The sequence below is a fragment of the Rummeliibacillus sp. TYF-LIM-RU47 genome (assembly GCF_008638315.1).
Classification (GTDB): Bacteria; Bacillota; Bacilli; order Bacillales_A; family Planococcaceae; genus Rummeliibacillus; species Rummeliibacillus stabekisii.
Window position 1 is genome coordinate 802,437 of the sequence record NZ_VVIR01000001.1, and the last position, 57,671, is coordinate 860,107.

Genomic DNA, 57,671 nt, shown 5'->3' on the forward strand with positions numbered 1-57,671 from the left:
CTTGTGCTATACTTATTAGATAGAATGCAAAGAAGGATGTGACGGGCCTTGGTTCGAAGTATGACTGGTTTTGGCAGGGGTGTCACAACAACGGAACAATTGCAGTTGACCGTGGAAATCCGCTCGGTAAATCATCGTTTCTTGGAAATTTCAACGAGATTTCCAAAAGAGTGGACGGAAGCAGAAGTATTTGCAAAGAAGCTACTCTCTACAAAAGTAGCAAGAGGAAAACTCGATGTATCCGTAAATGTGAAAGAAATGGAACCACTTGGTCAATCAATACATATTAATTGGCCATTAGTCAATGCATATATTGAGGCGCAAGAGGAGCTTAGCAGCAAGCTTCCGCTTACAAAGCAGTGGTCTATGGCTGAGATATTAGGCTTAGAAGAAGTCGTCACGGTAAAAACAAAGGAACTGTCTAAAGAAGAGGTCTTAGCAGCCATCGAGCTTGCAACTGAGGAAGCTGCTTCTGTTCTAGTTGGAATGAGGCAAAGAGAAGGTTTAGAATTATTAGAAGCAGTTCGACGTTTAAAAGCAAAGCTAGAAGCGCAGATTACGATTATACAGAAAGGATCTGCGATGGCTGTGGAAAAGTATCGTTCTAAACTCTTGGCTCGTATTCAAGAAATTTGCCAAGCTGACCATGTTGAAGAGCGTGTTCTGATGGAAGTGGCTGTATTTGCAGAAAAAGCGGATATAGCTGAAGAAATTGACCGTTTAAGTAGCCATTTAAAACAGGTGGATGAAACCTTAAGAGATGAAGCTGCAATTGGCCGAAAATTAGACTTCTTAATGCAAGAGATGAACCGGGAGATTAATACGATTGGTGCTAAAAACCAATCAGCTGAAGTAGCAAGCGCGGTTGTTGAAGCTAAGTCAATTCTTGAGAAAATGCGTGAGCAGGTTCAAAATATTGAATAGTGGCTTGGATTATTGTATGATTATTTTTTTGAAACATGAGGGAGAGTTATGAGAAAAGAACGTGGATTACTAATTGTCTTATCAGGTCCATCGGGCGTAGGCAAAGGCACTGTTCGTAAAGAACTGTTTTCACAGCCGGATACTAATTATGAATACTCGATTTCTATGACTACGCGCAAACCGCGCGAGGGTGAAGTCGATGGTGTGGATTATTTCTTTAAGAGCAAAGAAGAATTTGAAACATTAATTGAACAAGGCAGACTGCTTGAATTCGCCAATTATGTGGGGAATTATTACGGCACGCCAATTGATTATGTAAATGCTACACTTGATGCGGGCCGCGATGTGTTTCTTGAGATTGAAGTACAAGGAGCAGCGCAAATACGCGAAAAAGTGCCGGATGGCTTATTTATTTTCCTTGCGCCACCAAGCCTTTCAGAGTTGCAGGACCGCTTAGTCGGCCGTGGCACAGAAACGGAAGAAGTGATTGCAACACGCATAGCCGCTGCAAATAAAGAATTAGAAATGATGAATTTGTATGATTATGTTGTGGAAAATGATGAAGTACAATTAGCTTGTGACCGTATCAATGCGATTGTACTAGCAGAGCATTGCCGACGCGAGCGTGTGGAAAAACAATACCTAGCTATGTTGAGAGGAGAATAAACGATGTTATACCCATCTGTTGACGTTTTAAAAACGAAAATTGATTCTAAATATTCACTTGTAAGTCTTGCCGCTAAAAGAGCGCGCTCTATGCAGGAAGGAAGCCCAAATTTACTAATGAGATATGTTTCTCACAAAAATGTTGGGAAAGCGCTTGAAGAAGTAGCTGCAGGCGTCTTAACAAAAGAGGAACAAGACGAAACAAAAATTTACGAAGACGAAGTATAAGCATCTATTCGGGCATCCTATGTAATTAGGATGATTGGATACATAAAATTTGTATTCCGAAACATTTTCCCGACAACCGAATGATATAGGTTGAAAATATGGCTTCTTTAATTCATACGATCTATTAACAGCCGCAGCTCCCAGGGAAAACTTTCTTTGGGGGCTTGTGTTTTGAAAGGAAGAGAAAAATGCTTTCAAATAAAAAAATCTTACTTTGTGTTACTGGCGGCATTGCCGTTTATAAAGCTGTTGCTCTTGTTAGTAAATTAACCCAGAAGGGTGCACATGTAAAAGTCATCATGACAGAATCTGCTACACGATTTGTAACGCCACTCAGCTTTCAAGTAATGTCTAAACATGATGTTTATACGGATACGTTTGATGAAAAGGATTCAAATGTGATAGCCCATATTGATTTAGCAGATTGGGCAGATCTGATCATCGTAGCGCCGGCTACAGCCAACACTATTGGTAAACTGGCAAATGGTATAGCGGATGATATGGTGACAACAACATTACTTGCAGCAACAGGGCAAGTGTGGATAGCCCCTGCTATGAATGTACATATGTATGATCATCCAGCTGTAAAGCGCAATGTAGAAACACTTACACAGGATGGTTACCAATGGATTGAACCGGATGAAGGTTATCTTGCATGTGGCTATGTTGGAAAAGGACGATTAGAAGAACCAGAGAAAATTGTTGCACTGGTAGAAAGTTATTTCATGCCAAAACACTTGCCTTTAAAAGGAAAGAAAGTGGTAGTGTCTGCAGGCCCTACACGAGAAAGAATTGACCCTGTTCGTTTTCTGACGAATTTTTCAAGCGGGAAAATGGGATATGCAATGGCGGCGGCTGCAGCGAAATTGGGAGCACAAACGATCTTGGTTTCTGGTCCTGTTTCAATAGATCCTCCAAAGGGAGTTCAAGTAGTACCAGTAGAAAGCGCTGAAGAAATGCTGCAAGCCATCCTAAAAGAGTATGATACAGCGGATATTGTTGTTAAAACTGCAGCTGTGGCAGACTATCGACCGAAAGAAACTTTTTCCCGCAAGATGAAAAAGCAGCCAGGCGATTCAAAGATAGAATTAGAACGGACAACCGATATTCTTTTGACATTAGGTGAACGAAAACAGCACCAATTATTGATTGGTTTTGCAGCTGAAACGAATGATGTCATCAATTATGCTAAAGGTAAATTAGAAAAAAAGAACGCCGATTATATTGTAGCCAATGATGTATCAAAAACAGACCGCGGATTTGGGACAGATCGAAATACAGTTACGCTTGTCGGAAATAATGACTATCAAGTAAACTTCTCACAACTTCCGAAAGAAGAGCTTGCTTTAAAATTGTTTGAAACTATATTAAAAAGGCAAGGATTGTGGAATTAAAAATTACTCAAGCTTGATAGCTGTAAAATAACCATAACCGCTAATTTCAACAATAGAAAGGTAGTGGTAATAATGATATTACCCTAACATGATTGCGCAAGTAATAGTGGATGTGTCCGCATATCCTGTCGACCGGCCTTTTGATTACAAAGTGCCTGAAGAATTACAAGAGCTAGTCGAGGTTGGCTGCCGTGTAAAAGTACCATTTGGCAAAAGAAATGTTCTGGGATTTATTACAGCTTTACAAAGTGAAAGTGATGTACCAAAGGACAAGCTTAAACCCATTGCCGAACTGTTAGATATCGAGCCCATTTTAACGAATGAAATGCTAGAGCTGGCTAAATGGATGACAGACCATACGCTGTGTTATGAAATTGATGCTCTGCAAGTTATGCTCCCATCCGCATTGCGTGCGAAATATGAAAAAACAATCCTTCTAAAAGTAGATCCTACTTATCTGCCAGAGGAACTGCAGCAGCTATTCGGAAATAAAACGGTCATTCCTTATAAAAAAGTAGAAAGTGCCAATCTATTAAGAGTGCTTAAGTCTTGTATGAAGAATGGGTATGTAGAGCAAAAAACAGTTGTCAAACAACAAGGCAATGTGAAAGAAGTCCGCAAAGTCAAAATAGCAAGCAATTATGAGAGATTGCAAGAGATCTCTGAAAGTATCCCTCTACGAGCTAAAAAACAGCGGCAAGTCGTAGAATGGATGGCTTTGCATGTGGGAGAGGAATTTACTCCTAATGAAATATGTGAAACGGTGAGCGTGACGCCACAGGTTGTAAATGCGGTTATTGAAAAAGGAGCGGCCACATATTTCCAAGAGGAAGTGTATCGTGATCCATTTTCAAAAGAAGTGAAGGGTTCAATTCCTCTAGCCTTAACAGATGAACAAGAAGTAGCCTTGAAAGAAATTTTACATTCTGTAAAATCACGTCAAGCAACAACCTATTTATTGCATGGCATCACAGGAAGCGGCAAGACGGAAGTATATCTGCAGGCGATTCAGGAAGCGATTAATAGGGGACAAGAAGCCATTGTATTGGTACCTGAAATATCCTTGACACCACAGATGACAGAACGCTTCAGGGCTCGCTTTGGCGATTTGGTTGCAGTAATGCACAGCGGATTGTCAAAGGGTGAAAAATATGATGAATGGCGAAAAATTGGGCGTGGAGAAGTTAAAGTAGCAGTTGGAGCAAGGTCAGCTGTTTTCGCACCTTTTACAAATTTAGGCCTGATTATTCTAGATGAAGAACATGAATCAACGTATAAACAAGAAGACACGCCTCGTTATCATGCAAGAGATATAGCAATTTGGCGCAGTGAGTATCATCATTGCCCGGTTATTTTAGGAAGTGCTACCCCTTCCCTTGAATCGTTTGCACGTGCAAAGAAAAATGTCTATACATTATTAACGCTAGAAAAAAGAGCGAAACAGCAATCTCTTCCGAAAGTGGAAGTGGTTGATATGCGAGAAGAGCTCCATAATGGCAACCGGTCTATGTTTTCAGGTGCATTAATGGAAGCAATAGAAGATCGATTAAAGAAAAAAGAACAAATGGTATTGTTTCTGAATCGTAGAGGTTTTTCTTCTTTTGTGCTTTGCCGAGATTGTGGAACAGTCGTCCAATGCAAAAATTGCGATATTTCCATGACATATCACCGGTCTTCTGAAAAGCTTAAGTGTCATTACTGTGGTTATGAAGAACATGTTCCAACAGAATGTCCAGAATGCCATAGCGAACATATTCGATTCTTTGGCACAGGTACACAAAAGATAGAAGCAGAAATTTATAAACTATTTCCTGAAGCTCGTGTTCTTCGAATGGATGTCGATACAACAAGGCAAAAGGGCGCACATGAGAAGATATTAGAAGACTTCGGGAACTTAAAAGCAGACATTTTGCTTGGTACGCAAATGATTGCTAAAGGATTGGATTTTCCAAAAATCACCCTCGTCGGCGTATTAAGTGCTGATACCTCATTGAATTTACCGGACTTTCGAGCGGCAGAGCGGACTTTTCAATTGCTTACACAAGTAAGCGGACGAGCAGGCCGGCATGATTTGCCTGGTGAAGTCATTGTCCAAACATACAGTCCGGAGCATTACGCAGTCCAGCTGTCGAAAGAGCAACAGTATGCTCCATTCTATGACCAAGAAATGATGATGCGTCATCAATTCGCTTATCCTCCTTATTATTTTGTAGCGCTTATCCAAGTTACACATGAAGATGTACTCTTGGCAGCAGAATATGCAGGAAAGGCAATGGATTTTTTAAAGCTAAAGCTATCCAGTCAAGTCGGGCTAATTGGGCCTACACCTGCCTCTATAAGCCGCGTTCAAAATCGATATCGCTATCAATGTTTGATAAAATATAAAAAAGAACCAAACCTAACCGAAACGTTAAAACAACTGATACGGATTTATCGGACGGACTGGATTAAGAAAGGCATCCAGCTAACAGTTGATTTAGATCCTTCAGTTATTTAATAGATAGAACGGAGAAAAGAATATGGCCTTATTAGAGATAGTTAAAAACCCAGCAGAAATTTTAAAGAAAAAAGCAGCAGAAGTTACGCAATTTGATAATAACCTAGCGCAGCTTTTAGATGATATGTATGAAACAATGGTAGAAAATGATGGAGTTGGAATTGCAGCACCTCAAGTGAACAAAAGTATTCAAGCGGCTGTTGTCGAACTTGGAGAAGAACGGGATGTTCTCGAATTGATTAATCCGGTTATTGTTGCAAGATCAGAAGATACGGAGACGGATATTGAAGGATGCTTAAGTTTCCCTGATGTATACGGCGATGTGGAACGTCCGGTATACGTAAAAGTAGAGGCGCAAGACCGAAATGGAGACTTATATGAACTAGAAGCACATGATTATGATGCTCGCGTCATCCAACATGAGGTAGACCATTTAAACGGCATTTTATTTGATCAAAAAATAACTAAAACGTATACGCTTGAAGAAATCGAAGAGATGTACGCAGACGAGGAGGAAGAAGAGTGACATCGATTGTATTTATGGGAACGCCAGACTTCTCTGTTCCGATTTTGCGTATGATTCAGGAAGAAGGCTATAGCATTCAAGCTGTCGTAACACAGCCAGATCGCCCAGTCGGACGCAAACGGGTCCTAACGCCTCCACCTGTAAAAAAAGCGGCTGTGGAACTTGGGTTGCCAGTCATCCAGCCTGAACGTTTAAAAGGTTCAGAAGAACTAAAGCAGATTATTGACCTACAGCCTGATTTAATTGTCACAGCAGCATTCGGGCAGCTTTTGCCTAAAGAATTGCTTGAGACGCCAAGACTTGGCTGCATTAATGTCCATGCATCACTATTGCCGAAGTATCGCGGCGGTGCACCAATCCATCAAGCGGTAATAGATGGTGAAAAAGAGACAGGCGTTACCATTATGTATATGGCAGAAAAACTAGATGCCGGCGATATTATTGCAAAGCAAGCTATGCCAATAGAAGAAGACGATACAACCGGTACACTCTTCGATAAATTAAGCATTATCGGCCGTGATTTATTAAAAGATACATTGCCTTCTATCATAGAAGGGACGAATGAGCGCATTCCACAGGACGAATCGAAAGTGTCATTTGCTCGTAATATTTCTCGTGAACAAGAACGTATTGATTGGTCACAAAACAGTACAGCGATTTATAACCAAATACGGGGTCTGCATCCTTGGCCGATTGCCTATACAACCCTTGATAATCAAAACGTTAAAATTTGGTGGGCTAAAAAATCAACTGCTACGCATACTGAAAAACCAGGCACTGTCATTGCGATTGGCAAAAAGTCTTTTACGGTTGCTACAGGAGAGGGACAAGCCATTGACATATTGGACTTGCAGCCTGCGGGTAAAAAACAGATGGAAGCCGTTAATTACTTAAATGGTGTTGGTTCAAAATTGCAGATTGGGGATCTTTTTGAATGAGTAAGAGTAAGAAAAAAAGTAGTAATAATGCTATTTGGGACGGTAACGTCCGCGATGCCGCCCTTTCTATTTTGTTGGCTGTAGACCAGCAGCAAGCTTATAGCAACTTGCTGCTACACCAAACAATTGAAAAATACAAAATTGATGCTAAAGACCGCGGGCTCCTGACAGAAATAACGTATGGCACACTCCAACATAAGATGACGCTTGATTACTATTTGGAGCCATATGTAAGAGGAAAGCTAGATAATTGGGTACGGTGGTTATTGCGCTTATCTCTCTATCAAATTGTATATTTAACAAAAATACCTGATCATGCAGCTGTCAACGAAGCAGTGGAAATCGCCAAGAGGCGTGCACGGCATGGAGGTGTCAGCGCAACAGTAAATGGCATTTTGCGTTCTATACTAAGAGAAGGATACCGTGATACGACACTCATAGAGGATGATGTTTTGAGATTGTCGATTGAATCCAGCCATCCTGAATGGCTTGTTCGCCGTTATATTCAAGATTATGGATTAGAAAAAGCAGGTGAAATGCTGTTTGAAAATAATATGCCACCACACCAAACGGTTCGTGTAAACACGGCGAAAGCGACTGTAGAAGAAGCACTTCGCAGTTTGTGGGATGATGGCTTTTCAGTCAAACGGAGTGAAGCAATACCTGAATGCCTTCATATTTTAGAAGGACAAGCAGCTCGCTCGAACGCCTTCAAAGAGGGCTTAATTACGATTCAAGATGAAAGCTCTATGTTGCCTGCATATGCGCTCGATGTTACGCCAGGCATGAAAGTATTAGACATGTGCGCAGCACCAGGTGGAAAAACAACACATATAGCTGAAAAAATGAGCAATCAAGGCAAGCTTATAGCAACAGATTTACATGCACATAAAATTCGTTTGATCGATCAAAATGCAACGCGTTTAGGCTTATCCATTATTGAACCAGCAGTATTGGATGGCAGGAAAGCTGCAGAACAATTTGGTGAAGAGTCATTCGATCGCATTTTAGTAGATGCACCATGCAGTGGTCTTGGCGTCATACGCCGGAAACCGGATATAAAATATACAAAAAATGAGAGCGACCATGAGTCTTTGCAAAAAATTCAGCTGGAATTATTAAATACAGCCTATATTTTATTAAAAAAACAAGGCAAAATGGTTTACAGTACTTGTACAATTGATAAAATGGAGAACGACGAGACGGTTGCTGCATTTTTAAAAGCGCACCCAGATATGGAGCTAGCGCCAATTGAAAATGCACCTGATGCGTTTCCGCCATTGAAAGAGGAAGGCATGATACAGGTCTTTCCACAAGATTTAGGCAGCGATGGTTTTTTTGTCGCGGCTTTTAGAAAAAAAGGAGGATCCACAAACTAATGGATCATGAAATAAAAACAGCAAGAGTAAAAAAAGAAAAACCACAGCTACGCGAATCAATATATTCTCTATTACCAGACGAATTACAAGACTGGCTGAAAGAAAACGGTGAAAAGCCTTTTAGAGCAGCCCAAATTTTTGAATGGCTCTATGTGAAGCGCGTAAAAAGTTTTGATGAGATGACTAATCTTTCAAAAGGCTTGCGTGATAAATTGCAGCAAGCATTTGCTTTTAGTACGTTAAATACACTAATCAAGCAAGAATCCAAAGACGGCACTATTAAATTCCTTTTCCAATTGCAAGATGGATATTCCATCGAAACTGTATTAATGGCGCATGATTACGGGAATTCAGTATGTGTAACAACCCAAGTAGGCTGCAGAATTGGCTGCTCTTTCTGTGCTTCTACATTGGGAGGATTAAAACGCCATTTATTACCTGGTGAAATTGTAGAACAAGTAGTAAAGGTACAACAAGCATTGGATGAAAAGGACCAGCGTGTTAGCTCAGTAGTCATCATGGGTATCGGTGAACCATTTGATAACTACGATGCTATGATGCAATTCTTAAAAGTGATCAACCATGAAAAAGCATTAAATATTGGCGCAAGACATATCACAGTATCAACAAGCGGCATTATTCCGAAAATCTACAAATTTGCAGACGAACAATTGCAAATTAACTTTGCACTATCATTGCATGCGCCTAACCAAGAGTTGCGTCAGCAATTAATGCCAATTGCAAAAGCATATAAATTGCCTGAATTAATGGAGGCAGTACGTTATTATACTGAAAAAACGGGTCGTCGAATTAGTTTTGAATATGGCCTTTTTGGTAGCGTCAACGATACTGTTGCACATGCGGAAGAATTAGCAAAACTAATAAAAGGTATTAAATGCCACGTGAATTTAATCCCTGTCAATTATGTACCAGAACGCGATTATGTCAGAACACCGCGCAATAAGATCTTTGATTTTGAAAAAACATTAAAAAATCATGGTATTAACGCAACAATCCGCCGCGAACAAGGGTCGGATATTGATGCGGCTTGTGGCCAATTGCGGGCGAAGGAGAGAAAAGAAGAAACAACCCACTAATGAGGTGATCTGTAGTGAGATATACAATCGTCAGTGATATAGGAAGAAAACGAGCTTTAAATGAAGATTGTGCTGCATTCATCTCCCGCGCCGACTCATACCAGCTAGCTATTGTAGCGGATGGTATGGGTGGGCATAATGCAGGGGATGTTGCTAGCAAAATGGCTGTTAAACAATTAGAAGAGTACTTTATAGAAGCAGATGGCGCAAGTTTTGAAACTACTTTAAAAACAGAAGATTGGTTAAAAGAAACAGTTAAAAGCATCAATAGCTCGCTTTATAAGTACTCTTTAACACACGAAGGCTGCCAGGGAATGGGGACCACATTAATTGCTGTTGTCTTTAAAGATACAAATGCTGTTATTTCCCATGTTGGAGACAGCCGTGTGTATTTAATATCATCTGAGGAAGTCCGCTTAATCACAAAGGACCATTCTTACGTCAACATACTTGTTGATAATGGGGAAATTAGTGAAGAAGAAGCTAAGAGCCATCCGAAGAAAAACTATATTTTGAAATCATTAGGAACAGAATCTACTATTGAACCTGATAGTTATCAAGTTGAGATGATAGATGATACCTATATGCTGATTTGTTCGGATGGCTTAAGCAATAAACTAACAAATGAAGAGATGCAAACCATTGTGATGAATACATCAACTTTAGAAGAAAAAGGCGACGAACTCGTCCAATTAGCAAATGATTTGGGCGGAGAAGATAATATTACACTAATCCTTTTATCGCAAAGCCATGAGGAGGTGTAAGCATGCTAGCTGGAAAAAGAATTAGCGGCCGCTATAAAATTTTAGAAGTAATAGGCGGCGGAGGCATGTCGAATGTCTACTTGGCTCATGATATGATTCTTGACCGAGATGTTGCTATTAAAATATTGCATTATAATTTTAATGATGAACAAGAAATGCAAAGACGGTTTCAAAGAGAGGCGCTCTCTGCTACTAGCCTTACTCATCCGAACATTGTAAGCATTTATGATGTTGGCGAGGACGGCAATATGCACTATCTGGTAATGGAATATGTGAAGGGGCAAACACTGAAACAATACATACAAAAATATGCCCCGTTAGCTGCAGCGAAAAGCGTCCAAATCATGAAACAATTAACTTCAGCAATTGCTCATGCCCATCAAAACCAAATTATCCACCGAGATATCAAACCACAAAATATTTTGATGGATGAAGAAGGTAATGTGAAGATTACAGACTTTGGTATTGCGATGGCTTTAGAAGATACTTCTTTTACACGTACCAATTCAGTTTTAGGAACTGTTCATTATTTATCACCAGAGCAGGCAAGAGGTGGTACAGCTACTAAGAAATCGGACATCTATTCTTTAGGAATCCTGTTATATGAATTATTGACAGGTCAATTGCCATTTTCCGGAGAATCAGCGGTCTCAATTGCTTTAAAACATTTGCAAACCGAAACACCATCTGTACGGGCAATTGTGCCAGGGATCCCTCAAAGTTTAGAAAACGTGGTACTAAAAGCAACTGCCAAAGACCCTGTGCACCGTTACCAATCAGTGTGGGAGATGGCGGAAGATTTAGAAACAGTCCTTTCTGATGAAAGAAGCCATGAAGCGAAATTTCAGACTCCAATTGATCATGATATGACAAAAGTTATTCCAATCATTAAAGAACCTGTTGAAGAAAAAGATTTGCAAAAAACAATGGCAATGCCTATCAGAGACAAGGCGATAGAAGAACCAGAACAACCAATTAAAAAGAAGCAGAAAAAGAAGAAAAGAAAATGGTTGATTCTCAGCGGGTTGCTCATTGCACTTGTGCTTATTCTACTGTCGTTATTGTTTGTCTTTCCGGATTTGTTCAATGAAAAAAGGTATCCAATTCCTGACGTTTCCAAACAACAGACAGATGAGGCAATTGCCAATTTGAAAAATGCAGGTTTCGAAATCGGTGAAAAAACAAAACAAAATTCGGACGATGTGACACGAAACCATATTATTATGACCTCCCCAGGTCCAGATAATGAAAGAGCAAAGGGAACGAAAATTGATCTTGTCATTAGTAAAGGGCCCAAAAAAGTGGAGATCTCAAATTATACGGGAAAAGACATTGACCAAGTGAAGGACCTTCTGGAAAGACAAGGTTTTAAAGATGTTGAGGTTGAGGAAGACTATTCAGACGAAACGGAAGGTATCATTATCAAGCAATCGATTGATGAAGGCAAGAAAGTGGTGCCAGGTGATACGTCCATTAAACTGATTGTCAGCAAAGGGCAGGAACAAGAACATGTTTCAAATCTCGTCGGCTATGACGAAGAAGCTCTTAATACCTATGCTAAAAGCTCTGGATTCCACATTCATATTGGCAGCGAAAAATACTCAGATGATGTTCCTAAGGGTCAAGTAATATCACAATCTCCTTCAGCAGGTGAAGCGTTAGCTGTCGGTAGTACGATTGAAGTAGTTTTATCTAAAGGACCTGAAGAAAAGCCTGTAAAAACATATGTAAAAACAGTGAACATCCCTTATGAAAAAGAGAGTGAAGGCGAGCCGCAACAAGTACGTATTTATATTCAAGATAAATCGCATAAAATAGATGATGTTTACCAAGAATTTCAATTGTTCTCCTCCCAGGAAAAACGATTGCAATTTGAAGTTGAAAAAGGCCAGCAAGCACGATACAGAATCATACGGGATGATAAAGTAATTATAGATGAAACGGTTTCTTATGATGATTTGTCATAATATTGGATAGCATAAATGAGATGAATTAGGAGGTATGGTATGCCAAATGGCCAAATACGAAAAGCATTAAGTGGTTTTTATTATGTGAAGGATGGAGAGAAGCAAATTCAATGCCGCGGACGAGGCGTTTTCCGCAATAAAGGGATTACGCCGCTTGTGGGTGATCACGTTGAATATGAGGTAGAGGGCAACAATGATGGCACAATTACAGCAATTGATTCCCGGAAAAATGAGCTCGTCCGTCCGCCGATTGCGAATATAGATCAGGCTATTCTCGTTTTCTCAACGACAGAACCGGCATTTAATTCGCTTCTGCTCGACCGTTTCTTAGTTGTGTTGGAATCGTTCCACATCCATCCAATTATCTGTTTAACTAAGACGGATTTGTTATCGATAGAAGAAAAAGAAAACATAGCATCATATGAGCAGGATTACAAAAATATAGGTTACACCATCTTGGAAACCTATAAAGAAGATCCAGAATTACTAAGTAAAATGGCTCCATTGCTGCAAGGAAAAACCACAGTTTTAGCTGGACAATCTGGTGTTGGAAAATCAACCCTGCTTAATTCTATTATGCCAGCACTTGGCCTAAAGACAGGCATTATTTCAGAAGCCCTTGGCCGAGGAAAACATACAACACGGCATGTAGAATTAATTGAGATTGCGGGAGGCCTTATCGCAGATACTCCCGGATTTAGCTCCTTTGATTTTGATGAGATTGAAAAGGAAGAATTAACTCGTTGTTTTCCTGAATTGGATGAACTATCAGAACGATGCAAGTTTCGTGGGTGCCTGCATTTAAAAGAGCCAAAATGTGCTGTGAAAGAGGCGTATGAATCTGGCAGTATTAAAAGTTATCGCTATGAACACTATTTGCAATTTTTACAAGAAATAATGGACAGAAAGCCGAGGTACTAGTAATGATTAAAATCGCACCATCTATTTTAGCAGCTGATTTTTCAAAATTGGCTGAAGAAGTAAAAGCCGTAGAAGAAGCAGGAGCTAAATTAATTCATATCGATGTTATGGATGGCCATTTTGTTCCTAATATCACGATGGGTCCCATTGTAGTTGACGCGTTGCGCCCTGTAACAAATCTGCCATTAGATGTTCACTTAATGATTGAAAATCCTGATCAGTATATAGAAGAGTTCGTGAATGCCGGTGCGGACTATATTACTGTACATGTGGAAGCGTGCAGACATTTACATCGCACGATTCAGCTAATCCGCTCACTCGGTGCAAAACCAGGTGTTGTATTAAACCCTCATACACCAGTTGAAACCATTCAACATGTCTTAGAAGACATAGACTTAGTACTGCTCATGACAGTAAATCCAGGTTTTGGGGGACAAAAATTTATCCATTCTGTCGTTCCGAAGATTGAAACATTAGCAGGTATGATTAAAGAAAAGAACTTGAATGTGGAAATTGAAATTGACGGTGGTATTAATGCAGAAACGATTAAACCTTGCGCTCAAGCAGGCGCCAGCATTTTTGTTGCTGGTTCAGCCATATACGGACAAGAAGACCGTAAGGCTGCATTGCAAAGCATTTTAACAGCAGGAGAAGAAGCGATCAAATGACAACAGTCGTTATTTGTGCTGGCGGACCGAAGGAGGAAATCGTTACAGGCGATTTCCTCCTTTCGTTTAAAAATGCGGTATTTATCGGAGCCGATCATGGAACCATAACATTGATGGATCATGGGATTATGCCAGACCTGGCTATAGGTGATTTTGATTCGCTTACAGAGAGTGAATGGTCTAGGATACAAGAACGCGTATCAGGCATTGAACATCATCCACCGCAGAAAAATGAAACGGATACGGAGCTTGCCGTTATCAGAGCTTTGGCATACAAGCCGGAAAAAGTTATATTAATTGGAGCAACAGGCGGAAGATTAGATCATTTTGAGGCAAATATGCGAATGATCTATCGGTTACAAGAAATGCATCCATCTATTGAATTTAAAATTATAAATAAAATGAATTCTTTGCAATTTTTTCAGCCTGGCGAACATAAGATAGTAGCAGATTCCTATTTCAAGTATATATCCTTTTTCGCGTATGGTAGCAATGTCTTAAATGTTACTTTGAAAAACATGCTGTACGAAACAACGGATGAAATCATTGATTTAGGGACGACTCGTTTTACGAGTAACGAAATAGTGGGTGAATATGCGTCTATTTCTTTCACACATGGCATATGTTTAATGATAAGAAGTACAGATGATAAGGAGTGACCAGTTGAAAGTATACACATTTCAATTACCAAAAGTAGTGAGCAACTTTGCACGTTTTTGTTTGCAAATGGTATCTAATGATTCGGCAGGGCCTAAAAAAACAGCAACAGCCTCAAAAAAGAAAAAAGGGAAAGAAAAAACGCCAAGTTGAGAAAATCAACTTGGCGTTTTAATGTTAAAATTAAACGCGTTCAACTTTACCTGATTTAAGTGCACGAGCAGAAACCCATACACGTTTCGGTTTACCGTCTACTAAGATACGAACTTTTTGTAGGTTAGCTCCCCAAGTACGTTTGTTAGCGTTCATTGCGTGAGAACGATTGTTACCAGATACTGCTTTACGTCCAGTAATCACACATTTTTTTGGCATATTAATTCCCTCCTCATAAAGAAGTTGAAAAATTTATGATTTCACTTCGGTATTTCACATACTTTAATAATTTAACACACACTTTTCGCCATTGCAACTGATTTTGACCCTCTTTCAAGAAAAAAGCCTTTACACTTAAAATCATTTAAACATTCTAGTGAAAAATATTGAAAATAACAAAAACGCTTTTACCTGTTGCTCATTTCTACCTGTCTGTAGTTAAATGTAGTTTTATAGTACAAATGCAAAAAACTATTGTATAATGTGCAAAGAGTCTAGATAATGTTGTCCTTTGCAAAGAATTGATAGTACAATAAGAGATAGTCGAAAAATCAGGAGGAGTTATTATGTCAGTAGAATTGAAAAATGAATTCGGTCGAATTGATATCTCTAATGATGTAGTTGCACAGATTGCAGGGGGTGCAGCAATTGAATGTTACGGCATTGTCGGCATGGCTAGTAAACATCAAATACGCGATGGTTTAACAGATATACTTCGCAAAGAAAATTTTGCAAAAGGCGTGATCGTTCGCCAAGATGGCGAAGATATACATATAGACATGTATGTCATTATCAGTTATGGAACAAAAATTTCTGAGGTTGCATATCAAGTCCAATCCAAAGTAAAATATACACTCGATCAAACACTGGGAATGAGTGTTCATTCTGTAAATATTTTCGTGCAAGGTGTTCGTGTGGCGAACGTGTAAGAGGAGGAACTAAAAACTTATGAAGTCATTAGACGGGATCAAATTTGCGGAAATGGTGGAGGCAGGCTCCCGCCATTTATCTCAAAATGCAGAGTATGTTGATTCGCTAAATGTATTTCCTGTGCCAGATGGCGATACAGGAACAAATATGAATTTATCGATGACATCTGGCGCCAAAGAAACGGCTGCTCATAAAACAGAAAGCATCGGTAATACAGCACAAGCCTTATCTAAAGGGTTATTGATGGGTGCACGCGGTAATTCCGGCGTTATACTTTCTCAATTATTCCGCGGTTTTGGAAAAGCAGTAGAAAAAGAAGATACATTGGATTCCATAAAATTTGCACAAGCGCTAAAGCATGGTGTTGACACAGCTTATAAAGCAGTTATGAAACCTGTGGAAGGCACTATTTTGACTGTTGCGCGCGTCGCTGCTGAAAAAGCTGTAGAAGTCGCTGAACATGAACAAGACATTCGTGTAGTGATGGAAGAAACGTTAACAGCGGCAAAGGAAGCGCTTGCCCAAACCCCTGAAATGCTACCTGTTCTAAAAGAAGTAGGCGTAGTGGATAGTGGTGGACAAGGTTTAGTCTTTGTTTATGAAGGATTTACAGCGGTATTAAAGGGTGAGGAAATTCCTACTGCTACCGTTGTGGAATCACTTGATGATTTAGTCAATGCAGAGCATCACAAGGCGCAAGATTTCATGGACACTTCAGAGATTGTATATGGCTATTGCACAGAGTTCATGGTGCGGTTTGAAGAAGGAAAGAAACCATTTGATGAGGAATCATTCCGAAATGATATGAGCAAATTCGGTGATTCATTACTTGTTATTTCAGATGATGAAGTCGTAAAAATCCATGTGCATTCCGAAACGCCAGGAGAAGTAATATCCTATGGCCATCAATATGGAAGCTTGGTCAAAATAAAAGTAGATAATATGCGTCTACAACATACAGCTATTGTTGGTGAAGACCATCCACAGGGAGATACAAAAAAAGCTGCAGAAAAAGAAGTGAAGAAGCATCCTTATGCGATTGTTACAGTGGCAATGGGTGAAGGTGTGGCAAGACTTCTTGAAAGTATTGGAGCTTCCTATGTCATAGAAGGCGGACAAACAATGAACCCTTCTACAGAAGATATCGTAAATGCTGTTAAAAAAGTTGGCGCTGAAAAAGTGTTAATTTTGCCGAATAACAAAAATATTGTCATGGCAGCAGAACAAGCTGCAGAGCTATTAGACATTGAGGCAGCAGTTGTGCCGACTAAGACAATTCCACAAGGTTTGGCGGCGGTTCTTGCTTTCAACCCTGATCAAACAGTTGAAGAAAATAAAAAACATATGGCAAATGCAAGTACGAATGTTAAGTCTGGACAAATCACTTTTGCTGTTCGCGATACGACAATTGATGGCATTGAAATCCATAAAGATGATTTTATGGCCATTAATGAAGGCAGCATTATTCAAGCAACCCCTTCTTTGAAAGTAGCATCAGAGCTTCTGCTTAGCGATATGATTGATGAGGAATCTGAAATCGTAACCGTGCTTTATGGCGAAGACATTAAAAAAGAAACAGCAGACGAATTAGTACATTTCATTGAAGAAAAATATCCTGATGTAGAAGTAGAAGTTCATAACGGCAAACAGCCGCTATATCCTTATATCTTCTCAGTAGAATAAGAAAATAGGACGAAGAACAGCTAAGATGATCGCTTAGCTGTTTTTCTTATGGTGAAACAAAAAAGTTTGGTTAAACGCTAGTATTCGTGTAAAATTGAGATAAAGTTAAACTTAACGCACTAGGGGTTATATGTCTCTTTATGCGAGATTAGTAGTAACAAGGAATCTTACGGACAACTATTCATTTAAGCTTAGATGGGAAGGTATCGTCCGGTAATAATATTGGATAAAACATTCATAAAAATTGGGGAGAAATGATATGAAATATACATCTGTGTTCGATATTATCGGTCCTGTTATGATTGGACCATCATCATCTCATACTGCTGGCGCTGCTCGCATCGGCCGTGTTGCTAGAGATTTATTTGGACGCCTTCCAAAATGGGCAAAGATTCATTTATATGGCTCATTTGCGGAGACATATAAAGGACATGGAACAGACGTAGCAATCATTGGTGGATTGCTAGATTACGAGACATACGACGAACGCATTAAAACAGCATTCCAAGACGCAAAGAATGCCGGTTTGGAATTTGAATTTATACCTGAAACAGATCATACCGAACATCCAAATACAGCCCGGATTGTAATTGGAGATGACGAAACAGAAATGTCAATCGTCGGTATTTCAATCGGTGGAGGTACAATTGAGATAACAGAACTGAATGGATTTCCGCTTCGATTGTCTGGAGGCATGCCTGCTATTTTAGTTGTTCATAATGACCGTGCAGGCTGTATTGCAAATGTGGCGAAATGCCTTGCAGAATATGATATTAATATTGGCCATATGGAAGTATCTCGTAAGGAGAGAGGAAATATGGCGTTAATGGTCATTGAAATTGATCAAAATATTGACCAATCTATAATGGAAGAAATCGAACTTCTACCAAATATCACCAAGGTGACACGCATAAAAAAATAGGAGGAAAAAAAGATGGAAGTCTTATTTCATAATGTAAGAGAATTAGTTGAACGCGCTGAAAATGAAAATAAGCTTATTTCAGAGATCATGATAGAACAAGAGATGTTAATGTCTGAAAGAAGCAGAGAAGAAATTATTGCCCAAATGGAAAATAATTTAAAAGTAATGGAAGAAGCACTTGAGAAGGGTTTAAAAGGCGTAAAGTCTGTTACAGGCTTGACAGGTGGGGATGCCGTTCTTATGCAAAATTATATTCAATCAGGCAAAGGTCTATCAGGGGATATCTTGCTAGATGCTGTTAGCAAAGCTGTAGCGACAAATGAAGTTAATGCGGCAATGGGGACAATATGCGCTACACCAACAGCGGGATCTGCGGGCGTAGTTCCAGGTACACTTTTTGCTGTGAAGAATAAATTAAATCCAACAAAAGAACAAATGGTACGCTATTTGTTCACATCAGGTGCATTTGGTTTTGTGGTTGCCAATAATGCTTCTATTTCTGGTGCAGCGGGCGGTTGCCAAGCAGAAGTTGGCTCAGCTGCAGCTATGGCAGCAGCTGCGATTGTTGAAATGGCTGGTGGTACACCTGCACAAAGTTCGCATGCTTTCGCTATTTCCTTGAAAAATATGCTCGGCCTTGTTTGTGACCCTGTTGCAGGGCTTGTAGAAGTACCGTGCGTGAAGCGTAATGCCATGGGTGCAGCCAATGCGATGGTTGCTGCAGATATGGCTCTAGCTGGCATTACTAGCCGCATTCCAACTGATGAAGTCATTGGTGCCATGTATCGTATTGGTCAAACAATGCCTACTGCACTAAAAGAAACTGCGCAAGGCGGTTTAGCTGCTACACCGACCGGCAAAGCGCTACAAGCAAAAATTTTCGGTGGAGCTGTTTTAGAACGTGGCTAATCTGTTCAGCCCTGTAACAGAGCTGAAAGGTGTGGGTAAGGCTTCTGCTGAAGCATTGCAGGCAATGGGCATTGAAACAGTCGAGAATCTCATTTGGACATTTCCATACCGTCATGAAGACTTTCGCTTAAAAGATATAGCAGAAACGCCTCACAATGAGCGCGTTACTGTAGAAGGGCGCATTGAAAGCGAACCAGCTATACTTTATCTAGGGAAAAATAAGTCTAGAATGCAGCTGCAAGCTTTAGTTGGGCGCCACCTAATTAAACTAGTATTTTTTAACCAAAATTACTTGCGGACTAAATTGTCGCCTGGCATGATTGTGACAGTTACAGGGAAATGGGATCGTGGAAGACAAGTCATCAATGTGAGCAACATTACATTTGGCCCGAAAACAGATCAAGCGGATTTCGAACCTGTTTACAGTTTGAAAGGAAAGCTGTCTCAGAAAAAGTTCAGACAATTTATGAGGCAAGCTTTGGATGATGCCAAAGCGGATCTTCCGGAAACATTACCTGAAAGCATACGTAAGGAGTATAAATTGCTAGATTTGCCGGATGCTTTGGAAGGTGTGCATTTTCCGCAAGATGCTGCTCATGCAAAACAAGCTAGGCGAAGATTTGTTTATGAAGAACTGTTACTTTTCCAAATGAAAATTCAAGCACTCAGAAAAACAAGAAAGCAACAAGAACATGGCATAGAGATCCATTATGATTTAAAAAAAGTACGTCAATTCATCCAATCGCTGCCTTACGAACTGACTCAGGCGCAAAAAAAAGTGGTGAACGAAATCTCTCGTGATTTGTTGATTCCTGAACGTATGAATAGGCTCCTTCAAGGAGATGTTGGGTCTGGGAAAACAGTCGTTTCAGCTATTGCACTTTATTCTGCTGTCACAGCAGGCTTTCAGGGTGCCCTAATGGCGCCCACAGAAATTTTAGCTGAACAGCATGCTGCTTCACTTGATGAATGGCTAAGGCCGTTCGGAGTAGAAGTTGCTCTCTTGTCAGGCTCCATCAAGCAAAAAGCAAGGAAAGAGCTATTACAGAGATTAAAACAAGGCGAAGTTGATATATTAATAGGAACCCATGCGCTTATCCAGCCAGATGTAATGTTCCAACGATTAGGCTTAGTCATTACAGATGAACAGCACAGATTTGGTGTGGAACAAAGAAGGATATTGCGTGAAAAAGGGGAAAATCCTGACGTTCTTTTCATGACAGCAACACCCATTCCTCGTACCCTTTCAATCACAGCATTTGGAGAGATGGATGTATCCATTATCGATGAAATGCCTGCTGGTAGAAAAAAGATTGAAACCAGTTGGGTAAAGCATGAACAATTTGGGCAGGTCCTCCTACAAATGGAGCAAGAGCTCTCTCAAGGCCGTCAAGCATACGTGATTTGCCCGCTCATTGAAGAATCCGACAAACTAGATGTTCAAAATGCAGTTGATGTGTATCAACAATTAATCACTTTATTTAATGGTAAATATAAGGTTGGCTTGATGCATGGCAGATTGCCTGCTCAAGAAAAAGATGCTGTCATGCGAGCGTATAGTGACGGAGAACTGGATGTATTGGTGTCAACGACAGTTGTAGAGGTTGGAGTCAATGTCCCGAACGCCACTTTTATGGTGATTTATGATGCAGAGCGCTTTGGTTTAGCTCAGCTTCATCAATTGAGGGGGCGTGTCGGACGAAGTGATTTTCAGTCTTATTGCGTATTAATTGCCGATCCTAAAAGTGAGGAAGGAAAAGTTCGAATGCATTCAATGACAGAAACGAACGATGGCTTCCAATTGGCAGAAAAAGATTTAGAACTACGTGGTCCTGGCGATTTCTTTGGAAAAAAACAAAGCGGTTTGCCAGAATTTAAGATGGCGGATTTAGTCCACGACTACAGAGCATTAGAGACTGCACGGCAAGACGCAATACAACTAATTAATTCTACTGATTTTTGGCAAGATGATGAATATAGTCCATTGAGAGAGCGTCTACAGGGGTCTGGAGCACTCGATGGCGAGAGAATTGATTAAAAGGATGCAAGGTGGAGTGAAAACAACACTTGCATTCTTTTTTTTATATTTATATACTGATATTAGTACCAAGTGCTAATATTAAGGGGCGACGAAGAATAATATGAAGTACTCCAAGAAAGAACGACAATTATTATTGCAGCAAACCATAACAGACAACCCTTTCATCACAGATGAACAGCTAGCCTCAAAGTTTCATGTAAGCGTTCAAACAATAAGATTGGATCGTATGGAGTTGTCTATCCCTGAATTGCGCGAACGGATTAAAGATGTCGCAGCAAACAATTTTGAAAGTGAAGTAAAGTCCCTGCCGATCGATGAAGTTGTCGGCGACATCATTGATATTGAATTAGATGAAAAAGCCCTATCGATTTTTGATGTGGGTGAAGAACACGTATTTCAACGGAACCGCATTGCGAGGGGGCATCATTTATTTGCGCAAGCCAATTCATTGGCTGTTGCCGTAATTGATGATGATTTAGCTCTCACAGCACATTCTGATATTTACTTTTTAAAGCCGGTAAAAGCAGGGCAACGCGTTATCTCAAAAGCTGTGGTCACAAGCAATGACAAAGAACGAAAACGGACGTTTGTGACAGTAACATCAACAGTTGATGGAAACACAGTTTTTACTGGGGAATTTGAAATGTACCGCACGAAAGGCAGTGAACATAAATGAAGTTAGCCGTAGACGGCATGGGCGGAGATCACGCGCCTAAAGCGATAATTGAAGGCGTATTTCAGGCGCTTGAATCGTCACAGGATTTAGAGGTTTTACTATATGGCCATCAAGAAAAAATGCAGCCATATCTTAAGGAACATCCTCGTTTGAAGGTAATCCATTGCGAAGACATCATTGAAGGTACCGATGAACCTGTAAGAGCAGTACGCCGCAAAAAAGATGCCTCCATGGTTAAAATGGCACAAGCAGTTACGGATGGAGAAGCAGATGCTTGCATTTCTGCCGGTAACACAGGTGCATTGATGGCTGCGGGATTATTTATTGTACATCGGATTGAGGGTATAGACCGTCCAGCATTATCTACTACATTGCCAACGCTTGACGGCAGTGGTTTTGATATGCTCGATCTTGGGTCCAATGCTGATGCAAAACCTGAAAACCTTGTACAGTACGCAATTATGGGAAGCATCTATGCCAAAAAAGTGAGAGGCATTGAAAATCCAACAGTTGGTTTATTGAACATTGGGACAGAGGATAAAAAAGGTAATGATCTGGCTAAGCATGCGTTCCCTCTATTAAAAGAAGCACCAATCAACTTCATTGGCAACGTAGAAGCGCGTGAATTGCTTAATCATGCAGCAGATGTAGTAGTAACAGATGGATTTACAGGCAATATGGTTTTAAAAACGATTGAAGGTACAGCTGGCAATGTCTTTAGTATGCTGAAAGAAGCGTTTATGGCTTCCGCGAAAACAAAAGTAGCAGCATTGCTAATGAAAGATAAATTAAAAGACTTAAAGAGCAAAATGGATTACACCGAATATGGGGGTGCTGCATTATTTGGCCTTAAAGCACCTGTCATAAAAGCTCATGGGTCATCTAATGCACAAGCATTCGCGAGCGCGATACGTCAAGCTCGTCAAATGGTTGAATATAACGTTAGTAAAACAATTGATGAAACAATAACAACAAACGATTAAAAATGAAAGACAAGGGGAGAAAAATATGGTGAAAGTTGCTTTTGTTTTTCCAGGACAAGGCTCTCAAGTTGTAGGAATGGGACAAGAATTCCTTGCAGACAACGAGTCTGAAAATTATTATAAGCAAGCCGACCAATTATTAGGTTTCGAGCTATCCAAACTAATGCTAGAAGGCCCAAAAGAAGATCTCACATTAACATATCATGCTCAGCCTGCATTATTAACAACTGGCGTTATGATTGCTGAACTATTGAAAAAAGAAGGCATACATCCCTCTTATACAGCAGGCCATAGCTTAGGTGAATATGCGGCCTTAGTGACTTCTGATGTGATGTCATTTAAAGATGGTGTGCAAGCAGTACATAAACGCGGCGTATACATGAATGAGGCTGTGCCCGCTGGAGAAGGGGCTATGGCGGCCATTTTAGGTCTTGATCGGTCAGCGTTAAAAGAAGTAACGGATGAAGTCTCTCGAAATGGTGAGTTAGTGCAGTTAGCAAATTTAAACTGCCCAGGACAAATCGTCATTTCTGGAACAGCTAAAGGCGTGGAAGAAGCTTCTTTGAAAGCGAAAGAAGCAGGTGCGAAACGTGCTATTCCGTTAGTAGTGAGTGGTCCGTTCCATTCTGAATTAATGCGCCCCGCATCAGGTGAATTGAAAGAAATGTTGGCAAGCATAGAAATGCAAGATGCAAAAATCCCTGTCATTGCTAATGTCACTGCACAACCTGTAACGAAGAAGCAAGACATCCAATCATTGTTAGTAGAACAATTATACAGTCCTGTTCTGTGGGAAGATTCTGTACGCACATTACTAGAGGCAGGCGTAGATGTCTTTATTGAATGCGGGCCTGGCAAGGTATTGAGTGGTCTTATTAAAAAGGTTGATCGCAAAGTGAAAACATACTGTGTATATGACTTGGCAACGTTAGAGCAAGTTGTAGAAGCTGCGAAGGAGTGGTAGAAATGGCTAATTTAACAGATCAAGTTGCAATTGTCACCGGTGCCTCAAGAGGCATTGGACGTTCGATTGCCCTATATCTAGCAAAACTTGGAGCAAAATTAGTTGTCAATTATAGCGGTAGCAAAGAGAAAGCAGAAGCAGTAGCGAATGAGATCCAAGAAAATGGTGGTACAGCTATAGCAGTACAAGCCAATGTGGCAAATAGTGACGATGTTTCAGCTCTTATGAAAGAAACCATTGATACATTTGGCAGAATCGACATACTAGTTAATAATGCAGGCATTACGCGCGACAATTTACTTATGCGCATGAAAGAAGACGATTGGGATGCCGTAATGAATACCAATTTAAAAGGCGTCTTCCTTTGCACTAAGGCTGTTTCTCGCCAAATGATGAAACAACGTGCTGGTCGTATTGTCAATATCGCGTCTATCGTTGGTGTTTCCGGCAATGCAGGACAAGCAAATTATGTTGCTGCAAAAGCTGGCGTTATAGGTCTGACTAAGACTTCAGCTAAAGAATTGGCTGCGCGTAATATTTATGTCAATGCTGTAGCGCCTGGCTTTATTGATACAGAAATGACGGAAGAATTGCCTGAGAATATTAAAGAACAAATGCTTGGTCAAATTCCGTTAGCTAAGCTAGGTAATCCAGAAGATGTAGCGAAAGTGGTTGCATTCTTGGCGTCCGATGATGCAAGCTATATGACTGGTCAAACTTTGCATGTAGATGGCGGAATGGTCATGTAACTTTAACTATTAATAATTTGATGTTTTTTGTATAATCATTGAGGGGAGGTGAACAATTTGGCAACAGTAATTGAACGTGTAACTAAAGTAGTAGTTGACCGTCTAGGTGTTGATGAAAGCGAAGTGAAGCCAGAAGCTTCTTTCCGCGACGATCTAGGTGCGGATTCACTAGACGTAGTTGAGTTAGTAATGGAATTTGAAGAAGAGTTTGATATGCAAATTGATGATGAGGACGCTGAAAAAATCGGCACTGTAGGCGATGCAGTAAGCTTTATCGAAAGCAAATTAGGCTAATTTTAAGTTTTTAAACACATACTATACTTGAAACTTCCCTTGCAGTATTCTTGCAGGGGAAGTTATATTTTTATCTAGGATTATTCAGCAGCAAAGTCCATACCTTGATTTGTAAGGAAAGCTATGCCAAGATGAGGGACTACTGATTGCTAATCCCTGCCAGAATAACATTGCTAGTGGAGAATCAACTCAGCGCAGCTTTCCTATAATACTTTGCAGATTAGAAAAGAAAAAGGTAAAATAGAGGTGTATGAAATGGAAAATAAGAAGGTTGATAAAAAATGAAAATACAGGGACTCTCGCAGAAGAATGGAGCAATTTCTGAACAATCACGTTTAAAATTTGCTCAATTACAAAAACAATTAGACGTGCATTTTGAGAATGCGAATTTATTGTATAACGCATTTACACATTCATCATTTGTAAATGAGCATCGTAGAAAGCTGTTTGAAGATAACGAACGCCTTGAATTTTTAGGGGACGCCGTGCTAGAACTAACTGTTTCCAAATTTTTATTTTTAAAATTCCCAAAAATGAGTGAGGGTGAGCTGACGAAATTACGTGCAGCGATAGTTTGTGAATCTTCACTTGTTATGTTTGCCAATGAATTAAATTTTGGCGAATTTGTACTGTTGGGTAAAGGAGAAGAAATTACAGGGGGCCGAGAACGCCCAGCATTGCTAGCAGATTGCTTTGAAGCTTTCGTAGGCGCATTATATTTAGATCAAGGATTAGAAACAGTTGTAACATTTTTAGACAAAGTTGTATTCCCTAAAGTGGAGCTCGGTGCTTTTTCACATGTGATGGATTTCAAAAGCCAATTGCAAGAATTAATTCAACAAAATAACTCAGGTACTGTGCAATACGAGATTATAAAAGAAAACGGTCCTGCACATAATCGTACATTTGAGTCAAAAGTTTTGTTGAATGACAAAGAGCTTGGCGTTGGTCATGGCAAATCAAAAAAAGAAGCAGAACAAAAAGCTGCTGAACATGCTATACGTGCATTTAAAGCCCAGTTAGCGAATGATCAGGAGGGTTAATTTTGTTTTTAAAACGACTTGAAGTGATTGGTTTTAAGTCATTTGCTGATCGAGTAGGAATAGATTTCGTACCTGGGGTAACAGCAGTAGTTGGGCCTAACGGTAGTGGGAAGAGCAATGTAACAGACGCTATTCGATGGGTGCTAGGCGAGCAGTCAGCCAAATCATTGCGTGGCATCAAAATGGAAGACATTATTTTTGCCGGCAGTGATTCGCGTAAGCCGCTCAACTTTGCTGAGGTTTCTTTAATTTTAGACAATGAAGACGGACGCTTGCCTATTTCTTACAATGAGGTAAGCGTGACTCGTCGTGTCTATCGTTCTGGTGACAGTGAATATTTATTAAATAAACAGCAATGTCGATTAAAGGATATTACGGATTTGTTTTTGGATTCTGGTTTAGGCAAAGAAGCCTTTTCTATTATCTCTCAAGGACGAGTAGATGAAATTCTCAATAGTCGGCCAGACGACCGCCGTTCTATTTTTGAAGAAGCAGCAGGCGTATTGAAATACAAACAGCGCCGAAAAAAAGCGGAACACAAATTATTTGAAACAGATGATAATTTGCATCGCGTTCTAGACATTTTGCATGAATTAGATAAGAGGATCGAGCCGCTGCATATACAAGCTTCTGCCGCAGAAGATTATTTAAAGATGTCCGGAGAATTGAAGGATATGGATTTAGCTGTTTTAGTTCATGACATGGAGCAGTTAAAACGTTCAATTGAACAGATTGTCAGCGAAAGAAAGAATGTTTTGGCGCAAGAACAAGCCTATTCCAAGCAGATTGCTGAAAAAGAAGAAACTATTACAGCGTTTCGTCAAAAGGTTAGTAATCTCGATTCCTTGTTAGACGAATCACAACATCAATTAGTGGAAGTAAGTGCTGAGGCTGAGCGTTTCGAAGGAAGAAAAGTATTAGTAGCAGAAAAACGAATGAATGCTAATACTCAACTAGAGAAGCTAAAGCAATCCTTACAAAAAGCAGAAGCATCGCTTTCTCATTGGGAACAAGCAAAAGTAACTCGTGAAGGTCAGTTGACGGAGCGCCAAAAGGATCTGCAAGAATTAAAAAGAGCAGTAAAGCAGTTAGAAGACCTTCTCAATCGCTCTTCTTCCGAGATACATGCTGAAATTGAACAATGGAAAAATACCTACATTGATCGCTTAAATGAAGAAGCTACTGTGAAAAATGAAGTTAAAAATATTACGCATTTATTGGCGGAGCAAGCTCAAAATGAAGTGAAGATTTCGAGCCAATCTATTGAGATGGCTGAAGAGCTTCAAGCATTACAAAAAGAGCAACAGCGAACTGTCAAATCGCATGATGAAGTAACAAAAGAAGTTGCTCGAAAATTAGCAGAATATGAAGCTTGCCAAAAAGATGCCAACCATGCCAAAGCACAATATGATAAGCAACAAGAAATGCTTTTTAAAGGATATCAACACCTGCAGCAGCTGAAAGCAAGAAAAGAAACACTTGCGGAGCTAGAGGCAGACTTTTCGGGTTTCTATCAAGGTGTAAAAGCTGTATTGGTCGCACGCGAAAAAAATCAATTGAATGGTATCCACGGAGCGGTAGCTGAACTTATTCACGTAGATGGCGAGTATGCTAAAGCATTAGAAACAGCTTTAGGTGCTGCTATGCAGCATATTGTCACTGAAACAGATGGAGATGCAAGAAAAGCCATCTCATGGCTTAAACAGCAAAAAGCTGGCAGAGCAACTTTTTTGCCTAAAAACGTCATAAAATCTCGCAAAATAGCAGATAGTGTTTTGCAGACTGTCAACACCCATCCTTCTTTTATTAATACGGCGGATGAACTGGCTACTTACAATCCAAGCATAAGGACAATTGCTGAAAGCTTATTAGGCCACGTCCTAGTGGCACGAGATTTACAGGGCGCTTCACAAATAGCTAAAGCTTGTAATTATCGCTATCGCGTTGTGACGTTGGACGGTGATGTAGTAAATACAGGCGGTTCTCTAACAGGGGGTTCCGTTAAACAACAAGCTTCATTGTTTAGCAGAAAAGCAGAATTAGAAGGTTTGTCTGAACAGCTTGTCCAAATGGAGCAATCGATTGGAAAAGCAGAAAAAATTGTAGCTGACTGGAAAAAGCAATTTGAAGAAAAGTCTACCCAGCTTGAAGAATTACGCTTGCAGGGTGAGGAATTGCGTTCCAAAGAAGTTGAATATAGTGCTCACTTGCGTGAAATGGATACTACTATCAAACGGTTATCACTAAGAGTCTCCATGTTCACAGATGAACAGCAAGATGCAACAGGCCGCAAAACAACTCTAGAACAGCAATTAGAAAGCTTTGCAAAACGTCAAAAAGAACTAACAGAAGAACTGGCGGAAATTAATCGTACAGTCGAAGAGTTGAATGCTTTACAACAGCAAAGTGAGACAAAGCGGGATGCCTTGAAAGAAGAATATGCCCTTAAACGTTCTCAACTAGCCGTACTTAATGAACAAGTCACACAGCTAAAAACAGCTGTTGCAGAAGCTGCATCACAAGTTGAACAGGCAAAAGAAGAAGTGAAATATACGTCGAATGAGATGGATTGGCTGCTAAATGGCGGAGATCTAAATGGCCAAAGCGAGGAAGAAATCCAGGAGACCATTGAACGCTTACAAAAACAAAGAGAAACTCTTGTACAAACGGTAGAACGTACTAAAACAGAGCGCATGCAAATGCAGCAACAGGTAGAGCAAATCGACCTCGACTTAAAGGAATTACAACGTGTTCATCAAGGTATGCTTGATGGCATACGAAACTATGAAGTAAAACTAAGTCGTTTAGATGTGGAATATGAAAATTTGGCACAACAAATGGAAACAGATTATGATATAACATTTGAAGATGCCTTATTGCAACATGCCCATGATACAGATATTGAGGCAGCACGACGTAAAGTCAAACTGTTGAAACAATCGATTGCAGAACTTGGGACAGTTAACTTAAGTGCAATTGAGGAATATGCGACTGTTTCGGAACGCCATACATTCCTAACAAATCAACGCAATGATTTATTAGAAGCAAAAGAAACTCTGCACGAGGCAATTCGTGAAATGGATGAAGAGATGACAAGCCGTTTCAAGGAAACCTTCTTCGAAACGCGTGCACATTTCCAAAGCGTTTTCCGAGAATTATTCGGCGGAGGTCATGCTGATTTAGAATTATTAGATCCTGATAACTTATTAGAAACTGGCATTGAGATTGTTGCCCAACCACCAGGGAAAAAGCTTCAAAGACTTAGCCTGCTTTCTGGGGGAGAAAGAGCTTTAACAGCTATTGCGCTGTTGTTTGCAATCTTAAAAACAAGGCCAGTACCATTCTGTATTCTAGATGAAGTAGAAGCCGCATTAGATGAATCTAATGTCAATCGTTACAGCCAATATCTAAAGCGATATAGCCAAGAAACGCAGTTTATTGTTATTACCCATCGGAAGGGTACAATGGAAGGCGCGGATGTATTGTACGGTATCACAATGCAAGAATCCGGTGTTTCTAAGTTAGTTTCTGTCAAACTAGAACAAGAAGTACCCGTACCAACATAGTACAAAGGAGTGAATAATATGAGCTTTCTAAAACGCATGAAAGAAAAACTCACAGGCGGTCCGAAAAACGACCCTGCTGAAATGGAAGACCTGGAGCAGGGTGGAAAATCGGGAATAGTAGAAGAGGCATCGTCAAATGATATAGATGTCAAAGAAGCGGTAAAGGAAGAACAGGTAGAACAACCTACTGAAGAACAAGAGCACGAAGAAAAACAAGTAGAGAACGTAGAACTAGAAGAAAAAGAAGAATTTGAAGAGGAACAAGAAGTATCCTCCGATGAAGAAGAAAATAAAGAAGAAGCAAAATCAAAATGGGGCTTTTCTGCTTTCTCTATTACGGAAAAATTCAAATCTGGTTTAGCCAAAACGCGTAATTCATTTACCTCTAAGGTAAATGATCTTGTAGCACGCTATCGCCATGTGGATGAAGAATTTTTTGAAGAGCTTGAAGACCTTTTATTGCAAGCTGACGTTGGCATGGAGACCGTGATGGAGCTAACGGAAAAATTGCGTTTTGAAGTACAACGCAAAAATATTAAAAATACAGATGGTATCCAAGCATTGATTTCCGAAAAGCTGGTTGAAATTTATGAACAAGGCGAAGATGATATCACAAGCTTAAATATACAAGAAGATGAATTAACGGTTATTTTGTTTGTTGGCGTCAATGGCGTGGGCAAAACCACAACTATTGGCAAACTTGCTCACCGTTTAAAGCAAGAAGGGAAGTCTGTTATACTCGCTGCCGGCGATACCTTCCGAGCTGGCGCTATAGATCAGTTACAAGTATGGGGAGACCGCGTAGGCGTTGAAGTGATTAAACAGTCAGAAGGGTCAGATCCAGCTGCTGTTATGTATGATGCAATCCGTGCAGCGAAAAATCGTAAAGCAGATGTATTAATTTGCGATACTGCCGGTCGGCTGCAAAATAAAGTAAACTTAATGAATGAGCTGGAAAAGGTTCATCGTGTCATTTCCCGGGAAATTCCGACAGCGCCTCATGAAGTTTTACTTGCACTCGATGCTACAACAGGACAAAATGCTTTACAACAAGCTCAAATATTTAAAGAAGCGACAAATGTTACTGGTATTGTATTAACTAAGCTAGATGGTACAGCAAAAGGCGGTATCGTACTTGCTATTCGCAATAAATTGCATATTCCCGTTAAATTTGTCGGACTTGGAGAACAAATGGATGATTTACAGCCGTTTGACTCTGAGCGATATGTTTACGGCCTTTTCGCGGATGCTTTAGATGAACAACTGGCTGAAGAAAAAGAATAGTTAGTGAAACGCAAGAATGTCGTATGTTCCTACTGCTGCATTCTTGCGTTTTTTGAATGAAAGTCGAAAAGACAAGTAATTTTACTTGACGGATAGTGTTTTTGAAATTAAGATACAGTAGAGTATGTATAATCGAGGGGAGTTTCAGTATGTTACTTGAAAAAACAACACGCATGAACTTTCTCTTTGACTTTTATCAAGCGTTGTTGACGGACAAACAAAGAAGTTATATGCAGCTTTATTACCTAGATGATCACTCATTGGGGGAAATAGCAGAAGCTTATGAGGTGTCACGTCAAGCAGTTTACGATAATATTCGCAGAACTGAAGCGATGCTTGAAGAATATGAAGAAAAACTTCAATTGTTTGAGAAATTCCAAAACCGGCAGAAAATAATAACAAAGCTTTCAAAAAGTATGGCTGATATCCAAGCAGACAGCAAAGAGGTACTATCGCTGATTGAACAGCTTAAAGAATGGGATTAGGAGGCGATTTTATGGCATTTGAAGGTTTAGCGGAGCGGCTCCAAGGAACGATCAATAAGATTAAAGGTAAGGGGAAAGTAAACGAACAAGACGTAAAAGAAATGATGCGCGAAGTTCGTTTTGCTTTAATCGAGGCCGACGTTAACTTAAAAGTGGTTAAAACTTTTATCAAAAAAGTTAGTGAACGTGCTGTAGGTCAGGATGTAATGAAGAGTTTGACACCTGGCCAACAAGTAATCAAAATCGTAAAAGATGAACTGACAGATTTAATGGGCGGAGAACAAAGCCCAATTAAATTTGCAACAAAGCCGCCTACTGTTATTATGATGGTAGGTTTACAAGGTGCCGGTAAAACAACGACCACAGGTAAATTGGCTAATATATTGCGTAAAAAATACAATCGCAAGCCGTTATTGGTGGCAGCGGATGTTTATCGTCCTGCGGCAGTTCAGCAATTGCAAACACTCGGTAAACAGCTTTCGTTGCCTGTTTTTGCTTTAGGTACAGATATTTCGCCTGTAGAAATAGTGCGCCAAGCATTAGAAAAAGCCAAAGAAGAACACCATGATGTTGTCTTGGTCGATACAGCTGGACGATTGCATATCGATGAAAATCTAATGCAGGAATTAAAAGATATCCGTGGCTTAAAGGAACCAGATGAAGTTTTCCTAGTAGTTGATGCCATGACAGGGCAAGATGCTGTAAACGTAGCGGAAAGTTTTAATGAAGCTGTAGGCATTACGGGCGTTATATTGACAAAATTAGATGGTGATACACGTGGTGGTGCGGCGCTTTCTATTCGTTCTGTAACAGAAAAGCCAATTAAATTTGTTGGTATGGGCGAAAAAATGGATGCGCTGGAACAATTCCATCCAGAACGTATGGCTTCTCGTATCCTCGGCATGGGCGACGTTATGACGCTTATAGAAAAAGCTCAGGCTACAGTTGACGAGGATAAGGCTCGAGAGCTTGAGGAAAAGTTTAAAACTCAAAGCTTTACTTTAGATGACTTCTTAGACCAAATGAGCCAAGTGAAAAAATTAGGACCGCTTGATGAAATTTTAAAAATGCTACCTGGCGCAAATAAAATTAAGGGCTTAGAAAACGCGAAGATAGATGACAAACAAATTGGCCATATAGAAGCCATTATATTATCTATGACGCCAGCCGAAAAAACGAACCCTGAAATTATTAATGCCAGCCGTAGAAAAAGAATTGCTAAAGGATCTGGCTCTTCTGTACAAGAAGTCAATCGACTGATTAAGCAGTTTGATGATATGAAGAAGATGATGAAGCAAATGACAGGTATGGCTCAAAAAGGAAAGAAAAAAATGAAACTTCCTGGGTTAGACTCCTTGTTTAAATAAAAAAAATAAGTTAAAATAATGTGTGTTAAGAAAAAACACTTTACAAAGTATTTAAAGCTTGATATCATACTATCTTGTGTGAAACTATTCGGAGGTGCAATTAAAAATGGCAGTTAAAATTCGTTTAAAACGTATGGGAGCAAAAAAATCTCCTTTCTACCGTATCGTAGTTGCTGATTCACGTTCACCACGTGATGGCCGCTCTATCGAAACAATCGGTACTTACAACCCACTAACTTCTCCAGCAGAAGTTAAAATCGACGAAACTAAAGCATTAGCTTGGTTAACAAATGGTGCAAAACCATCTGATACAGTTCGTAACTTGTTCTCAGACCAAGGCATCATGGAAAAATTCCATAACTCTAAAATCGGTAAATAATCGGAGGCGGTCTTATGCAGCAGCTGATCGAGACAATCGTAAAACCTTTAGTCGATTATCCAAACGAAGTGAAGATAACATGTGACGAAAATAATCATCGCATTGTATATAAACTTTCTGTCCACCCTAGTGATATGGGAAAGGTTATTGGCAAGCAAGGACGTGTTGCAAAAGCAGTTCGTACAATTGTTTACTCAGCAGCAGGCAACCATCGCGGCAAGAAAATTTATATCGATATTTTAGATTAATGAAACTAGGAAGGAGCATAATCCCTTCCTAGTTTTATTTTTAACAACTTGTTTTTTCTAAAGTAAATAGGATAAGTATATGTCTTTTTCCTTAAAATTTTGGAGTTCACTGTAAAAGTGAAGCTGTAGAGACTATATTGAAAAGTGGACAAGGGGCTTAGGGTACTTCCTGAGGACATGTAGCTAAACTCACTTCCAAGAGCTGATGATAATTTTTCAATAGTCTCCAATTTTGCTGTAGGGAGCAATAGAGAAAATGGATATAATAAACTAGAGTAAATGTAAAGATCTCATAAATTAAAAGAGGTGAAAAAGATGGAATGGTATAACGTAGGGAAAATTGTTAATACACATGGCATACGCGGCGAAGTGCGCGTCATCTCCCAAACTGACTTTCCAGAAGAAAGATATGCAGTTGGCCAACAACTAGGGCTATTTAGAAAAGGGGATACAAAGCCGCTATTATTGACAGTTGCATCATCCCGCAAGCATAAAAACTTTATTCTTCTTACATTTGAAGGCTATCCTAATATTAATGATGTAGAACCTTTCCGAGACGGCATTTTAAAGGTAAATGAAGAGCAATTAGAAGAAGATGAATTGCAAGATAATGAATTTTATTATCATGAGATTATTGGATGCACGGTTTATAACCAAGAGGGACAAGCTATTGGCCAAGTGAAAGAAATTTTTGAGACAGCTGCCAATGATGTATGGACTGTAAAGGGTGAAGATGGCAAAATGCACTATATCCCTGTAGTTGATGAATTTATAAAAGAAGTAAATATTGAAGAAGGAAAGATTGTGATCGAAGTGATAGAGGGTTTGCTATCATGATGAACATCCATGTACTCTCATTATTTCCCGAAATGTTTACGGGCGTCTTTGGCTCGTCTATTCTAAAAAAGGCGCAAGAGAAAGAAGCAGTCGGACTGTCTGTTACTGACTTTAGAGAATATGCCGTGAATAAACATGCGCAGGTGGATGACTATCCATATGGCGGTGGTGCAGGCATGGTATTGAAACCTGAACCACTTTTTAATGCAGTTGAGGCGCTTTCGAAGGATGGCAAAAAACCACGTGTTATTTTAATGTGCCCTCAGGGTGAACGGTTTACCCAAAAGAAAGCTGAAGAATTGGCCAAAGAAGAAGATTTACTGTTCCTATGTGGTCATTACGAAGGCTACGATGAACGTATAAGAGAACATTTAGTTACAGATGAACTCTCCATAGGCGACTTTGTTTTAACAGGCGGAGAATTGGCTGCTATGACGATTATCGATAGCGTGGTGCGTTTATTGCCAGGAGTGCTTGGCAATGATGATTCGCCCATTTTAGATTCTTTTTCAACAGGAATGTTGGAACATCCTCATTATACACGGCCAGCAGATTTTCGTGGTATGAAGGTGCCGGATGTTCTTTTATCAGGCAACCATGCGAAAATTGAGCAATGGCGTATGGAACAATCGTTAAAACGTACTTTTGAGAGAAGACCGGATTTATTAGTAGATATTGAACTGAGCAAAGAACAAAAAACATATTTAGAAAAACTTAAAAACGGCAAAGCATAAAAGAGAGGATCTCTTGCAATACATCTAAATTTATGATAATATTTGAGATGCATTTTATGAAAATGCCGAATTACGGTGTTCCGCTGTAGCAACCAAAGTGACCTGCAAGAGCATCTGTCCAAGGAGAGAAAACAATGTCAAACATTATTTCAGAAATCACTAAAGACCAACTTCGTACTGACATCCCTGCATTCCGTGCTGGTGATACAGTAAAAATCGACGTTAAAGTAGTCGAAGGTACTCGCGAACGTATCCAAGTATACGAAGGTGTTGTAATTAAACGTCGTGGTGGCGGTATCAGCGAAACTTTCACAGTTCGCAAAATCTCTTATGGCGTTGGAGTTGAACGTACATTCCCATTACACACTCCAAAAATCGCTAAACTAGAAGTTACTCGCCGCGGTAAAGTTCGTCGCGCTAAATTGTACTACCTACGTAATTTACGTGGTAAAGCTGCTCGTATTAAAGAAATTCGATAAGCTTAAATATGTTAAAAGAGAGCTGCATTTTAGCTCTCTTTCTTTTTGCTTCAAACGGCAAATCCCTGTACAATAGATATATAATGGGCACGATTGTGAAACCGCTCTAGATGTATATTCTGGATTAATATCAAGGGGGCATCTTTTTGAAAAAAGAGAAAAAAGAAAAAAATGAGTTGTGGGAATGGACAAAAGCACTTGTGATTGCCTTTGTACTGGCTGCAGGTATCCGTTATTTATTATTTACACCGATTGTTGTGGACGGAGAATCAATGATGCCTACACTCGAAAACGGAGATCGTATGATTGTCAACCGATTTGGCTACCATATTGGTGATATTCAACGCTTCGATATTGTTGTCTTTCATGCTCCTGAGAAAAAAGATTACATTAAACGTATTATTGGATTACCTGGAGATCGATTAATGTATAAAGATGATCAGTTATATATAAATGGTAAAAAGATTGCCGAGCCATATTTAAAGAAATATAAAGAAGAAATCATGGACGGTGGAACCTTAACAGAGGACTTCTCATTAAGGGATACGCCTAATGCAAAAGGTGATACAATCCCGGACGGTTATGTATTCGTTATGGGTGATAATAGACGGTATAGTAAGGATAGCCGGCATATTGGCATTGTACCGATCAGCAAAATTATTGGTAAAACAAACGTTGTCTTTTGGCCACTCGATCAAATGGGCAAAGTAAAATAAGGAGTGAACAAATTGACGATTCAATGGTTTCCTGGGCATATGGCCAAAGCGCGCAGGCAGGTAACAGAAAATCTAAAGCTTGTTGATATTATTTTTGAATTAATTGACGCGCGGCTTCCGATGTCTTCTAGAAATCCTATGCTTGACGAAGTTATTCACCAAAAAACAAGGCTGCTTATTCTAAACAAGGCAGATATGGCAGATGAAGCACAAACAAAAAAGTGGCTGTCATTTTTTGAACAACAGGGCCAAAAAGCAATAGCTATCAATTCTTTAGATAGTAAAGGGCTCAAACAGGTCACAAAGGCAGCGCAAGAACTGTTGGCGGATAAATGGGCTAGAATGAGAGCAAAAGGCCTTAAAACGCGCGCTATCCGTGCCATGATAGTTGGAATACCAAACGTCGGAAAATCGACGCTGATTAACCGACTAGCCAAGAAGAACGTTGCAAAAACAGGTAATACCCCAGGCGTTACAAAATCGCAGCAATGGATTAAGGTTGAAAAAGAACTAGAGTTGCTGGATACTCCGGGGATTCTTTGGCCTAAGTTTGAGGATCAAGAGGTAGGCTATAAATTAGCGCTCACTGGAGCGATTAAAGATGCTATTACCAATATGGATGATTTAGCGATTTATGGCTTGAAATTTTTAAATCAATATTATCCTGGAAGAATGGAAGAACGCTATAAACTTTCACAATTGGATGATGAAATTGTAAAAACCTTTGATCATATCGGCAAGCTACGCCGTGTTATTATCAGCGGAGGCGAGATTGATTATGATCAAGTAGCAGAGCTGATAGTGCGTGATATCAGGGGCCAGCAGCTTGGTAAACTGTCTTTCGATTTTGTAGAAGATTTTGCAACAAAACCATAACCTTTTTTGCCCACAGGCAAAAAAGGTTTTTTTCTGGATTTTTGATAGATTTAGCCGATACATAAGATAACGATTAGGAGAACAAGACATGAGAACAATCAAAAATATTAAAGAAGAATTAGATACTATTGTTGAATGGCAGGAATGGATGGAAGAGTTAAAAGACGATCCGCGGCAAGGAGCAAAAAAAGCCTTGCAGCAATGGTATCGACGCAAAGAGAAAGAAAATGAACTGGCCAAAGAGCATCAAAAGAAAATAGCATTTGACCAGTCGTATAGGCCATATAAACAGGCATTAATTGCAGGCATTGATGAAGCTGGTCGTGGACCGTTGGCAGGGCCGGTAGTAACAGCAGCTGTTATATTGCCAGATGAATGCGACTCATTGATAGGCTTAAACGATTCTAAGCAACTTTCTAAGCAGGCCAGGGAGAAATTCGCAGAGAAAATTCAAGAGTGTGCATTAGCTACAGCGATCCACTTTCAACCAGCTGATATTATTGATGAACTTAATATTTATGAAGCGACAAAACAATCCATGAAGTCCTCGGTTGAAATGCTGCAGATAAAACCCGATTTTGTACTGGCAGATGCCATGACTTTGCCGATTGATATAGAACAAGCTTCCATTATTAAAGGGGATGCCAAAAGTTTGGCGATTGCAGCAGCATCCATATTAGCGAAGACTGCAAGGGATCATTACATGGAGGAAATGGCTGATAAGTACCCATTCTATGGCTTTGAAAAACATGCAGGTTATGGTACTAAGCAGCATCTAGATGCATTAGAACAACATGGCCCTACGCCGATTCATCGAAAGACATTCGAACCGATTAAATCTATTCTTTTAACGAAAGGGTGAAGTGTAGTGAATTATCCATCATTGAACTCAGTTCAATTGGGCCAAACAATGGTTAATAACCAGCAGCCGCTCACACTTAAGCAAGGCCAGGTAATCCATGGTACGATAAAACAACTTTTTCCTAACCAAATGGCAGAAATTCAAATTGGTGGCCAAAAGTTAATCGCAAAATTAGAAATTCCTTTGCAGGCAGGCAATGCGCATTATTTTCAAGTATCAGGGACAGAACCAGATTTACAATTAAAAGTAATATCAAACCCTATGTCATCTGCAATGCCACTAACACAACAAGCAGATCAGCTATTAAATGCACTTGGACTAAATCAAACAACTTCTCTGAAAGAACTAGCTTCATTTTTTCTCAAAAATAATTTGCCGCTGTCGAAAGAACTTTTTTTGCAAGCAGAGGAACTATTGAAAAATTTGCCGGATAATCTAGGAACGAAGGAAGCTTTACAAATTATCCAAAAGCTTTTAGCACATAAGCTGCCTATTCAACAAGATACATTTCAAGCTGTCCTGGAAGGAAATATGAAAACTGGATTTGCAGACCTGTTGAAAAACTTCCAGCAAGTCGTAAAAACGGATGAGACAATCTCCTTGGGCATGAAAAATCAACTACTGAATCAGCTGGAACAAATCAACAATCCTCTTTTAAAGGAAACAGGGGGTATTCTGCTTGGAAAAATGGTAGAAGCCTTATCTTCAGAGCAAACGCTGCCAGAAAATAAAGCGGCTATTTTGCAGGCGTTGAAGGAGGTGGGAGTAATTCCTCGAAATGCGAGGTTGTCTAATTGGCAGCAAGAGATTCTTCAACAACCGGCTAGCAGCGCGGCAACCCCCGTCCCCATAAACAACAAGATGGAACAGCAAATGGAGCTGCGTACAATGGTGAAACTACTTCAAGCGCTAGAGAAGCAGCCGACTACCCAAGATAAGGGACAGCTTATCGGACAAATTCAAACAGCCATTGAAAAGAACACATTACTTACTACAGAACAAAAAAGCAACCTAATTCAATTGGCACAACAATCCATATCAACGAAAGACATAGCCCAAACTAAAGCTGTCATAATCCAATTGCAAGAGCAATTGTTAAAGGTTGCTAGTGAGAATGCGATAGTAAAACCATTTGAAGTAGATGTTAAAGGCATATCAGCTAAGCACCAGCTGCTGCAATTGCTTGGCCAGGGGGATAATTCCGAACGACTTTTCAACCATTTAACAAAGTATACGTTAGAGTCGAAATCAACTCATTTAAGAGGAATGCTACAAGAGACTGAGAATCAATTGGCAAATAATCTAAACGGTAAAGCTATTCAAGCGACTATTAAGGATTTATTCAAGGGACTGGGGCTAAGTTACGAAGCAAAATTAGCTGACGCCTCATCTGACATTCGCGAATTCGCTGAACAACTAAAACCGCAACTAATTGGACTTTTGCAAAATGGAGTGGTATCTGACGCAACTAAAGATTTAGCAAAGCAAGTGTCAGCAAGGCTTGATGGAATGCAGTATTTATCTACTGAATTAGGGCCAGAGCAACAGCTAATCATGCAATTACCACTTAATTTCTTAGGAAGGCAATCAGAGGCAACACTGCAGTGGAGCGGTCGGAAAAGTGCAGATGGAAAGATTGATGCGGATTTTGCACGCATTCTATTTTATTTGCAATTGCACTCATTAAAAGAAACAGTAGTGGACATGCAGGTTCAAAGCAGGATAGTAACTATAAATATCTACAATGACAACGAAGGTCTAAAGAACTTAGCAGCCCCCCTTAAAGCATTGTTAAAAGAAAACCTAGCACGTCATGATTACCAACTGTCCGGTCTCATTTTCAAAGACCAACAGGAAACAGCTAAAAGTAATAGCATCAATCTCTTCCAATCTTCAAGTGCCGGACAAAGGGGAGTTGATTTCAAAATATGACAAAAGAGCCAAGTGTACGCAAGGAAGCGGTTGCCTTAACTTATAATCCCAACCAAGCAGATGCACCTAAAGTGATTGCAAAAGGGAAGGGTCAAATTGCTGAAAAGATTTTAGAGCGGGCAGAAGCCAATCATATTCCCATTCAAAAAGATCCGTCACTTGTTCAATTATTAGGACAGTTAGATCTCAATGAAAGTATACCAGAGGAGCTTTATCAAGCCGTCGCAGAAGTATTTGCATTTATTTACCAGTTAGATCAACTCCATGAAAAGACAAAAATCGACAAAATGTGATAAAGTCTCTTTGTTCTTTCGTAGCACAAATTGTTATTTTTTAAATAAAAAATGTCATAAAATAGAGAATCTCTGGACATTATAGTTTTATTTATATACAATAAACTTGTATTTCAGAATACTAGTATTTGAGAACATGAAGGAATTTAGTTGGGAGGAACAAGGATGAATATCCACGAATATCAAGGGAAAGAGATTCTTCGTAAATATGGGGTAGCTGTTCCTGCTGGTCGGGTTGCTTTCTCGCCAGAAGAAGCAGTAAATATTGCGAAAGAATTAGATTCCAAAGTTACGGTAGTAAAAGCTCAAATTCATGCAGGCGGCCGCGGTAAAGCTGGCGGTGTAAAGATTGCGAAAAACTTAGATGAGGTTCGCTCTTACGCAAAAGAATTATTGGGCAAAGTACTTGTAACACATCAAACCGGCCCAGAAGGAAAAGAAGTAAAACGCCTATACATAGAGGCAGGTTCAGATATTCAAAAAGAATACTATGTAAGTCTTTTAGTTGATCGTGCGACTTCTCGCGTAACATTAATGGGATCTGAAGCAGGCGGTATGGATATCGAGGAAGTTGCTGAAGAAACACCAGAAAAAATATTTAAAGAAGTTATCGATCCAGTAGTAGGTTTAACAGGCTTCCAAGCTAGACGCCTTGCTTTTAATATGAATATCCCTACTAAGTTAATCAATAAAACTGCTAATTTAATGTTAGGTTTATATAAAGCGTTTACAGATAAAGATGCTTCCATCTTAGAAATTAACCCGCTTGCTGTTACAGGAGACGGAGAAGTAATGGCTCTTGATGCCAAATTTAATTTCGACGACAATGCATTGTATCGCCATAAAGATGTTGTCGAATTGCGCGATTTTGATGAAGAAGACCAAAAAGAAATCGAAGCATCAAAGTATGACTTAAACTATGTTACACTTGATGGCAATATTGGTTGTATGGTAAATGGGGCAGGACTGGCTATGTCTACTATGGATACAATCAGCTTTTACGGCGGAAGACCCGCAAACTTCCTGGATGTTGGGGGCGGTGCAACAGCTGAAAAAGTAACAGAGGCATTTAAAATTATCCTTTCAGATCCGAATGTTAAAGGGATCTTTGTCAATATTTTCGGCGGTATTATGAAGTGTGATGTAATCGCTGAAGGTGTCATTGTTGCAGCCAAAGAAGTAGGTCTAAAGGTACCTCTAGTAGTAAGACTTGAGGGTACAAACGTAGAACTAGGCAAAAAATTATTAAATGAATCAGGCTTAGATATAGTTGCAGCAGATTCAATGGCTGATGGCGCTCAAAAAATTGTGGAACTTGTAGGTTAAGAAAGGCGGAATCGGGATGAGTATTTACATCAACAAAGATACAAAAGTATTGGTACAAGGCATTACAGGTTCGACAGCTCTTTTCCATACAAAACAAATGCTTGAGTATGGCACAAAGATCGTAGCTGGTGTAACTCCTGGTAAAGGTGGCACTACAGTTGAAGGAGTTCCTGTATTTAATACGGTTAGCGATGCAGTAGAAAATACAGGTGCAAATGTATCTGTAATTTATGTACCTGCTCCATTTGCGGCAGATGCTATTCTAGAAGCGGTAGATGCCGAATTAGACATGGTTATCTGTATCACTGAACATATTCCAGTACTTGATATGGTTAAAGTTAAACGTTATATGGAAGGCAAGAAAACACGTTTAATCGGACCAAACTGCCCAGGTGTTATCACAGCGGATGAGTGTAAAATTGGTATCATGCCTGGCTATATTCATACAAAAGGCCATGTAGGCGTTGTTTCTCGTTCTGGTACATTGACTTATGAAGCTGTTCATCAATTAACAGTAGAGGGCATTGGACAATCTACTGCTGTTGGTATTGGCGGGGACCCTGTCAATGGTACGGACTTTATCGATGTATTAAAAGAGTTTGAAGCAGATCCAGACACATATGGCGTAATCATGATTGGTGAGATCGGCGGTACTGCTGAAGAAGAAGCTGCTGAATGGGTTAAAGCTAACATGACGAAACCAGTAGTTGGATTTATCGGTGGCCAAACAGCACCTCCAGGAAAACGTATGGGCCATGCCGGCGCTATTATTTCTGGCGGTAAAGGAACAGCTGCTGAAAAAATCAAAACAATGAGAGAGTGCGGTATTGAAGTAGCTGAAACACCAGCTGTTATCGGCGAAACATTTATCCGTGTTATTAAAGAAAAAGGCTTGTACGATAAGTGCAAAACCCATTAATATGTATAGTGTAGCACTTTAAAGTGCTACACTTTTTCATTTCAATGTGAAGGGAGGAAGGTCATGAGTCATTTGACCTTTTCTGAAAGAATACTAGCATTGCATTATGTGTTCCCTGTTCCCCTAAACAGGCTATCATCACTTCTTCAAATAGATTCAAATTTAGATAGAATTGGGCATGCTGAAGTATCTGAATTAGCCATCCTATTAAATATTTCTGTCGATAAAGCTCAAAAATTGCAAAATAATTATTTAAAAACGTTGGAGACCCCACTCCTACAAGCATACAAAGCACATAAAATTATCCCCATACCTTTTAATCATCCCTTATACCCCACCAGATTACTTGCATTATATGACCCGCCAGTAGTACTTTATACAAAAGGCGACTCTGCAATTTTAGAGAATAAACGAAAGATAGCTATTATAGGAGCAAGAAATGCTACTACTTATACAGATAAGGTATTAAACTTCATCGTGCCGCCATTAATAGAGCATGAATTTGTCATTGTCAGTGGTTTGGCAAAAGGTGCTGACCGCAAAGCACATGAAGCAACTATTCGTTTTTCTGGAAAAACAGTAGGGGTACTTGGACATGGATTATTTCATTTATATCCTAAAGAAAATAAAAAACTTGCTGAGCAAATGGAAATAAATCAGCTGCTTATAAGCGAATATCCACCATACGTCAAGCCGCAAAAATGGCATTTCCCTATGCGGAATCGTATCATTAGCGGTTTATCGACGGGAATAGTGGTAACAGAAGCGGCTGAAAAAAGCGGTACTTTAAGCACAATTGATCATGGATTAGAAAATGGCAAAACAATTTTTGCTGTGCCAGGCGATATTACAAATCCGCTTTCCAAAGGGCCGCACAAACTGATTGCAGAAGGAGCAAAACCTATATGGAATGGCTATCAAATAATAGAAGAATTAGAAGAATTTTTACATTCGAAATGAAAAATGGTTGCAAAATTTGATTTTCTGTTATACATTTTGCAACAGGTATTTCTTTTGAAAACTTAAACAGCCTCTCTAAGGGGGAACTTATATGTCGGATTATTTAGTGATAGTGGAATCTCCTGCAAAAGCTAAGACAATTGAACGTTACTTAGGAAAAAAATATAAAGTAAAAGCATCAATTGGTCATGTGCGAGATCTTCCACGCAGTCAGATGGGTATTGATACTGAAAATAATTATGAGCCTAGATATATTACGATTCGCGGTAAAGGCCCTGTACTGCAGGATTTAAAATCAGCTGCGAAAAAAGCAAAAAAAATCTATCTAGCAGCCGATCCCGATCGTGAGGGTGAAGCAATTGCATGGCACTTAGCGCAAGCTTTAAATATTGATATCGAATCAGACTGCAGAGTAGTATTTAATGAAATAACGAAGGATGCAATAAAAGAATCATTTAAACATCCTAGGCCAATTGATATTGATTTAGTAGATGCACAGCAAGCACGCAGAATACTAGACCGTCTCGTAGGTTACAACATAAGCCCTTTATTATGGAAGAAAGTCAAAAAGGGTTTATCAGCAGGACGTGTACAATCGGTTGCATTAAGGCTTATTATTGATCGCGAGAATGAAATTAAAAATTTCCAGCCTGAAGAATACTGGACAATCGAAGGTAATTTCCAAAAAGGAAAAAAACCTTTTGATGCACTCTTTTATGGTAATACCAAAGAAAAAATTAAATTAAAAAATAAAGAAGAAGTTGAAGCGATTTTAGCGAAACTAAATGGCGAAGACTTTGAAATTATTAAAGTAGTTAAACGAGAAAGAAAACGGAATCCTTCACCTGCTTTCACTACCTCATCATTGCAACAAGAAGCAGCTCGAAAGCTAAACTTTAGAGCAAGAAAAACAATGATGCTAGCCCAACAATTGTATGAAGGTATTGACGTAGGTAAAGAAGGTACAGTCGGTTTGATTACATATATGAGAACAGATTCAACTCGTATCTCAGAGACGGCTAAAAAAGAAGCCTTCCAATATATTGATCAAACTTATGGAAATGAGTATACAACGCCGATCAATCAACAGGCGAAGAAATCAGAAAAAGCGCAAGATGCGCATGAGGCAATTCGCCCAACAAGCACTATGCGTCATCCAGATCAACTTAAAACAGTATTGTCACGAGATCAATTAAGATTGTATCGTTTGATTTGGGATCGCTTTGTAGCAAGTCAAATGGCTCCTGCTATTTTAGATACAGTTACGGCAGATTTGCAAAATGGCGATGTTATTTTTAGAGCTTCAGGCTCAAATGTGAAGTTCCCTGGTTTTATGAAGCTTTATATAGAAGGATCAGACGACCAGAAAGAAGAAAAAGACAAACTACTGCCACCGCTTGAAAAGGGAGACGTGGTTAAGAGTCTAGAAATAAATCCAAAACAACATTTTACGCAGCCTCCTCCACGTTTTTCTGAAGCAAGACTTGTAAAAACGCTAGAAGAACTAGGGATCGGCCGTCCTTCAACATACGCCCCTACATTAGATACAATTCAAAAACGGGGATACGTAACGTTAGAAGCTAAACGCTTTGTGCCAACTGAGCTTGGGGAAATAGTACATTCACTCGTACTAGAATTTTTCCCTGATATCATTAATATTGAATTCACTGCTCAAATGGAAAAAGATTTAGACAGTATAGAAGATGGCGATGTAAAATGGAAAAAAATTATCGATGACTTTTTCCGGAAATTCGAAAAAGATCTGCAGCATGCAGAAATTGCAATGGAAAAAGTTGAAATAAAAGATGAACCTGCTGGCGAAGATTGTGAAGTTTGCGGATCGCCAATGGTCTTTAAGCTAGGACGATATGGCAAGTTTATGGCTTGTAGCAATTTCCCAGATTGCCGGAATACTAAAGCTATTGTGAAAGAGATCGGCGTCAAGTGCCCTAAATGTAAAGAGGGCGAGATTGTTGAAAGAAAGAGTAAAACAAAGCGGATTTTTTATGGATGTAACCGCTATCCAGATTGTGACTTTGTCTCTTGGGATAAGCCAATCAATCGTCCTTGTCCAAAATGTAATGAATTATTGGTGGAGAAAAAGATTAAAAAGGGTATTCAAGTCCAATGTACAAATTGCGACTATAAGGAACAACCTACACAATGATGTACTATTAGAAAGCAGGTAAAAAGAGTTATGACAACAATTGTGAATGTTATTGGAGCGGGTTTAGCAGGAAGTGAAGCAGCATGGCAAATTGCAAAAAGAGGCATTAATGTCCGTCTTTTTGAAATGCGTCCTGTGAAACAAACACCAGCCCACCACACGGATAAATTTGCAGAACTTGTTTGCAGCAATTCATTGCGTGCAAATAATCTTACAAATGCTGTTGGCGTTATTAAAGAAGAAATGCGCCAACTAGATTCAATTATCATTGAAGCAGCAGACCAATGCTCAGTACCAGCAGGTGGTGCACTAGCTGTTGACCGCCATGAATTTTCTGGTTATATAACTGAAAAGGTGAAAAATCATCCGCTTGTTGAAGTGGTGAATGAAGAAGTAACAGAGATTCCTGAGGGGATTACTGTTATCGCAACTGGACCATTAACATCACCAGCACTTGCGGATAAAATTAAAGAATTAACAGGCGAAGAATATTTGTACTTTTATGATGCAGCAGCTCCTATTATCGAAAAAGAGAGCATCAATATGGATAAAGTTTATTTAAAATCTCGTTATGATAAAGGAGAAGCAGCATATCTAAACTGTCCTATGACAGAAGAGGAATTCTATGCTTTCCAAAAAGCTTTAGTAGATGCAGAAAAAGCACCGCTAAATGAATTTGAAAAAGAAAAATACTTTGAAGGTTGTATGCCTATTGAAGTAATGGCTGAACGAGGACCTAAAACTATGCTGTTTGGTCCAATGAAACCTGTAGGGTTAGAAGATCCAAAAACAGGAAAAAGACCTTTTGCAGTAGTCCAACTTCGCCAAGATGATGCAGCAGGAACACTTTATAACCTGGTAGGGTTCCAAACGCATTTAAAATGGGGAGCTCAAAAAGAAGTGTTTAGTATGATTCCGGGTTTAGAAAACTTGGAAATTGTACGGTATGGTGTTATGCATCGAAATACTTTTATTAATTCTCCTAAAGCGATGGCAAAGACGTATCAATTAAAAGCACGTCCTACTTTGTTCTTTGCAGGACAAATGACAGGGGTAGAAGGATATGTAGAATCAGCGGGTAGCGGACTCATTGCAGGTATTAATGCTGCTCGGTTAGCACAGCAACAGGACTTGTGTATATTCCCATCTGAAACTGCACTTGGTAGTATGGCTCGTTATATAACAGAGACTGATGCTAAGCATTTCCAACCAATGAATGTTAACTTTGGTTTATTCCCTCCACTAGGAGAAAAGATTAAATCGAAGCAGGAACGCGGAGAGAAACATGCGGAACGTGCGCTAGCAGCGCTAAAACAATTCAAAGAATTAAATACATTATAATTAGTTTGCTAAAGTCCTTAATTGTTGATATACTTTTAAGGGCTTTTTGCTTTGTCAATATTTTTTTGTTTTTTTCTTATTTAAGGTTAATCTATTCCAATTTTAGGCATACTATTAAAAGATCCATTTTGGACACAAAAACGCCATAAATCTACTGAAAATTTCCATATTCTAAGTTGTTAAAAAGTGTTCTTGCTTTATTTAATTCAATGACAGTGGGAGAATACAAAAGAAAGCTTTAGTTTGGAGTGTTTAAATGAACCTACAGTTTGATGATGCACTTGAACAATTTATGACATATATACAGCTTGAAAAGAATTATTCGCCGTTAACAGTCCAAGAATATCGAACAGATTTGCTAGAGTTTTTTTCGTTTCTTCATACTGAAGATGTAAAAGAATTGACGCAAGTTGAATACGTTCATGCAAGGCTTTATATAACAAAATTGTATGAAGAAAAAAAAGCAAGAACCACCGTCTCTAGAAAGATATCATCAATCCGTTCTTTCTTTAGATTTTTAAATAAAGAATATGAAATTGATGATGTAGCATTCCAAGCACTATATCACCCCAAAAAGGAAAAAAGGCTCCCTCACTTTTTTTATGAAGAAGAACTTTCTCAATTATTCCAAGCCAATGAAGGTGAAGATCGGAAATCGCTACGCAATATGGCTATCCTAGAGCTACTCTATGCTACTGGTATCCGTGTGAGCGAGTTGACTTCTCTACAAATAAAAGATATTGACTTTTCCTTAAATATCATTAGAGTGATGGGGAAAGGTAGAAAAGAGCGCTATGTTCCTTTCGGTGAATATGCAGGACATTCACTAACACGGTATATTGAAGAAGCGCGTTCTGCGCTAATGAAGTCGACTAAACACAATTTTGTGTTTGTGAATCTGCGCGGAGGGGCAATCACTTCAAGAGGAATACGCTATATATTAAATGAGATGATTGCAAAAGCAGAACTACATACAACGATTCATCCGCATATGCTTAGACATACTTTTGCTACACATTTATTAAATAACGGAGCTGATCTCCGAACGGTCCAGGAGCTTTTAGGCCATTCCAGTTTATCTTCTACTCAAGTTTATACGCATGTAACGAAAGAACATTTACGAAATACGTATATAAATGCTCATCCACGAGCGTAAAATTTTGAAGGAGGTTTTTTGATGGATTTGCATGCAACCACAATATTCGCTATACAACATAAAGGGGCTAGTGCAATGGCAGGCGATGGCCAAGTCACATTAGGAAATTCTGTTGTAATGAAACATACTGCCAAAAAGGTGCGTCGTTTATATAACGGAAAAGTTCTTGCAGGCTTTGCCGGCTCTGTTGCTGATGCTTTTACGTTGTTTGAAATGTTTGAAAGTCGGTTAATGGAATACAACGGTAATCTTCAGCGTGCAGCTGTTGAAGTAGCTAAGCAATGGCGCGGAGACAAAATGCTGCAAAAGCTTGAAGCTTTGCTCCTTGTCATGAATAACGAAACATTATTGCTTGTATCAGGTTCAGGTGAAGTAATCGAACCGGATGATGGTATCTTAGCGATTGGCTCTGGCGGAAATTATGCTTTATCTGCAGGCAGGGCATTAAAGCAATATGCAGGGGATACATTAACTGCACATGATATTGCAAAAGCATCGCTTGAAATTGCGGCAGATATTTGTGTATTTACAAACCATAATATTATTGTGGAGGACTTAAGCGAATGACATTACAAAAAACGCCAAGAGAAATGTTGGACTATTTGAATCGTTATATTGTTGGTCAGGAACAAGCAAAAAGAGCGGTGTCAGTTGCGCTTCGTAACAGATATCGTAGACAGTTATTGCCGGATGAAATGAAGAATGAAGTAATTCCAAAGAATATTCTAATGATCGGGCCAACAGGCGTCGGAAAAACAGAAATCGCGAGAAGAATCGCACGCTTGGTAAAAGCGCCGTTTTTAAAAGTAGAAGCTACAAAATTCACCGAAGTGGGTTATGTTGGACGAGACGTTGAATCAATGGTAAGAGATTTGGTCGAAATCTCTAATCGACTTGTAAAAGAAGAAAAACAAGAAGAAGTGAAAGAACAGGCTGAAAGATTGGCAAATGACCAAATCGTTAAACTACTTGTGCCTAGCATGAAAAAGAAACAAAATACCCCGAACCCCTTTGAGGCATTATTTGGCCAAAAAGTGGAGGCTTCTGACGATCAGCCGGAAGAAGATACTCAAGTACGTTTGAAAAGATCTCAAATTGCTGATGATTTAAGGAACGGCAAATTAGAGAACGAATGGGTTACGATAGAAGTGACTGAACAGCAAACAGGCATGATGGGAATGATTCCGGGTGGATTTGATATGGGCGGTACAAATATGGGAGATATGCTCTCAAGTTTAATGCCTCAAAAGAAAAAGAAGCGCCGTTTACAAGTAAAAGATGCAAGACGAGCTTTAACCATCGAAGAAGCCAATAAATTGATTGACAGCGATGAGGTAGCGGTAGAAGCCATCCATCGAGCAGAACAAACAGGCATTATCTTTATTGATGAAATTGATAAAGTTGCCACTAAGAGCAATGGAGGCAATAGCGCGAATGTATCGCGTGAAGGCGTACAACGCGATATCTTACCGATTGTAGAAGGATCGACCGTTAATACAAAATATGGTCCAGTACGGACAGATTTTATGTTATTTATTGCGGCAGGAGCTTTTCATATGTCGAAGCCTTCCGATTTAATACCTGAATTGCAAGGTCGTTTCCCAATTCGCGTAGAGCTGGAAAAATTAACGAAAGAAGATTTTATACGGATTCTTAAAGAACCAGACCATTCGTTAATTCTTCAGTATGAAGCGCTTCTTGCTACTGAGGAAATTGAAATTTCATTCACAGACGGAGCAATTGATCGTATTGCAGAAATTGCCACCAATATAAACCAGGATTCAGACAATATTGGAGCGAGACGTCTGCATACAATCCTTGAACGTTTGTTAGAAGAGCTTTCGTTTGAAGCGTCGGATATATCACCGGCCCGTATTGAAATCACAGAAAATTACGTGGACGAAAAACTTAATGAAATTGTCAAGAATAAAGATTTGTCACAATTTATTTTATAGTATATAATCTAATGTATTGCACAAAATTTGAAACCTTTTGAATATTTCAAAAATGAGGTAAAAATTACAGGAGGAACATTCGTAATGAATTTATTAGAAAAAACAAGAAAAATTAACTCTATGCTGCAAGCGTCAGCAGGAAGACAAGTAAACTTCAAAGAGATGGCAGAAGAACTTGGTCAAGTTATTGAGAGTAACGTATATATAGTAAGCCGAAAAGGGAAATTGTTGGGTATTGGTGTAAAACAACAAATTGAAAACGAACGTTTCAAAAAAATGTTAGAAGAGCGTCAATTCCCAGAAGAATACACACGTAAGTTATATGACTTCTCCGAAACAGCTTCGAACTTGGGTGTCTCGGATGAGCACAGTGCATTCCCAGTAGAAGCTCAAGAAATCTTTAAATCAGGTCTAACAACAATCGTGCCAATCAATGGTGGCGGCGAACGTTTGGGCACACTTGTTTTAGCACGTCTTGAAGATAAGTTTGAAGACGACGATTTGATCCTAGCTGAATACGGTGCAACTGTAGTAGGTATGGAAATCTTACGTGAAAAAGCAGAAGAAATTGAAGAAGAAGCTAGAAGCAAAGCAGTTGTTCAAATGGCGATCAATTCATTGTCTTACAGTGAGCTTGAGGCGATCGAGCATATCTTTGAAGAACTAGATGGCTCTGAAGGTTTACTAGTTGCTTCTAAAATTGCTGACCGTGTCGGTATAACGCGTTCAGTGATTGTCAATGCATTGCGTAAGTTAGAATCAGCTGGTGTGATTGAGTCACGTTCTTTAGGTATGAAAGGTACTTATATTAAAGTACTAAACAACAAATTCCTAAATGCTTTAGCAGAAATCAAAATGAGATAAGTTGAAATTTGCTGTTTTGTCCTTAACAGGGGACAAAGCAGCTTTTTTATTTACCCTGCTATTTCCCGGATACTCAAAACCCCTTCTCTCTCTTTGCTATTAAGATACTCCAACCGTAAAAGATTATCAGAATGTGACAAATTAAAATACATAGTTCGCAAAAATACACCAAATTAACTTAAAATGGTATAATATGTGCTATCAACCAGTCTTATAAATTTATTGCTCTCAATATTAAGAATATGACAATTGAAAAAATAAGGAAAAACATTTATAATATTCTTCGTTAGGAAAAAAGGTTTAGTAATATATACTTTGCAAATTTATAAATTTATATACAATTAAACATATTTTCTGCCAAAATTGCTGTATTAAAAGATATACACTATTAAAATAGTGAAAAAGGATTTAGGTAATAAGACCTTTCCTTTATCAAGTTTATTGTATGGGGAAGATTTTTCTGCCAGTAAAAATGGTCTGTTAAACCTATTAAAAATATGATAAATTCGATAGACACTTTATAACATCTTTATTACAATTATAACATCAGAAAATTAGTTGAATTTGACGATTAAAGTCGAATTGAGGTGAATGAATTGAGTATTTTCGACGGAACCCTCTCTAATATTGAGAATGGGTTGTCATATGCAAGTTTAAAACAGAAAACAATCGCTCAAAATATTGCGAATGTAGATACGCCGAATTATAAAGCAAAGGATGTAAGTTTTCACCAAATGCTAGAAGATGCTAAGAATTCTTCGATTCAGGCAAATAAGACCGACTCAAAACATTTTGATTTCCAATCTACAAACCAAACTCCAGGTGTAGTGAACAATAGACAATTAAGCTACAGAAATAATGGGAATAGTGTTGATATGGATAAAGAACAAGCGAGTCTAGCAGAGAATAGTATTTTTTACAATACACTAATTGAACGCGAAAATGGCAAATTGAATTCGCTTCTGACAGTTATTAAGGGAGGCAATTAATCGTGTCAATATTCCAAAGTATGGATACAACGGGATCTGCATTAACTGCGCAGCGTTTGAGAATGGATACTATTTCATCCAATATGGCCAATGTAGATACAACAAGAGCAAAACAAGTTGATGGCAAATGGGTTCCTTACACGCGAAAAACAGTTACTTTAGTTCCAAAAGGAAATTCATTTTCTAACTTCCTTAATAAAGCTGTTGGATCTGATCAAACAGTAGGCAATGGTGTAAAAGTAGCTAGTATCAATGAAGATACAAAGACACCTTATAAACTTGTATATGATCCAACCAACCCAGATGCAAATGAGGATGGATATGTTCAAACGCCAAATATTGATCCATTAAAAGAAATGGTGAATCTAATCTCAGCCACACGCTCGTATGAAGCAAATGTAACGGTTTTTAATGCTAATAAATCTATGCTTTCAAAAGCATTAGAGATAGGAAAATAATCAACCAGGAAGGATGATAAAGATTGGCAATTTCTCAAGTTTCTATTTCACAGCCAGTGCAGCCAACTATGTCTCAAACTGCAATAGAAAAGACTTCAACTAATGAGAAAGAAAACTTTGGTGCTGTTTTAAAAGATGCAATCTCAGCTGTGAATAATAGTCAAGTAGCTTCTGATAATATGACGAATCGGCTTGTCAATGGAGAAAATGTAGAGCTTCATGATGTAATGATTACTGCTCAAAAGGCAAATATCACACTAAACACCGCCCTCCAAATTCGCAATAAAGTAGTAGAAGCGTATCAAGAGATTATGCGAATGACAGTTTAATAGGAATGTTTATTAGAGAGAGAAAACAAAAACATTACCTATAACCGGAGGATCAAAATGAATGAAAGATTAACGAAAATTAAGACTAACTTCAGCCAGTTTTGGAAAAGTAGAACAAAAGTACAAAAAGGTACAATTATCGGTTCTATTTTAGCTGTGCTAATGATAGCTGCAATTATTACTTTCTTTGCTACAAGAGTAACGTATGCCCCTTTATTTTCAGATTTGTCTGCTGCTGAAGTCGGTCAAATCAAAGAACAATTAACTTCTGATGGGGTAAAATTTCAAGTTACTAATGGTGGAACAGCGATAGAAGTGCCAAAAGATCAAGTAGATGATTTAAAGGTTGATTTGGCATCACAAGGATTACCTCAGTCAGGGCAAATTGACTATTCATTCTTCTCCCAAAATGCGGGCTTTGGTATGACAGATAATGAGTTTAATATGCTTAAGCTTGCATCCATGCAAACAGAGCTTGGAAATCTAATGAAGCAAGTAAAGGGCGTTAAAGATGCTAAAGTGATGATTAATTTACCAGAAAAAGGTGTTTTTGTAAGCGATACTCAGCAAGAGGCGAGTGCATCTATTGTATTAAATACTGAACCTGGATATCAATTTACCGAAGCGGAAATTAAAACACTTTATAATCTAGCGTCAAAAAGTATACCGAATTTAAAGCCTGAGAATATTGTGATTACTAACCAGTACTTTGAATACTACGATCTTGGTACTGAAACAGCAGATAGTGGTGATGGTTTATCTGCTACAGGTGCGACAAAACAATTGGCAATCAAAAAACAGATTGAACGTGATTTAGGGCGCCAAGTCCAAACCATGTTAGGCCAGTTAATGGGTCCTGGCAAAGCAGCTGTCAGCGTTACGACTGATATCGACTTTACTCAGGAAAACAGAGAAGAAAATTTAGTAGAACCCGTTGATAAGGACAACATGGCCGGAATCCAAATTAGTGCTCAAAAAATTAACGAGACTTATACAGGAGACGGTGCAGGAGCTGGCGGGACACCTGAAGGAGATTCCAACACAGATAACTTTACTGATTATCAATCTTCAAGCAATGGGAACGGCGACTACGAAAAGAGCGAAGATACTGTCAACTATGAAGTGAATCGTATCAAAAGGAAAATTACAGAAAGCCCATACCGCATACGTGATATCGGAATTCAGGTAATGGTTGAACCTCCAAAAGCAGGCGATCCAACATCATTGCCAGCCGCAACGCAGGACGACATTAAAAATATGCTAGCTTCAATTGTTCGGACATCAATCGATAAGAATGAAGCGGGGCAATTAACGAATCAGCAAATCAATGAAAAAGTCATTGTGGCTGTGGAAAAATTGAATGGAAAAGCTACTGTTCCAACAGCGCAAACTAATTCAATTCCATGGTGGGTTTATGTCATTGGCGGAATCCTTCTTGCTGCAATCGGCATTTTAGTCTTCTTTATTTTACGTTCTAGAAGACAGACGGAAGAGGAAGAAGAATACGATTACTATGAAGAGGAAATTGATGTAGACGATATATCTGAAGAAAAAGAGACTGAAACGACATTACGCCGAAAGCAGCTAGAAAGAATGGCGAAAGACAAGCCGGAGGAATTTGCAAAATTGCTTAGAACATGGATAACGGAAGATTAATAGGGGGAATTAGCTGTGAACAAGAAAGATAAAGATTTAACTGGAAAACAAAAAGCAGCACTCCTGTTAATTTCCTTAGGACCAGAGGTTTCGGCTGCTGTTTATAAACATCTAAATGAAGAAGAAATTGAGAGACTGACACTTGAAATTTCAAGCGTAAAAAAAGTGGAACCAGAAGCAAAAGAAGAGATTATAGAAGAATTTCATAATATTGCGTTAGCTCAGGATTATATATCCCAAGGCGGGATAGGCTATGCGAAAACTGTTTTAGAGAAAGCACTGGGCAATGACCAAGCACAAGCGATTATTAATCGATTGACATCTTCTCTTCAAGTAAGACCATTTGATTTTGCTAGAAGAACGGATCCGGCTCAAATATTTAACTTTATCCAAAATGAACACCCTCAAACGATTGCATTAATTCTATCTTATTTAGAACCACAGCAAGCGGGAGTGATACTGTCATCATTGCCACAGGAAGTTCAAGCAGATATTGCCAAGCGTATTGCTACAATGGAATCTACCTCACCGGAAGTCATCAGTGAGATTGAATCAGTACTTGAGCGGAAGCTTTCTTCAACTGTAACGCAAGATTACACGGAAACAGGTGGAGTAGATGCTGTAGTAGAAGTCTTAAATGGTGTAGATCGTCAAACCGAAAAAACCATTTTGGATGCATTAGAAATCCAGGATCCAGAGCTTGCTGAAGAGATTAAAAAGCGTATGTTTGTATTCGAAGATATTGTTACGCTTGATAATCGTTCCATTCAACGTGTTATCCGCGATTGTGAAAATGAAGATTTGCTTCTTTCATTAAAAGTATCAAGTGACGAAGTAAAAGAAATTATCTTTAAAAATATGTCACAGCGGATGGCAGAAACATTTAAAGAGGAAATGGACGTTATGGGACCAGTGCGGTTAAGAGATGTGGAAGAAGCGCAGTCCCGAATTGTTGCAGTGATTAGACGATTAGAAGATGCAGGAGAAATAATTGTCGCACGTGGTGGAGGAGATGACGTTATTGTCTAAAATTATTCGTTTTGACAATCCTGAAAGCTCTAAAGAAATATTCCGCACAATTGAAATTAAAGACTTGTTTACACATCAAAGCACAGAGAATATAGAAGTTACGCCTGAAAGTCTATTTGAAGAAAGAGAACGTCTCCTAGATGACGCACGCCAAGAAATTGAGCGAGAAAGAGAGATGTTTGAGCAGTTTCGATTAGTTGCACAACAAGAGATAGAAGATGCAAAAGCAAACTGGGAACAAGAAAAGATGGAATTGCAGCAACAAGCATATGAAGAGGGCTTTCAGCAAGGTATTGAAGAAGGCCGTTTGAAAGCTGAATCTAATATGAGTGAAGCTATTCAATTGGCGAATGATACTGTACTCCAAGCAAAATCACATGCACAGCAATATTTACAAGAACAGGAAGCTGTTATCTTGAATATCGCAATTAATGCTGCAGAAAAGATTTTAGGAACTGTACTAGAGGAAAATGAAGAACGTTATATGGATATAGTACGCAGAGGCTTAAAAGAAGCGAGAGAGATGAAAGAAATTAAAATCTATACATCTTTAGCATATTACGAATTGGTATCTGCACATATAGACGAGCTAAAAGCCATGTTTCCTGTAGGTGTTCCTGTCATGGTATTTGTAGATGAGGATCTTGCTAATACAGATTCTTATATTGAAACAAATCACGGAAGAATTATGGTAGGCATTGATCAACAATTAAACGAGCTGAGACTTAAACTTGTAGAAATCTTAGAAAGTGTGGATTGATTCATGAAAGCAGCAGAATTAATGAAACATATATCTGGAATCCAAACCTTTAAAAAGTTTGGAAGGGTTACACGTGTTGTTGGCTTAATGATTGAATCACAAGGACCTGAAAGCTCTATAGGTGATGTATGTAAAATTCATGTAAATACTGTGAAACATGGACATCAAGAAATTCTTGCTGAAGTAGTCGGGTTTAAAGATGAAATTGTGGTATTAATGCCATACACCTCACTTCGTGAAATTTCGATAGGCTGTTTAGTTGAAGGAACAAATGCACCACTTGAAATAAAAGTAGGGCCAGAATTGATTGGCAAGGTGTTAGATTCCATGGGTCGTCCAATAGATGGAGCAAAATTGCCGAAGGGGCTATCGACAGTTCCAACGGAAGAAGATCCCCCTAATCCTTTAACTAGGCCACCTATCAATGAAACATTGGAAGTAGGCGTAAAAGCGATTGATGGGATGCTAACAGTTGGAAAAGGCCAGAGAGTGGGCATTTTTGCTGGCTCTGGTGTAGGTAAGTCCACATTGCTCGGTATGATTGCAAGAAATACAAAAGCGGATCTAAACGTTATTGCATTAATTGGAGAACGAGGTCGTGAAGTAAGAGAGTTTATTGAGCGAGATTTAGGACCAGAAGGACTTAAGCGGTCAATTGTAATTGCCGCTACATCAGATCAGCCAGCGTTGATGCGTATCAAAGGCGCATTTACCGCAACAGCTATTGCAGAATATTTCCGTAATAAGGGGATGAGCGTTATGCTCATGATGGACTCTGTTACACGAGTGGCGATGGCACAGCGTGAAATAGGCCTAGCTACGGGTGAACCACCTGCACAAAAAGGTTACACGCCGTCTGTCTTTGCTATTTTACCTAAATTGCTTGAACGGACAGGAACTAATGAATTTGGCTCTATTACAGCGTTCTATACCGTGCTAGTTGATGGTGATGATATGAATGAGCCAATTGCCGATACAGTGCGAGGGATTTTAGACGGCCACATTGTTTTGGACAGGGCTTTGGCAAATAAAGGGCAATACCCAGCAATTAATGTGTTAAAAAGTGTGAGTCGCTTAATGAATCATATTGCAGATAAAGAACATGTAAAAGCTGCAGAACATATCAGAGAACTTTATTTTACTTATGATAAATCAGAAGACTTAATCAATATTGGCGCTTATAAAAAAGGTACTTCTAGAGAAATCGACGAAGCGATTTACAATGAGCCTCTGATTACCTCTTACTTAAAACAAGGGTTTATGGATAAAATCAGCATGCAAGACAGTGTAGAAGAATTAGTGAAACTATCGAATGGCGGTGCAAGGTAGATGCAAGCTTATCAATATCGTTTTGATAAAGTAATGACAGTAAAACAGCAAGAAAAAAACCAAACAGAAATTGCCTTTAAAGATGCGCAGAAGTCATTTGAAGATATAGCTACAAAATTATATACACTTTTAAAGAAGAAAGAGGATTTAATAGAGTACCATGAAAAAAAACTTTTAAGTGGCGCAAGTATTAATGAAATGCGCCATCATACAAAGTTTTTGGAAAGTATCGAACGTTCTATTGCTGAGACCCAACAGAAAGTTGTACTTGCCCGTTCAAAAATGGAATGGCATAAAGATAAATTATTAGAAACTTCTTTAGAATATCGAAAATATGAAAAAATGAAAGAAAAAGATTATCGCAGTTATATGAAAGAACAAGATCGTCTAGAGTTAATTCAG

The 57,671-nt window shown here is 39.1% G+C and carries 58 protein-coding genes (1 of these 58 only partly in view); 57 read left to right on the forward strand and 1 reads right to left on the reverse strand.

Annotation, left to right across the window (positions count from 1 at the left end):
• The first annotated feature begins 48 nt into the window (after positions 1-48).
• The 15 genes from F0527_RS03895 to spoVM all read left to right on the forward strand — a co-directional run bounded on the left by F0527_RS03895 (position 49) and on the right by spoVM (position 14,779).
• Positions 49-924: a YicC/YloC family endoribonuclease gene (locus tag F0527_RS03895; RefSeq protein ID WP_150283869.1), complete on the forward strand. Its 876-nt coding sequence runs from the start codon at positions 49-51 to the stop codon at positions 922-924.
• 48 nt (positions 925-972) lie between these two features.
• Positions 973-1,590, forward strand: a complete 618-nt coding sequence (gene gmk, locus F0527_RS03900) for a guanylate kinase (protein WP_066785282.1) — start codon at positions 973-975, stop codon at positions 1,588-1,590.
• Between the two features lie 3 nt (positions 1,591-1,593).
• Entirely contained in the window at positions 1,594-1,818 is a 225-nt protein-coding gene (gene rpoZ / locus F0527_RS03905) for a DNA-directed RNA polymerase subunit omega (RefSeq protein WP_066785285.1), read from the forward strand.
• A 188-nt stretch (positions 1,819-2,006) separates the two neighbouring features.
• Complete coding sequence (gene coaBC, locus F0527_RS03910) at positions 2,007-3,212, forward strand: bifunctional phosphopantothenoylcysteine decarboxylase/phosphopantothenate--cysteine ligase CoaBC (protein ID WP_150283870.1); 1,206 nt, start codon at positions 2,007-2,009, stop codon at positions 3,210-3,212.
• 88 nt (positions 3,213-3,300) lie between these two features.
• A complete protein-coding gene (gene priA / locus F0527_RS03915) occupies positions 3,301-5,709 on the forward strand; it encodes a primosomal protein N' (RefSeq protein ID WP_150283871.1) in 2,409 nt (802 codons plus the stop codon).
• Between the two features lie 22 nt (positions 5,710-5,731).
• On the forward strand, positions 5,732-6,235 hold the full coding sequence (gene def / locus F0527_RS03920; RefSeq protein ID WP_150283872.1) for a peptide deformylase: 504 nt from the start codon (positions 5,732-5,734) through the stop codon (positions 6,233-6,235).
• Entirely contained in the window at positions 6,232-7,173 is a 942-nt protein-coding gene (fmt, locus tag F0527_RS03925) for a methionyl-tRNA formyltransferase (RefSeq protein ID WP_150283873.1), read from the forward strand. Before def ends, fmt begins: the two co-directional genes overlap by 4 nt.
• A complete protein-coding gene (rsmB, locus tag F0527_RS03930) occupies positions 7,170-8,552 on the forward strand; it encodes a 16S rRNA (cytosine(967)-C(5))-methyltransferase RsmB (RefSeq protein ID WP_150283874.1) in 1,383 nt (460 codons plus the stop codon). Before fmt ends, rsmB begins: the two co-directional genes overlap by 4 nt.
• A complete protein-coding gene (gene rlmN / locus F0527_RS03935; protein WP_066785305.1) occupies positions 8,552-9,649 on the forward strand; it encodes a dual-specificity RNA methyltransferase RlmN in 1,098 nt (365 codons plus the stop codon). The genes rsmB and rlmN overlap by 1 nt, the downstream gene beginning before the upstream one ends.
• Before the next feature lie 14 nt (positions 9,650-9,663).
• The gene (locus F0527_RS03940) at positions 9,664-10,413 is read left to right on the forward strand and encodes a Stp1/IreP family PP2C-type Ser/Thr phosphatase (protein ID WP_150283875.1); all 750 of its coding nucleotides are present in this window, start codon (positions 9,664-9,666) and stop codon (positions 10,411-10,413) included.
• Between the two features lie 2 nt (positions 10,414-10,415).
• Entirely contained in the window at positions 10,416-12,380 is a 1,965-nt protein-coding gene (pknB, locus tag F0527_RS03945) for a Stk1 family PASTA domain-containing Ser/Thr kinase (protein ID WP_150283876.1), read from the forward strand.
• 39 nt (positions 12,381-12,419) lie between these two features.
• A complete protein-coding gene (rsgA, locus tag F0527_RS03950) occupies positions 12,420-13,301 on the forward strand; it encodes a ribosome small subunit-dependent GTPase A (RefSeq protein WP_150283877.1) in 882 nt (293 codons plus the stop codon).
• Between the two features lie 2 nt (positions 13,302-13,303).
• Positions 13,304-13,969: a ribulose-phosphate 3-epimerase gene (gene rpe / locus F0527_RS03955; protein WP_150283878.1), complete on the forward strand. Its 666-nt coding sequence runs from the start codon at positions 13,304-13,306 to the stop codon at positions 13,967-13,969.
• On the forward strand, positions 13,966-14,628 hold the full coding sequence (locus F0527_RS03960) for a thiamine diphosphokinase (RefSeq protein ID WP_066785317.1): 663 nt from the start codon (positions 13,966-13,968) through the stop codon (positions 14,626-14,628). Before rpe ends, F0527_RS03960 begins: the two co-directional genes overlap by 4 nt.
• A 4-nt stretch (positions 14,629-14,632) precedes the next feature.
• The gene (spoVM, locus tag F0527_RS17185; RefSeq protein ID WP_223823519.1) at positions 14,633-14,779 is read left to right on the forward strand and encodes a stage V sporulation protein SpoVM; all 147 of its coding nucleotides are present in this window, start codon (positions 14,633-14,635) and stop codon (positions 14,777-14,779) included.
• A 30-nt stretch (positions 14,780-14,809) separates the two neighbouring features.
• Here the strand turns inward: spoVM and rpmB are convergent, their stop codons facing one another.
• Complete coding sequence (gene rpmB / locus F0527_RS03970) at positions 14,810-14,998, reverse strand: 50S ribosomal protein L28 (protein ID WP_066785320.1); 189 nt, start codon at positions 14,996-14,998, stop codon at positions 14,810-14,812.
• A 347-nt stretch (positions 14,999-15,345) separates the two neighbouring features.
• Between rpmB and F0527_RS03975 the strand changes: the two genes are divergently transcribed.
• The 42 genes from F0527_RS03975 to fliJ form a co-directional block, all read left to right on the forward strand.
• On the forward strand, positions 15,346-15,708 hold the full coding sequence (locus F0527_RS03975) for an Asp23/Gls24 family envelope stress response protein (RefSeq protein ID WP_066785323.1): 363 nt from the start codon (positions 15,346-15,348) through the stop codon (positions 15,706-15,708).
• Positions 15,709-15,727: 19 nt separating this feature from the next.
• Positions 15,728-17,392, forward strand: coding sequence for a DAK2 domain-containing protein (locus F0527_RS03980; RefSeq protein ID WP_150283879.1), 1,665 nt, complete (start codon positions 15,728-15,730; stop codon positions 17,390-17,392).
• A gap of 259 nt (positions 17,393-17,651) precedes the next feature.
• Positions 17,652-18,314, forward strand: a complete 663-nt coding sequence (gene sdaAB, locus F0527_RS03985) for an L-serine ammonia-lyase, iron-sulfur-dependent subunit beta (RefSeq protein WP_066785328.1) — start codon at positions 17,652-17,654, stop codon at positions 18,312-18,314.
• 12 nt (positions 18,315-18,326) lie between these two features.
• Positions 18,327-19,223, forward strand: coding sequence for an L-serine ammonia-lyase, iron-sulfur-dependent, subunit alpha (gene sdaAA, locus F0527_RS03990; RefSeq protein WP_147194197.1), 897 nt, complete (start codon positions 18,327-18,329; stop codon positions 19,221-19,223).
• Positions 19,216-21,261, forward strand: a complete 2,046-nt coding sequence (gene recG / locus F0527_RS03995) for an ATP-dependent DNA helicase RecG (protein WP_150283880.1) — start codon at positions 19,216-19,218, stop codon at positions 21,259-21,261. The genes sdaAA and recG overlap by 8 nt, the downstream gene beginning before the upstream one ends.
• A 103-nt stretch (positions 21,262-21,364) precedes the next feature.
• Entirely contained in the window at positions 21,365-21,940 is a 576-nt protein-coding gene (gene fapR, locus F0527_RS04000) for a transcription factor FapR (protein WP_150283881.1), read from the forward strand.
• Positions 21,937-22,923, forward strand: coding sequence for a phosphate acyltransferase PlsX (gene plsX / locus F0527_RS04005; protein ID WP_150283882.1), 987 nt, complete (start codon positions 21,937-21,939; stop codon positions 22,921-22,923). Before fapR ends, plsX begins: the two co-directional genes overlap by 4 nt.
• 25 nt (positions 22,924-22,948) lie before the next feature.
• Positions 22,949-23,887, forward strand: coding sequence for an ACP S-malonyltransferase (gene fabD / locus F0527_RS04010; protein WP_150283883.1), 939 nt, complete (start codon positions 22,949-22,951; stop codon positions 23,885-23,887).
• Between the two features lie 2 nt (positions 23,888-23,889).
• Entirely contained in the window at positions 23,890-24,636 is a 747-nt protein-coding gene (gene fabG / locus F0527_RS04015; RefSeq protein WP_150283884.1) for a 3-oxoacyl-[acyl-carrier-protein] reductase, read from the forward strand.
• Positions 24,637-24,684: 48 nt separating this feature from the next.
• The gene (locus F0527_RS04020; protein WP_304621408.1) at positions 24,685-24,930 is read left to right on the forward strand and encodes an acyl carrier protein; all 246 of its coding nucleotides are present in this window, start codon (positions 24,685-24,687) and stop codon (positions 24,928-24,930) included.
• A 281-nt stretch (positions 24,931-25,211) separates the two neighbouring features.
• On the forward strand, positions 25,212-25,973 hold the full coding sequence (gene rnc / locus F0527_RS04025; RefSeq protein WP_147194185.1) for a ribonuclease III: 762 nt from the start codon (positions 25,212-25,214) through the stop codon (positions 25,971-25,973).
• Positions 25,974-25,975: 2 nt separating this feature from the next.
• Entirely contained in the window at positions 25,976-29,539 is a 3,564-nt protein-coding gene (gene smc, locus F0527_RS04030) for a chromosome segregation protein SMC (protein WP_150283885.1), read from the forward strand.
• An 18-nt stretch (positions 29,540-29,557) separates the two neighbouring features.
• Positions 29,558-30,823: a signal recognition particle-docking protein FtsY gene (ftsY, locus tag F0527_RS04035; RefSeq protein WP_150283886.1), complete on the forward strand. Its 1,266-nt coding sequence runs from the start codon at positions 29,558-29,560 to the stop codon at positions 30,821-30,823.
• A gap of 149 nt (positions 30,824-30,972) precedes the next feature.
• A complete protein-coding gene (locus F0527_RS04040; protein WP_066785351.1) occupies positions 30,973-31,308 on the forward strand; it encodes a putative DNA-binding protein in 336 nt (111 codons plus the stop codon).
• 11 nt (positions 31,309-31,319) lie between these two features.
• The gene (ffh, locus tag F0527_RS04045; protein ID WP_150283887.1) at positions 31,320-32,675 is read left to right on the forward strand and encodes a signal recognition particle protein; all 1,356 of its coding nucleotides are present in this window, start codon (positions 31,320-31,322) and stop codon (positions 32,673-32,675) included.
• A gap of 106 nt (positions 32,676-32,781) precedes the next feature.
• Positions 32,782-33,054 carry a 30S ribosomal protein S16 gene (rpsP, locus tag F0527_RS04050; protein WP_147194176.1) on the forward strand — a complete coding sequence of 91 codons (273 nt, stop codon included), beginning with the start codon at positions 32,782-32,784 and terminating at the stop codon, positions 33,052-33,054.
• A gap of 14 nt (positions 33,055-33,068) precedes the next feature.
• Entirely contained in the window at positions 33,069-33,302 is a 234-nt protein-coding gene (locus F0527_RS04055) for a KH domain-containing protein (protein WP_066785358.1), read from the forward strand.
• 315 nt (positions 33,303-33,617) lie between these two features.
• Positions 33,618-34,139: a ribosome maturation factor RimM gene (gene rimM, locus F0527_RS04060; RefSeq protein WP_066785360.1), complete on the forward strand. Its 522-nt coding sequence runs from the start codon at positions 33,618-33,620 to the stop codon at positions 34,137-34,139.
• Positions 34,139-34,873 carry a tRNA (guanosine(37)-N1)-methyltransferase TrmD gene (trmD, locus tag F0527_RS04065; RefSeq protein WP_150284904.1) on the forward strand — a complete coding sequence of 245 codons (735 nt, stop codon included), beginning with the start codon at positions 34,139-34,141 and terminating at the stop codon, positions 34,871-34,873. The genes rimM and trmD overlap by 1 nt, the downstream gene beginning before the upstream one ends.
• 134 nt (positions 34,874-35,007) lie before the next feature.
• Positions 35,008-35,352, forward strand: coding sequence for a 50S ribosomal protein L19 (gene rplS / locus F0527_RS04070; protein ID WP_066785363.1), 345 nt, complete (start codon positions 35,008-35,010; stop codon positions 35,350-35,352).
• Between the two features lie 146 nt (positions 35,353-35,498).
• Complete coding sequence (gene lepB / locus F0527_RS04075) at positions 35,499-36,068, forward strand: signal peptidase I (RefSeq protein WP_150283888.1); 570 nt, start codon at positions 35,499-35,501, stop codon at positions 36,066-36,068.
• Between the two features lie 12 nt (positions 36,069-36,080).
• On the forward strand, positions 36,081-36,944 hold the full coding sequence (gene ylqF, locus F0527_RS04080) for a ribosome biogenesis GTPase YlqF (protein ID WP_150283889.1): 864 nt from the start codon (positions 36,081-36,083) through the stop codon (positions 36,942-36,944).
• An 88-nt stretch (positions 36,945-37,032) separates the two neighbouring features.
• Entirely contained in the window at positions 37,033-37,806 is a 774-nt protein-coding gene (locus tag F0527_RS04085) for a ribonuclease HII (protein ID WP_150283890.1), read from the forward strand.
• A gap of 6 nt (positions 37,807-37,812) precedes the next feature.
• Positions 37,813-39,738: a hypothetical protein gene (locus tag F0527_RS04090; RefSeq protein ID WP_150283891.1), complete on the forward strand. Its 1,926-nt coding sequence runs from the start codon at positions 37,813-37,815 to the stop codon at positions 39,736-39,738.
• Entirely contained in the window at positions 39,735-40,031 is a 297-nt protein-coding gene (locus F0527_RS04095) for an EscU/YscU/HrcU family type III secretion system export apparatus switch protein (protein ID WP_066785374.1), read from the forward strand. Before F0527_RS04090 ends, F0527_RS04095 begins: the two co-directional genes overlap by 4 nt.
• 165 nt (positions 40,032-40,196) lie before the next feature.
• Positions 40,197-41,357, forward strand: a complete 1,161-nt coding sequence (sucC, locus tag F0527_RS04100; RefSeq protein WP_066785376.1) for an ADP-forming succinate--CoA ligase subunit beta — start codon at positions 40,197-40,199, stop codon at positions 41,355-41,357.
• Between the two features lie 16 nt (positions 41,358-41,373).
• A complete protein-coding gene (sucD, locus tag F0527_RS04105) occupies positions 41,374-42,276 on the forward strand; it encodes a succinate--CoA ligase subunit alpha (protein WP_066785379.1) in 903 nt (300 codons plus the stop codon).
• Between the two features lie 63 nt (positions 42,277-42,339).
• Positions 42,340-43,236: a DNA-processing protein DprA gene (dprA, locus tag F0527_RS04110; RefSeq protein ID WP_150283892.1), complete on the forward strand. Its 897-nt coding sequence runs from the start codon at positions 42,340-42,342 to the stop codon at positions 43,234-43,236.
• Positions 43,237-43,327: 91 nt separating this feature from the next.
• Positions 43,328-45,403, forward strand: coding sequence for a type I DNA topoisomerase (gene topA / locus F0527_RS04115; protein ID WP_150283893.1), 2,076 nt, complete (start codon positions 43,328-43,330; stop codon positions 45,401-45,403).
• Between the two features lie 30 nt (positions 45,404-45,433).
• Positions 45,434-46,744 (forward strand): FADH(2)-oxidizing methylenetetrahydrofolate--tRNA-(uracil(54)-C(5))-methyltransferase TrmFO, encoded by a 1,311-nt coding sequence (gene trmFO, locus F0527_RS04120; RefSeq protein ID WP_147194167.1) that lies wholly within the window; start codon positions 45,434-45,436, stop codon positions 46,742-46,744.
• A gap of 256 nt (positions 46,745-47,000) precedes the next feature.
• Complete coding sequence (gene xerC / locus F0527_RS04125) at positions 47,001-47,900, forward strand: tyrosine recombinase XerC (protein WP_150283894.1); 900 nt, start codon at positions 47,001-47,003, stop codon at positions 47,898-47,900.
• 18 nt (positions 47,901-47,918) lie between these two features.
• Positions 47,919-48,467, forward strand: a complete 549-nt coding sequence (gene hslV / locus F0527_RS04130) for an ATP-dependent protease subunit HslV (RefSeq protein ID WP_066785582.1) — start codon at positions 47,919-47,921, stop codon at positions 48,465-48,467.
• A complete protein-coding gene (hslU, locus tag F0527_RS04135; protein WP_147194164.1) occupies positions 48,464-49,855 on the forward strand; it encodes an ATP-dependent protease ATPase subunit HslU in 1,392 nt (463 codons plus the stop codon). Before hslV ends, hslU begins: the two co-directional genes overlap by 4 nt.
• 84 nt (positions 49,856-49,939) lie before the next feature.
• Positions 49,940-50,719 carry a GTP-sensing pleiotropic transcriptional regulator CodY gene (gene codY, locus F0527_RS04140; protein WP_150283895.1) on the forward strand — a complete coding sequence of 260 codons (780 nt, stop codon included), beginning with the start codon at positions 49,940-49,942 and terminating at the stop codon, positions 50,717-50,719.
• Positions 50,720-51,315: 596 nt separating this feature from the next.
• Positions 51,316-51,708 carry a flagellar basal body rod protein FlgB gene (flgB, locus tag F0527_RS04145; protein WP_150283896.1) on the forward strand — a complete coding sequence of 131 codons (393 nt, stop codon included), beginning with the start codon at positions 51,316-51,318 and terminating at the stop codon, positions 51,706-51,708.
• A gap of 2 nt (positions 51,709-51,710) precedes the next feature.
• The gene (gene flgC / locus F0527_RS04150; protein ID WP_147194158.1) at positions 51,711-52,166 is read left to right on the forward strand and encodes a flagellar basal body rod protein FlgC; all 456 of its coding nucleotides are present in this window, start codon (positions 51,711-51,713) and stop codon (positions 52,164-52,166) included.
• 68 nt (positions 52,167-52,234) lie between these two features.
• On the forward strand, positions 52,235-52,495 hold the full coding sequence (gene fliE / locus F0527_RS04155; RefSeq protein ID WP_244946652.1) for a flagellar hook-basal body complex protein FliE: 261 nt from the start codon (positions 52,235-52,237) through the stop codon (positions 52,493-52,495).
• Positions 52,496-52,552: 57 nt separating this feature from the next.
• Complete coding sequence (gene fliF / locus F0527_RS04160; protein WP_150283898.1) at positions 52,553-54,151, forward strand: flagellar basal-body MS-ring/collar protein FliF; 1,599 nt, start codon at positions 52,553-52,555, stop codon at positions 54,149-54,151.
• A 15-nt stretch (positions 54,152-54,166) separates the two neighbouring features.
• A complete protein-coding gene (gene fliG, locus F0527_RS04165) occupies positions 54,167-55,180 on the forward strand; it encodes a flagellar motor switch protein FliG (protein WP_066785597.1) in 1,014 nt (337 codons plus the stop codon).
• The gene (gene fliH / locus F0527_RS04170) at positions 55,164-55,940 is read left to right on the forward strand and encodes a flagellar assembly protein FliH (RefSeq protein ID WP_184117508.1); all 777 of its coding nucleotides are present in this window, start codon (positions 55,164-55,166) and stop codon (positions 55,938-55,940) included. Before fliG ends, fliH begins: the two co-directional genes overlap by 17 nt.
• Positions 55,941-55,943: 3 nt before the next feature.
• Entirely contained in the window at positions 55,944-57,269 is a 1,326-nt protein-coding gene (gene fliI / locus F0527_RS04175; protein WP_150283899.1) for a flagellar protein export ATPase FliI, read from the forward strand.
• Positions 57,270-57,671, forward strand: partial view of a flagellar export protein FliJ gene (gene fliJ / locus F0527_RS04180; RefSeq protein WP_066785603.1) — the 5' portion only. Its footprint extends 48 nt past the window's final position; only the first 402 of its 450 coding nucleotides appear in the window; it begins with the start codon at positions 57,270-57,272; the stop codon falls past the right edge of the window.

Excerpts from the sequence above, each read along its gene's own strand:
- xerC (WP_150283894.1), top strand. The coding sequence starts at position 47,001 with ATGAACCTACAGTTTGATGATGCACTTGAACAATTTATGACATATATA.
- rpsP (WP_147194176.1), top strand. The coding sequence starts at position 32,782 with ATGGCAGTTAAAATTCGTTTAAAACGTATGGGAGCAAAAAAATCTCCT.
- fabG (WP_150283884.1), top strand. The coding sequence starts at position 23,890 with ATGGCTAATTTAACAGATCAAGTTGCAATTGTCACCGGTGCCTCAAGA.
- ffh (WP_150283887.1), top strand. The coding sequence starts at position 31,320 with ATGGCATTTGAAGGTTTAGCGGAGCGGCTCCAAGGAACGATCAATAAG.
- plsX (WP_150283882.1), top strand. The coding sequence starts at position 21,937 with ATGAAGTTAGCCGTAGACGGCATGGGCGGAGATCACGCGCCTAAAGCG.
- F0527_RS03960 (WP_066785317.1), top strand. The coding sequence starts at position 13,966 with ATGACAACAGTCGTTATTTGTGCTGGCGGACCGAAGGAGGAAATCGTT.
- topA (WP_150283893.1), top strand. The coding sequence starts at position 43,328 with ATGTCGGATTATTTAGTGATAGTGGAATCTCCTGCAAAAGCTAAGACA.
- hslU (WP_147194164.1), top strand. The coding sequence starts at position 48,464 with ATGACATTACAAAAAACGCCAAGAGAAATGTTGGACTATTTGAATCGT.
- rpoZ (WP_066785285.1), top strand. The coding sequence starts at position 1,594 with ATGTTATACCCATCTGTTGACGTTTTAAAAACGAAAATTGATTCTAAA.
- fapR (WP_150283881.1), top strand. The coding sequence starts at position 21,365 with ATGAAGTACTCCAAGAAAGAACGACAATTATTATTGCAGCAAACCATA.
- coaBC (WP_150283870.1), top strand. The coding sequence starts at position 2,007 with ATGCTTTCAAATAAAAAAATCTTACTTTGTGTTACTGGCGGCATTGCC.
- rpe (WP_150283878.1), top strand. The coding sequence starts at position 13,304 with ATGATTAAAATCGCACCATCTATTTTAGCAGCTGATTTTTCAAAATTG.
- fliE (WP_244946652.1), top strand. The coding sequence starts at position 52,235 with ATGTCTCAAACTGCAATAGAAAAGACTTCAACTAATGAGAAAGAAAAC.
- pknB (WP_150283876.1), top strand. The coding sequence starts at position 10,416 with ATGCTAGCTGGAAAAAGAATTAGCGGCCGCTATAAAATTTTAGAAGTA.
- F0527_RS03980 (WP_150283879.1), top strand. The coding sequence starts at position 15,728 with ATGAAGTCATTAGACGGGATCAAATTTGCGGAAATGGTGGAGGCAGGC.
- gmk (WP_066785282.1), top strand. The coding sequence starts at position 973 with ATGAGAAAAGAACGTGGATTACTAATTGTCTTATCAGGTCCATCGGGC.
- F0527_RS04095 (WP_066785374.1), top strand. The coding sequence starts at position 39,735 with ATGACAAAAGAGCCAAGTGTACGCAAGGAAGCGGTTGCCTTAACTTAT.
- codY (WP_150283895.1), top strand. The coding sequence starts at position 49,940 with ATGAATTTATTAGAAAAAACAAGAAAAATTAACTCTATGCTGCAAGCG.
- trmD (WP_150284904.1), top strand. The coding sequence starts at position 34,139 with ATGAACATCCATGTACTCTCATTATTTCCCGAAATGTTTACGGGCGTC.
- rnc (WP_147194185.1), top strand. The coding sequence starts at position 25,212 with ATGAAAATACAGGGACTCTCGCAGAAGAATGGAGCAATTTCTGAACAA.
- sucD (WP_066785379.1), top strand. The coding sequence starts at position 41,374 with ATGAGTATTTACATCAACAAAGATACAAAAGTATTGGTACAAGGCATT.
- fliI (WP_150283899.1), top strand. The coding sequence starts at position 55,944 with ATGAAAGCAGCAGAATTAATGAAACATATATCTGGAATCCAAACCTTT.
- fabD (WP_150283883.1), top strand. The coding sequence starts at position 22,949 with ATGGTGAAAGTTGCTTTTGTTTTTCCAGGACAAGGCTCTCAAGTTGTA.
- F0527_RS04055 (WP_066785358.1), top strand. The coding sequence starts at position 33,069 with ATGCAGCAGCTGATCGAGACAATCGTAAAACCTTTAGTCGATTATCCA.
- rlmN (WP_066785305.1), top strand. The coding sequence starts at position 8,552 with ATGGATCATGAAATAAAAACAGCAAGAGTAAAAAAAGAAAAACCACAG.
- rpmB (WP_066785320.1), bottom strand. The coding sequence starts at position 14,998 with ATGCCAAAAAAATGTGTGATTACTGGACGTAAAGCAGTATCTGGTAAC.
- priA (WP_150283871.1), top strand. The coding sequence starts at position 3,301 with ATGATTGCGCAAGTAATAGTGGATGTGTCCGCATATCCTGTCGACCGG.
- fliF (WP_150283898.1), top strand. The coding sequence starts at position 52,553 with ATGAATGAAAGATTAACGAAAATTAAGACTAACTTCAGCCAGTTTTGG.
- def (WP_150283872.1), top strand. The coding sequence starts at position 5,732 with ATGGCCTTATTAGAGATAGTTAAAAACCCAGCAGAAATTTTAAAGAAA.
- sdaAB (WP_066785328.1), top strand. The coding sequence starts at position 17,652 with ATGAAATATACATCTGTGTTCGATATTATCGGTCCTGTTATGATTGGA.
- sdaAA (WP_147194197.1), top strand. The coding sequence starts at position 18,327 with ATGGAAGTCTTATTTCATAATGTAAGAGAATTAGTTGAACGCGCTGAA.
- rimM (WP_066785360.1), top strand. The coding sequence starts at position 33,618 with ATGGAATGGTATAACGTAGGGAAAATTGTTAATACACATGGCATACGC.
- ftsY (WP_150283886.1), top strand. The coding sequence starts at position 29,558 with ATGAGCTTTCTAAAACGCATGAAAGAAAAACTCACAGGCGGTCCGAAA.
- rsmB (WP_150283874.1), top strand. The coding sequence starts at position 7,170 with ATGAGTAAGAGTAAGAAAAAAAGTAGTAATAATGCTATTTGGGACGGT.
- fliH (WP_184117508.1), top strand. The coding sequence starts at position 55,164 with ATGACGTTATTGTCTAAAATTATTCGTTTTGACAATCCTGAAAGCTCT.
- F0527_RS04085 (WP_150283890.1), top strand. The coding sequence starts at position 37,033 with ATGAGAACAATCAAAAATATTAAAGAAGAATTAGATACTATTGTTGAA.
- dprA (WP_150283892.1), top strand. The coding sequence starts at position 42,340 with ATGAGTCATTTGACCTTTTCTGAAAGAATACTAGCATTGCATTATGTG.
- F0527_RS03975 (WP_066785323.1), top strand. The coding sequence starts at position 15,346 with ATGTCAGTAGAATTGAAAAATGAATTCGGTCGAATTGATATCTCTAAT.
- sucC (WP_066785376.1), top strand. The coding sequence starts at position 40,197 with ATGAATATCCACGAATATCAAGGGAAAGAGATTCTTCGTAAATATGGG.
- trmFO (WP_147194167.1), top strand. The coding sequence starts at position 45,434 with ATGACAACAATTGTGAATGTTATTGGAGCGGGTTTAGCAGGAAGTGAA.
- rplS (WP_066785363.1), top strand. The coding sequence starts at position 35,008 with ATGTCAAACATTATTTCAGAAATCACTAAAGACCAACTTCGTACTGAC.
- F0527_RS04040 (WP_066785351.1), top strand. The coding sequence starts at position 30,973 with ATGTTACTTGAAAAAACAACACGCATGAACTTTCTCTTTGACTTTTAT.
- rsgA (WP_150283877.1), top strand. The coding sequence starts at position 12,420 with ATGCCAAATGGCCAAATACGAAAAGCATTAAGTGGTTTTTATTATGTG.